The sequence below is a fragment of the Mesorhizobium sp. M0410 genome, from assembly GCF_040321435.1.
GTDB lineage: Bacteria > Pseudomonadota > Alphaproteobacteria > Rhizobiales > Rhizobiaceae > Mesorhizobium.
Genome location: NZ_JAMYRN010000021.1, coordinates 1 through 53329, shown reverse-complemented (window position 1 = coordinate 53329; position 53329 = coordinate 1). Strand labels below are relative to the sequence as shown.

62 protein-coding genes and 3 pseudogenes (1 of these 65 cut by a window edge) are annotated in these 53329 nt (G+C 63.7%); 36 read left to right on the top strand and 29 right to left on the bottom strand.

The genetic code is table 11. The features are described from left to right. From NKI63_RS24700 to NKI63_RS24685, 4 genes are all read left to right on the top strand, one after another. Nucleotides 1-521: the 3' portion of a substrate-binding domain-containing protein gene (locus tag NKI63_RS24700; protein WP_352507835.1), read on the top strand. 430 nt of this gene lie to the left of the window's left edge; the window shows 521 of its 951 coding nt (coding positions 431-951); its start codon lies beyond the left edge, outside the window; it ends in the stop codon at nt 519-521. 238 nt (nt 522-759) lie between these two features. Continuing rightward, nucleotides 760-2325 (top strand): sugar ABC transporter ATP-binding protein, encoded by a 1566-nt coding sequence (locus NKI63_RS24695; protein WP_352507795.1) that lies wholly within the window; start codon nt 760-762, stop codon nt 2323-2325. After that, the gene (locus tag NKI63_RS24690) at nt 2322-3338 is read left to right on the top strand and encodes an ABC transporter permease (RefSeq protein WP_352507796.1); all 1017 of its coding nucleotides are present in this window, start codon (nt 2322-2324) and stop codon (nt 3336-3338) included. Before NKI63_RS24695 ends, NKI63_RS24690 begins: the two co-directional genes overlap by 4 nt. Nucleotides 3339-3402: 64 nt before the next feature. Beyond that, entirely contained in the window at nt 3403-3882 is a 480-nt protein-coding gene (locus tag NKI63_RS24685; protein ID WP_352823705.1) for a GNAT family N-acetyltransferase, read from the top strand. 187 nt (nt 3883-4069) lie between these two features. On the opposite strand, the gene NKI63_RS30775 is transcribed toward NKI63_RS24685, so the two are convergent. From NKI63_RS30775 to NKI63_RS24665, 4 genes are all read right to left on the bottom strand, one after another. Beyond that, nucleotides 4070-4714 (bottom strand): DUF982 domain-containing protein, encoded by a 645-nt coding sequence (locus NKI63_RS30775; RefSeq protein ID WP_502896260.1) that lies wholly within the window; start codon nt 4712-4714, stop codon nt 4070-4072. After that, nucleotides 4711-4926, bottom strand: a complete 216-nt coding sequence (locus tag NKI63_RS24675) for a hypothetical protein (protein WP_254819654.1) — start codon at nt 4924-4926, stop codon at nt 4711-4713. Before NKI63_RS24675 ends, NKI63_RS30775 begins: the two co-directional genes overlap by 4 nt. A 103-nt stretch (nt 4927-5029) precedes the next feature. Further along, complete coding sequence (groL, locus tag NKI63_RS24670) at nt 5030-6661, bottom strand: chaperonin GroEL (RefSeq protein ID WP_352507798.1); 1632 nt, start codon at nt 6659-6661, stop codon at nt 5030-5032. A 55-nt stretch (nt 6662-6716) separates the two neighbouring features. Further along, nucleotides 6717-7031, bottom strand: coding sequence for a co-chaperone GroES (locus tag NKI63_RS24665; RefSeq protein ID WP_254819656.1), 315 nt, complete (start codon nt 7029-7031; stop codon nt 6717-6719). Between the two features lie 364 nt (nt 7032-7395). Between NKI63_RS24665 and NKI63_RS24660 the strand changes: the two genes are divergently transcribed. Continuing rightward, nucleotides 7396-7665: an usg protein gene (locus NKI63_RS24660; protein WP_023718102.1), complete on the top strand. Its 270-nt coding sequence runs from the start codon at nt 7396-7398 to the stop codon at nt 7663-7665. A 109-nt stretch (nt 7666-7774) separates the two neighbouring features. Here NKI63_RS24660 and NKI63_RS24655 read toward each other — a convergent pair whose 3' ends face one another. Further along, a complete protein-coding gene (locus NKI63_RS24655; RefSeq protein ID WP_254819658.1) occupies nt 7775-8038 on the bottom strand; it encodes a DUF982 domain-containing protein in 264 nt (87 codons plus the stop codon). A 136-nt stretch (nt 8039-8174) separates the two neighbouring features. Next, on the bottom strand, nt 8175-8387 hold the full coding sequence (locus NKI63_RS24650; RefSeq protein ID WP_352475551.1) for a hypothetical protein: 213 nt from the start codon (nt 8385-8387) through the stop codon (nt 8175-8177). Between the two features lie 339 nt (nt 8388-8726). Here NKI63_RS24650 and NKI63_RS24645 point away from each other — a divergent pair, with 339 nt between their 5' ends. The 9 genes from NKI63_RS24645 (at nt 8727) to NKI63_RS24605 (ending at nt 16416) form a co-directional block, all read left to right on the top strand. Continuing rightward, nucleotides 8727-9203: an Hsp20 family protein gene (locus tag NKI63_RS24645; RefSeq protein ID WP_352823700.1), complete on the top strand. Its 477-nt coding sequence runs from the start codon at nt 8727-8729 to the stop codon at nt 9201-9203. Between the two features lie 29 nt (nt 9204-9232). Continuing rightward, a complete protein-coding gene (locus tag NKI63_RS24640) occupies nt 9233-9754 on the top strand; it encodes an Hsp20/alpha crystallin family protein (protein WP_352823697.1) in 522 nt (173 codons plus the stop codon). A gap of 67 nt (nt 9755-9821) precedes the next feature. After that, entirely contained in the window at nt 9822-10499 is a 678-nt protein-coding gene (locus NKI63_RS24635) for a hypothetical protein (RefSeq protein ID WP_352507800.1), read from the top strand. A gap of 109 nt (nt 10500-10608) precedes the next feature. Next, the gene (locus NKI63_RS24630) at nt 10609-11211 is read left to right on the top strand and encodes a CDP-alcohol phosphatidyltransferase family protein (RefSeq protein ID WP_254819663.1); all 603 of its coding nucleotides are present in this window, start codon (nt 10609-10611) and stop codon (nt 11209-11211) included. Nucleotides 11212-11237: 26 nt separating this feature from the next. Next, nucleotides 11238-13025 (top strand): bifunctional alpha/beta hydrolase/class I SAM-dependent methyltransferase, encoded by a 1788-nt coding sequence (locus tag NKI63_RS24625; protein WP_352705279.1) that lies wholly within the window; start codon nt 11238-11240, stop codon nt 13023-13025. A gap of 2 nt (nt 13026-13027) precedes the next feature. After that, nucleotides 13028-14365, top strand: a complete 1338-nt coding sequence (locus tag NKI63_RS24620) for a phosphatase PAP2/dual specificity phosphatase family protein (protein ID WP_352823693.1) — start codon at nt 13028-13030, stop codon at nt 14363-14365. Next, nucleotides 14362-14787 carry a hypothetical protein gene (locus NKI63_RS24615; RefSeq protein WP_352691790.1) on the top strand — a complete coding sequence of 142 codons (426 nt, stop codon included), beginning with the start codon at nt 14362-14364 and terminating at the stop codon, nt 14785-14787. The genes NKI63_RS24620 and NKI63_RS24615 overlap by 4 nt, the downstream gene beginning before the upstream one ends. Nucleotides 14788-14795: 8 nt before the next feature. Continuing rightward, nucleotides 14796-15458: a lysophospholipid acyltransferase family protein gene (locus tag NKI63_RS24610; protein WP_254819667.1), complete on the top strand. Its 663-nt coding sequence runs from the start codon at nt 14796-14798 to the stop codon at nt 15456-15458. A gap of 22 nt (nt 15459-15480) precedes the next feature. Next, nucleotides 15481-16416, top strand: coding sequence for a phosphatidate cytidylyltransferase (locus NKI63_RS24605; RefSeq protein WP_254819727.1), 936 nt, complete (start codon nt 15481-15483; stop codon nt 16414-16416). 125 nt (nt 16417-16541) lie between these two features. Here the strand turns inward: NKI63_RS24605 and NKI63_RS24600 are convergent, their stop codons facing one another. Then, nucleotides 16542-18533, bottom strand: coding sequence for an AI-2E family transporter (locus NKI63_RS24600; RefSeq protein WP_352507803.1), 1992 nt, complete (start codon nt 18531-18533; stop codon nt 16542-16544). Nucleotides 18534-18839: 306 nt separating this feature from the next. On the opposite strand from NKI63_RS24600, the gene NKI63_RS24595 reads away from it, so the two are divergent. The 3 genes and pseudogenes from NKI63_RS24595 to NKI63_RS24585 all read left to right on the top strand — a co-directional run bounded on the left by NKI63_RS24595 (nt 18840) and on the right by NKI63_RS24585 (nt 21646). Further along, nucleotides 18840-19130, top strand: a complete 291-nt coding sequence (locus tag NKI63_RS24595) for a hypothetical protein (RefSeq protein ID WP_254819668.1) — start codon at nt 18840-18842, stop codon at nt 19128-19130. Nucleotides 19131-19386: 256 nt separating this feature from the next. Beyond that, nucleotides 19387-19482, top strand: a pseudogene (locus NKI63_RS24590) (alkylphosphonate utilization protein); the annotation flags it as partial. Between the two features lie 193 nt (nt 19483-19675). Further along, nucleotides 19676-21646 carry an acyltransferase family protein gene (locus NKI63_RS24585; protein WP_352691792.1) on the top strand — a complete coding sequence of 657 codons (1971 nt, stop codon included), beginning with the start codon at nt 19676-19678 and terminating at the stop codon, nt 21644-21646. 228 nt (nt 21647-21874) lie between these two features. On the opposite strand, the gene NKI63_RS24580 is transcribed toward NKI63_RS24585, so the two are convergent. After that, nucleotides 21875-22153 (bottom strand): DUF2285 domain-containing protein, encoded by a 279-nt coding sequence (locus NKI63_RS24580; RefSeq protein WP_352475563.1) that lies wholly within the window; start codon nt 22151-22153, stop codon nt 21875-21877. A 227-nt stretch (nt 22154-22380) separates the two neighbouring features. On the opposite strand from NKI63_RS24580, the gene NKI63_RS24575 reads away from it, so the two are divergent. Both NKI63_RS24575 and NKI63_RS24570 read left to right on the top strand, forming a co-directional pair. Next, nucleotides 22381-22698, top strand: a complete 318-nt coding sequence (locus NKI63_RS24575; protein WP_352691793.1) for a hypothetical protein — start codon at nt 22381-22383, stop codon at nt 22696-22698. A gap of 247 nt (nt 22699-22945) precedes the next feature. Then, nucleotides 22946-23254, top strand: a complete 309-nt coding sequence (locus NKI63_RS24570; protein WP_292664589.1) for a hypothetical protein — start codon at nt 22946-22948, stop codon at nt 23252-23254. 44 nt (nt 23255-23298) lie between these two features. On the opposite strand, the gene NKI63_RS24565 is transcribed toward NKI63_RS24570, so the two are convergent. The 3 genes from NKI63_RS24565 to NKI63_RS24555 form a co-directional block, all read right to left on the bottom strand. Further along, on the bottom strand, nt 23299-23904 hold the full coding sequence (locus tag NKI63_RS24565) for a DUF6456 domain-containing protein (protein WP_352475566.1): 606 nt from the start codon (nt 23902-23904) through the stop codon (nt 23299-23301). Between the two features lie 61 nt (nt 23905-23965). Continuing rightward, nucleotides 23966-24550, bottom strand: a complete 585-nt coding sequence (locus NKI63_RS24560; RefSeq protein ID WP_352475567.1) for a GcrA cell cycle regulator — start codon at nt 24548-24550, stop codon at nt 23966-23968. A 121-nt stretch (nt 24551-24671) separates the two neighbouring features. Continuing rightward, complete coding sequence (locus NKI63_RS24555) at nt 24672-25070, bottom strand: hypothetical protein (protein ID WP_352691794.1); 399 nt, start codon at nt 25068-25070, stop codon at nt 24672-24674. A 74-nt stretch (nt 25071-25144) separates the two neighbouring features. Between NKI63_RS24555 and NKI63_RS24550 the strand changes: the two genes are divergently transcribed. Beyond that, nucleotides 25145-25849 carry an XRE family transcriptional regulator gene (locus NKI63_RS24550; RefSeq protein WP_352691796.1) on the top strand — a complete coding sequence of 235 codons (705 nt, stop codon included), beginning with the start codon at nt 25145-25147 and terminating at the stop codon, nt 25847-25849. Between the two features lie 199 nt (nt 25850-26048). On the opposite strand, the gene NKI63_RS24545 is transcribed toward NKI63_RS24550, so the two are convergent. Further along, the gene (locus tag NKI63_RS24545) at nt 26049-26345 is read right to left on the bottom strand and encodes a hypothetical protein (protein ID WP_352507809.1); all 297 of its coding nucleotides are present in this window, start codon (nt 26343-26345) and stop codon (nt 26049-26051) included. Between the two features lie 188 nt (nt 26346-26533). Here NKI63_RS24545 and NKI63_RS24540 point away from each other — a divergent pair, with 188 nt between their 5' ends. The 3 genes from NKI63_RS24540 to dinB all read left to right on the top strand — a co-directional run bounded on the left by NKI63_RS24540 (nt 26534) and on the right by dinB (nt 28779). Beyond that, entirely contained in the window at nt 26534-26896 is a 363-nt protein-coding gene (locus NKI63_RS24540) for a hypothetical protein (RefSeq protein WP_352691743.1), read from the top strand. Between the two features lie 72 nt (nt 26897-26968). Then, nucleotides 26969-27427, top strand: a complete 459-nt coding sequence (locus NKI63_RS24535) for a GNAT family N-acetyltransferase (RefSeq protein ID WP_352691742.1) — start codon at nt 26969-26971, stop codon at nt 27425-27427. A gap of 113 nt (nt 27428-27540) precedes the next feature. Beyond that, nucleotides 27541-28779, top strand: a complete 1239-nt coding sequence (dinB, locus tag NKI63_RS24530; protein ID WP_352691741.1) for a DNA polymerase IV — start codon at nt 27541-27543, stop codon at nt 28777-28779. Nucleotides 28780-28805: 26 nt separating this feature from the next. On the opposite strand, the gene NKI63_RS24525 is transcribed toward dinB, so the two are convergent. Beyond that, complete coding sequence (locus tag NKI63_RS24525; RefSeq protein ID WP_352691740.1) at nt 28806-30326, bottom strand: FAD-dependent oxidoreductase; 1521 nt, start codon at nt 30324-30326, stop codon at nt 28806-28808. A 638-nt stretch (nt 30327-30964) separates the two neighbouring features. Between NKI63_RS24525 and NKI63_RS24520 the strand changes: the two genes are divergently transcribed. Then, complete coding sequence (locus NKI63_RS24520; protein ID WP_352691739.1) at nt 30965-32122, top strand: sulfite oxidase; 1158 nt, start codon at nt 30965-30967, stop codon at nt 32120-32122. A gap of 138 nt (nt 32123-32260) precedes the next feature. Here the strand turns inward: NKI63_RS24520 and NKI63_RS24515 are convergent, their stop codons facing one another. From NKI63_RS24515 to NKI63_RS24505, 3 genes are read right to left on the bottom strand one after another with little or no spacing between them, the layout of a single operon-like run. Continuing rightward, nucleotides 32261-32449 carry a hypothetical protein gene (locus NKI63_RS24515; protein ID WP_352691738.1) on the bottom strand — a complete coding sequence of 63 codons (189 nt, stop codon included), beginning with the start codon at nt 32447-32449 and terminating at the stop codon, nt 32261-32263. A gap of 13 nt (nt 32450-32462) precedes the next feature. Next, a complete protein-coding gene (locus NKI63_RS24510) occupies nt 32463-33338 on the bottom strand; it encodes a sigma-70 family RNA polymerase sigma factor (protein WP_352691736.1) in 876 nt (291 codons plus the stop codon). Nucleotides 33339-33382: 44 nt separating this feature from the next. Then, nucleotides 33383-33694, bottom strand: a complete 312-nt coding sequence (locus NKI63_RS24505; RefSeq protein WP_352691735.1) for a hypothetical protein — start codon at nt 33692-33694, stop codon at nt 33383-33385. 144 nt (nt 33695-33838) lie between these two features. Between NKI63_RS24505 and NKI63_RS24500 the strand changes: the two genes are divergently transcribed. Both NKI63_RS24500 and NKI63_RS24495 read left to right on the top strand, forming a co-directional pair. Continuing rightward, complete coding sequence (locus NKI63_RS24500) at nt 33839-34204, top strand: VOC family protein (protein WP_352823683.1); 366 nt, start codon at nt 33839-33841, stop codon at nt 34202-34204. 231 nt (nt 34205-34435) lie between these two features. Next, a complete protein-coding gene (locus tag NKI63_RS24495; RefSeq protein WP_254819690.1) occupies nt 34436-34660 on the top strand; it encodes a hypothetical protein in 225 nt (74 codons plus the stop codon). A 23-nt stretch (nt 34661-34683) separates the two neighbouring features. Here NKI63_RS24495 and NKI63_RS24490 read toward each other — a convergent pair whose 3' ends face one another. From NKI63_RS24490 to NKI63_RS24460, 7 genes are all read right to left on the bottom strand, one after another. After that, nucleotides 34684-35907: an MFS transporter gene (locus tag NKI63_RS24490; RefSeq protein WP_352691732.1), complete on the bottom strand. Its 1224-nt coding sequence runs from the start codon at nt 35905-35907 to the stop codon at nt 34684-34686. Then, nucleotides 35904-37286, bottom strand: a complete 1383-nt coding sequence (locus NKI63_RS24485; RefSeq protein ID WP_352691731.1) for an NAD(P)/FAD-dependent oxidoreductase — start codon at nt 37284-37286, stop codon at nt 35904-35906. Before NKI63_RS24485 ends, NKI63_RS24490 begins: the two co-directional genes overlap by 4 nt. A gap of 44 nt (nt 37287-37330) precedes the next feature. Next, nucleotides 37331-37663: an ArsR/SmtB family transcription factor gene (locus tag NKI63_RS24480; protein ID WP_254819693.1), complete on the bottom strand. Its 333-nt coding sequence runs from the start codon at nt 37661-37663 to the stop codon at nt 37331-37333. A gap of 69 nt (nt 37664-37732) precedes the next feature. Then, nucleotides 37733-38155: an arsenate reductase (glutaredoxin) gene (gene arsC, locus NKI63_RS24475; RefSeq protein ID WP_254819694.1), complete on the bottom strand. Its 423-nt coding sequence runs from the start codon at nt 38153-38155 to the stop codon at nt 37733-37735. Continuing rightward, nucleotides 38152-38838 carry an aquaporin gene (locus NKI63_RS24470; protein ID WP_352507821.1) on the bottom strand — a complete coding sequence of 229 codons (687 nt, stop codon included), beginning with the start codon at nt 38836-38838 and terminating at the stop codon, nt 38152-38154. The genes arsC and NKI63_RS24470 overlap by 4 nt, the downstream gene beginning before the upstream one ends. Nucleotides 38839-38854: 16 nt before the next feature. After that, complete coding sequence (locus tag NKI63_RS24465; RefSeq protein ID WP_352475581.1) at nt 38855-39187, bottom strand: ArsR/SmtB family transcription factor; 333 nt, start codon at nt 39185-39187, stop codon at nt 38855-38857. Nucleotides 39188-39255: 68 nt separating this feature from the next. Beyond that, nucleotides 39256-39879 carry an NAD(P)H-dependent oxidoreductase gene (locus NKI63_RS24460; RefSeq protein WP_502900506.1) on the bottom strand — a complete coding sequence of 208 codons (624 nt, stop codon included), beginning with the start codon at nt 39877-39879 and terminating at the stop codon, nt 39256-39258. Between the two features lie 320 nt (nt 39880-40199). Here NKI63_RS24460 and NKI63_RS24455 point away from each other — a divergent pair, with 320 nt between their 5' ends. After that, a complete protein-coding gene (locus tag NKI63_RS24455; protein ID WP_352507822.1) occupies nt 40200-40943 on the top strand; it encodes an SDR family oxidoreductase in 744 nt (247 codons plus the stop codon). Between the two features lie 45 nt (nt 40944-40988). On the opposite strand, the gene NKI63_RS24450 is transcribed toward NKI63_RS24455, so the two are convergent. Then, nucleotides 40989-41579: a DUF922 domain-containing Zn-dependent protease gene (locus NKI63_RS24450; protein ID WP_352507823.1), complete on the bottom strand. Its 591-nt coding sequence runs from the start codon at nt 41577-41579 to the stop codon at nt 40989-40991. Nucleotides 41580-41878: 299 nt separating this feature from the next. Continuing rightward, a complete protein-coding gene (locus tag NKI63_RS24445; protein ID WP_352691729.1) occupies nt 41879-42304 on the bottom strand; it encodes a MerR family transcriptional regulator in 426 nt (141 codons plus the stop codon). 63 nt (nt 42305-42367) lie between these two features. Here NKI63_RS24445 and NKI63_RS24440 point away from each other — a divergent pair, with 63 nt between their 5' ends. Then, nucleotides 42368-43114, top strand: coding sequence for a cation efflux transmembrane domain-containing protein (locus tag NKI63_RS24440; protein ID WP_352691728.1), 747 nt, complete (start codon nt 42368-42370; stop codon nt 43112-43114). 99 nt (nt 43115-43213) lie between these two features. On the opposite strand, the pseudogene NKI63_RS24435 reads toward NKI63_RS24440, so the two are convergent. Further along, nucleotides 43214-43369: pseudogene (locus tag NKI63_RS24435) on the bottom strand (tyrosine-type recombinase/integrase); the annotation flags it as partial. Nucleotides 43370-43734: 365 nt separating this feature from the next. Between NKI63_RS24435 and NKI63_RS24430 the strand changes: the two are divergent. Further along, on the top strand, nt 43735-44379 hold the full coding sequence (locus NKI63_RS24430; RefSeq protein ID WP_352803925.1) for a peroxiredoxin-like family protein: 645 nt from the start codon (nt 43735-43737) through the stop codon (nt 44377-44379). Between the two features lie 405 nt (nt 44380-44784). Here NKI63_RS24430 and NKI63_RS24425 read toward each other — a convergent pair whose 3' ends face one another. Beyond that, a complete protein-coding gene (locus NKI63_RS24425) occupies nt 44785-45093 on the bottom strand; it encodes a hypothetical protein (RefSeq protein WP_352691934.1) in 309 nt (102 codons plus the stop codon). Nucleotides 45094-45225: 132 nt separating this feature from the next. Here NKI63_RS24425 and NKI63_RS24420 point away from each other — a divergent pair, with 132 nt between their 5' ends. The 4 genes from NKI63_RS24420 (at nt 45226) to NKI63_RS24405 (ending at nt 48582) form a co-directional block, all read left to right on the top strand. Next, on the top strand, nt 45226-46665 hold the full coding sequence (locus tag NKI63_RS24420; RefSeq protein ID WP_352823672.1) for a LuxR C-terminal-related transcriptional regulator: 1440 nt from the start codon (nt 45226-45228) through the stop codon (nt 46663-46665). Between the two features lie 93 nt (nt 46666-46758). After that, nucleotides 46759-47523 (top strand): pseudouridine synthase, encoded by a 765-nt coding sequence (locus NKI63_RS24415; RefSeq protein WP_352740132.1) that lies wholly within the window; start codon nt 46759-46761, stop codon nt 47521-47523. Between the two features lie 156 nt (nt 47524-47679). Continuing rightward, nucleotides 47680-48027 carry an antitoxin Xre/MbcA/ParS toxin-binding domain-containing protein gene (locus NKI63_RS24410; protein WP_254819704.1) on the top strand — a complete coding sequence of 116 codons (348 nt, stop codon included), beginning with the start codon at nt 47680-47682 and terminating at the stop codon, nt 48025-48027. Further along, nucleotides 48028-48582 (top strand): RES family NAD+ phosphorylase, encoded by a 555-nt coding sequence (locus NKI63_RS24405; RefSeq protein ID WP_352475590.1) that lies wholly within the window; start codon nt 48028-48030, stop codon nt 48580-48582. 17 nt (nt 48583-48599) lie between these two features. On the opposite strand, the pseudogene NKI63_RS24400 reads toward NKI63_RS24405, so the two are convergent. Further along, nucleotides 48600-48724: pseudogene (locus NKI63_RS24400) on the bottom strand (HAD family hydrolase); the annotation flags it as partial. 85 nt (nt 48725-48809) lie between these two features. Here NKI63_RS24400 and NKI63_RS24395 point away from each other — a divergent pair. Then, complete coding sequence (locus NKI63_RS24395) at nt 48810-50204, top strand: NfeD family protein (protein ID WP_352823668.1); 1395 nt, start codon at nt 48810-48812, stop codon at nt 50202-50204. After that, nucleotides 50201-50968 (top strand): slipin family protein, encoded by a 768-nt coding sequence (locus NKI63_RS24390; protein ID WP_352705623.1) that lies wholly within the window; start codon nt 50201-50203, stop codon nt 50966-50968. Before NKI63_RS24395 ends, NKI63_RS24390 begins: the two co-directional genes overlap by 4 nt. A 39-nt stretch (nt 50969-51007) precedes the next feature. Here the strand turns inward: NKI63_RS24390 and NKI63_RS24385 are convergent, their stop codons facing one another. After that, nucleotides 51008-51937: a LysR family transcriptional regulator gene (locus NKI63_RS24385; RefSeq protein ID WP_352740126.1), complete on the bottom strand. Its 930-nt coding sequence runs from the start codon at nt 51935-51937 to the stop codon at nt 51008-51010. A gap of 105 nt (nt 51938-52042) precedes the next feature. Between NKI63_RS24385 and NKI63_RS24380 the strand changes: the two genes are divergently transcribed. After that, the gene (locus NKI63_RS24380; RefSeq protein WP_352753642.1) at nt 52043-53053 is read left to right on the top strand and encodes a zinc-dependent alcohol dehydrogenase family protein; all 1011 of its coding nucleotides are present in this window, start codon (nt 52043-52045) and stop codon (nt 53051-53053) included. Nucleotides 53054-53329: the final 276 nt, after the last annotated feature.

The following is a 53329-nucleotide window of genomic DNA, read 5'->3' as shown; positions in this document are numbered from 1 at the left end:
CCATGGTGGCGGCGTTCCCGAACGGCGCCAAGATCTTCCATCTGCAGGGCCAGCCCGGTGCCGGCCCGGCGATCGACCGCAACAAGGGTGTGCACAATGTCCTCGATCCGATGAAGGACAAGTACCAGATCATCTTCGAGCAGACCGCCAACTTCGCCCGCGCCGAGGCGCTGTCCGTCACCGAGGCCGGCCTTGCGGCCAACGGCAAGCCCGACGCGATCATCTGCGCCAATGACGACATGGCGCTTGGCGCGGTTGAAGCCTGCGCGGCGCGCAACTTCACCGACGTCAAGATCTACGGCTTCGACGCGCTTCCCGAAGCGCTGGTCGCCGTGCGCGACGGCAAGCTGGCCGGAACGGTCGAGCAATTCCCCGGCGAACAATCGCGCACTGCGGTGCAGATCGCGGTCGCCTACGCCAGGGACAAGACCGAGCCGAAGGAAAAGCTGGTGCTTTTGACGCCGATCGTCATCGGCAAGGACAATCTCGACAAGGCGGAGAGGCTGGGCGAGACGAAGTAAGCGCCGAGGGCGCACAGCGCCAAAAGCAGCGTTCTGTCGCGCCCCCTCTGCCCTGCCGGGCATCTCCCGCTCAAGGGGGGAGATTGGCAGTTTCAACGCGTCGCCTTCTCTTCAACGCCGGAGTAGCGAAAGCCTGGGTGACATCCGATCTCCCCCCTGGAGGGGGAGATGTCCGGCACGACAGAGAGGGGCGCTGTCCCGTGGCCTTTCGGGTGGACCACAATTCAAGGAGCATCCTTTGCCAGTCGAAGCCATTGCGCCATCGCCCGCCCTGCTCGCCGTCGAGGGCGTGACCAAGCGCTTTGCCGGCGTCACCGCGCTGAACGACGTTTCGCTTGAAGTCCGCCCCGGCGAGATCCTCGGCCTGCTCGGCGAGAACGGAGCGGGCAAATCGACGCTGCTCAAGATCCTGTCCGGCGTGATGCCGCCGTCCAGCGGCCGCATCGTCTTCGACGGTGTCGAATTCAGCCCGCACAATCCGCAGGATGCCAAGCGCCACGGCATCGTAACAATCTACCAGGAGCTGAGCCTGATCCCGACGCTGACCGTGGCGGAGAATATCTTCATCGGCCGCGCGCCGCTCGGCCGGTTCGGGCTGGTCAGTTGGCGGCGAATGGAGGAAGATTCCCGCACGATCATCGCTCGCGTCGGGCTCAATCTCGACCCGGCGACGCCGGTTTCCGCACTGTCGGTGGCCGAGCAGCAGCTGGTCGAGATCGCCCGCGCGCTATCGCTGAAGAGCCGCTTGATCATCATGGACGAGCCGACCTCGGCGCTGACCGAGACCGAAGTGCACAGGCTGATGTCGATCATGGACCGGCTGCGCAAGGATGGCGTCGCCATCATGTTCGTCACCCACCGGCTGGAGGAGGCATCGGCGATCTGCGACCGTATGACCGTGCTGCGCGACGGCAGGCTGGCCGGCCATCTCGACCGCGAAGGCGGGCCGATCAGGCTGCCGAAGATCATCGAGAAGATGGTCGGCCGTGCCGCTTCCGAGCTCTATGCCAGGCCGACGCAGCGCGATGTCGCCGGCGACGTCCGGCTCTCTGTGCGCGGCCTGCGCACGGTGCGCGATCCGCAGGCGCCGCACGCCATCGTACTCGAAGGCGTCGATCTCGACCTCAAGGCGGGCGAAATCCTCGGCGTCGCCGGGCTCGTCGGTTCCGGCCGCACCGAGCTCGCCCGCGCCATCTTCGGTGCCGACCGCATTGCCGCCGGCACCATCATGCTCGACGGCAAGCCGATCGCGCCGGCATCACCCGCCGACGCCATCGAGCTCGGCATCGGCCTGGTGCCGGAGGACCGCAAGCACCAGGCAATCTTCGCAGCACTCGCCATCCTCACCAATTTCTCGATCGCCGCGCTCGACCGCTACTCCAGTGTCGGTTTCATGGCCGAGCGGCGCGAACGCGAGGCGCTGGCGAACTACAGGAAGATGCTGTCGATCCGCATGGCTTCGCCCGAGCAGGCGATCGAGGGCCTGTCCGGCGGTAACCAGCAGAAGGTGATCCTTGCCCGCTGGCTGGCGCGCGATCCCAAGGTGCTGATCGTCGATGAACCGACGCGCGGCGTCGATGTCGGCGCCAAGGCGGAAGTGCACCAGATCCTGGTGGAACTCGCCGCGCGCGGCATCGCCATCATGATGATCTCTTCGGAGCTGCCCGAGGTGCTTGCAGTGTCGGACAGGATCGTCACCATGCGGCGCGGGCGCATTACCGGCGAGATGCCCGGCGTCGAGGCGACCGAGGAGAAACTGATGGAACTGATGGCGCTCGACCAGAAGCAGGAAGCAACGCAATGACCAGTACGACCGAACGGAGCCAGCGCGGTGGCGTCAATATTGCGCGCCTGCTGATGAGCTTCGGCCCGCTGATGTTCCTGGCGTTGCTGATCGTCGTCTTCACTGTGCTGAAGCCGAGCTTCATCGACCCGATCAACCTGTTCAACATCATGCGCCAGATCTCGATCACCGGCCTGATCGCGCTCGGCATGACCTTCGTCATCCTCACCGCCGGCATCGACCTGTCGGTCGGCTCGCTGCTCGCCTTCTGCGGCATGGTCGCGGCGGTGGTGGCCAAAGGCGGCACCGCCAACACGCTGTCGCTGTCGACAACGGGCACGCAGGGCTATGGCTGGTTCGCCGCCCTTCTCGCCGCCGTCGTCGTCGGCGCCGTGGCCGGCGGCGTCCAGGGCTTTGCCATCACCAGGCTGAAAGTGCCGCCCTTCGTCGTCACGCTCGGCGGCCTAACCGTGTTTCGCGGCCTGACCTTGACCATCTCCAATGGTGGCCCGATCTCCGGCTTCGACGCCTCGATGCGCTGGTTCGGTACCGGCCTGATCGGCCCGGTACCGGTGCCGGCGATCATCTTCGCGATTGCCGCCATCCTTTGCCACATCGTGCTGCGCTACACGCGCTACGGCCGCGCGGTCTACGCAGTCGGCGGCAATGCCGAGGCCGCGCGCCTCTCCGGCCTGCGCGTCGACCGCATCCTGATCTCGGTCTACATCATCGTCGGCTTCTTCGCCGGCCTTGCCGCCTTCGTTTTGTCGGCGCGGCTCAACTCCTCCGAAGCCGTCGCCGGCATCGGCTACGAGCTGACGGTGATCTCGGCGGTCGTTATCGGCGGCACCTCGCTGTTCGGCGGCATCGGCAGCGTCGGCGGCACGGTGGTCGGTGCAGGACTGATCGGCGTCTTGCAGAATGGGCTGCAGTTCAACAACGTCTCGTCCTACACGCAAAGCATCGTCATCGGCCTGATCCTCATCCTCGCCGTGGCCTTCGACCGCTGGCTGAAATCGCGGGTAATGCGGTGATGGCCGAGCGAACGCTGCGGTGCCATAAACTGCACGGCAGGTGGCGATGCCTCAAATAAGAACCATGACCGAACAGGATGTTCCGGCGGTGTCGCGGCTGCTTGGAGGGTCCTGGCGACAGACCTATTCGCCGATCCTGGGTGCCGCGACCACGGCACGGCTGTCGGATGAGAGGCACGCGCCGGAGCGGCTGGCGTCCGAGCTCGGGGACGACAACAAGATGTCCTTCGTCGCCGAGCGGGCTGACAGCTCGCTCGCCGGTTATGCGATGGCAGCGATGGACGACAAGGGCGAGGTCATGCTCGAGCGGCTCCATATAGACAAAAGCGAGTACGGCACCGGCCTTGCCGCCGACCTGCTGCATGCCGTTCTTGCCGCGCATGCGGGTATTCCCAGCATCGCCCTGGAAGTGATCGAGGGCAACGACCGCGCAATCGCCTTCTATCGCAAGCACGGCTTCGAGGTCGTCGAGCGCCGGCCGGCTGCACACGGCGTGGGCGGCCACGCCTCGCTGATCATGCGCCGGCTGCTGCCGATGGCTTAGCAAGCGAAAGCGGCTGAGCGCGTAATCTCCCCCCTTGAGGGGGAGATGTCCGACAGGACAGAGGGGGGCGCCGCGCGTGAGGCGCCAACTTTCTCTTTCGTCCAATATGGCGTCGCGCCAGGACGTACCGACCCCCTCTGTCGCCTTCGGCGACATCTCCCCCTCAAGGAGGGAGATTGGCACTCGCTCAGGCCGGGGCGTTGACGCGCTGTGGGCGCGTTGCCCAGTCGGCAACGGTCGCGCCAGCAACGCTCTCGCCGGCAACCATCCCGTTCGTCTGCGGCGCAAGCAGGTCGTTGCGGCGGGCGAAGGCAACGAAGGTGGCGCGCGCCGTTTCGGCGTCGATCTCTCCTTCCAGTGCTGCACGGCACGCTTTTGCGGCGATGTCATGCGCGGCCGTCCGGCTCGTTGCCGGCCATTCAGCCAAAAGTGCATAGGCCTCAGCCGCGCTTTCTATCTTCGTCGGTGTACCGAGGCCGGTGAGGATATTAACCGGCTTGTCGAACGAAGCACGATCCATGACACTCTCCTTTCCTGGCTCAATCGGCTCCTTTCGGAACTCCACCGCGCGGGCGCTTCGATCCTCGAGGGCCGCCTGCAGAACGATGCCACCGATCTGCGAGTTGGACGCAATCGGGGGCATGCCCGGCCGCGGCAGCAGCCGATGCACCTTGACCAGCGCTTCGAGCCAGGCCGCCACGCCCAGCGGCGGATGTTCGCGCCCGTAGAGCCACGCCTTTGCCTTGGCGAGCGGGTATCCCGCCTCTTCGGCGAAATCGTTTTCCGACCACCGCAGCAGGCGCAGGCATTCGCGCATCCGCGCCGCGATCATTTGCGCTCCTCCGTGCCGGCCCCCACGCGTTGAGCCGATAGAAACATCAGCGTGTAGGCCGCCTTGCGGCGGTCCCAGCCGGCCGACTCGGCCATATCCAGCAAGCCGTCGACCAAAGGCGCCAGCGCCGCCCTGCAGTCGGCTTCATAGTTGAAATCGTTTTTCGGGCGGGTCGGCGCCGCGATCTTTCCAAAACTGTCCATCATATCCATGGCAACACCTGCTCAGCATTAGTCCCGGACCGGCAAGACCGTGCCCGCTTTTGGCGGACACGGTCCATCTGCCGTTTCGAAGTCGCGCTTTGGAAGCCTGGCTTTAGAAGTCCATGCCGCCACCGCCGGGCATTGCCGGCGCGCCAGCTTCCTTCTTCGGCTTCTCGGCCACCATCGCCTCGGTCGTCACCAGCAGGCCGGCGACGGAAGCGGCATCCTGCAGAGCGGTGCGCACCACCTTGGCCGGATCGATGACGCCCTGGCCGAAGAGATCGCCATAGTCGCCGGTCTGCGCGTTCCAGCCGAACGAGAACTCCTGCTTTTCGCGCAGCTTGCCGACGATAATCGAGCCTTCGGCGCCGGCATTTTCGGCAATCTGGCGCACCGGAGCCTCGATCGCGCGCCGCACGATTTCGACACCGGTCTTCTGGTCGGGATTGTCGACCTGAATATTGTCGAGCGCCTTTGCCGCCCGCAGCAGCGCCACGCCACCGCCGGGCAGGATGCCCTCCTCGACCGCGGCACGGGTGGCATGCATGGCGTCGTCGACCCTATCCTTGCGCTCCTTGACCTCTATCTCGGTCGAGCCACCGACGCGGATGACGGCGACGCCACCGGCGAGCTTGGCCAGCCGCTCCTGCAGCTTCTCGCGATCATAGTCGGAGGTGGTCTCCTCGATCTGCGCCTTGATCTGGGAGACCCGGCCCTGGATTTCGCTCTTCGAGCCGGCACCGTCGACGATCGTGGTGTTTTCCTTCTCGACCACCACCTTCTTGGCGCGGCCGAGCATGTTGAGCGTGACGTTCTCGAGCTTGATGCCGAGATCCTCGCTGATTGCCGTGCCGCCGGTCAGGATGGCAATATCCTCCAGCATGGCCTTGCGGCGATCGCCGAAGCCCGGTGCCTTGACGGCCGCGACCTTCAGGCCGCCGCGCAGCTTGTTGACGACCAGCGTCGCCAGCGCCTCGCCCTCGACGTCCTCGGCGATGATCAGCAGCGGCTTGGACGACTGCACCACCGCCTCCAGCACCGGAAGCAGCGCCTGCAGGTTGGACAGCTTCTTCTCGTGGATCAGCACATAGGGCTCGTCGAGCTCGACGCGCATCTTGTCCTGATTGGTGATGAAATAGGGGCTGAGATAGCCGCGGTCGAACTGCATGCCTTCGACGACTTCGAGCTCCGTCTCGGCGGTCTTGGCTTCTTCGACGGTAATGACGCCCTCATTGCCGACCTTTTCCATCGCTTCGGCGAGGAAGCGGCCGATCTCGGCGTCGCCATTGGCCGAGATGGTGCCGACCTGGGCGATTTCGTCGTTCCTGGTCACCTTGCGGGCATTGGCCTTGAGTTCGGCGACGACGGCTTCGACCGCCTTGTCGATACCGCGCTTCAGGTCCATCGGGTTCATGCCGGCGGCAACCGCCTTAGCGCCTTCCTGGACGATCGACTGCGCCAGAACGGTCGCGGTCGTGGTGCCGTCGCCGGCGACGTCACTGGTCTTCGAAGCCACCTCGCGGACCATCTGTGCGCCCATGTTCTCGAACTTGTCCTCGAGCTCGATCTCCTTCGCCACGGTGACGCCGTCCTTGGTGATGCGCGGGGCGCCGAACGACTTGTCGAGGACGACGTTGCGGCCCTTGGGACCGAGCGTCACCCTCACCGCGTCGGCGAGGATGTTGACGCCGCGCAGCATCTTCTCGCGGGCTTCGGTATGAAATTTCACATCTTTGGCAGCCATTGGATCACTCCTTCGATAGGCAGCTTCGTTGACTGGAATGCTTGTTCAGGCCCACTCAGGCAGCCTTCTTCATCTCGCCGGCGCCCTCGATAACGCCCAGCACGTCGCTCTCTTTCATGATGAGCAGATCCTCGCCATTGAGCTTGATCTCGGTGCCGGACCATTTGCCGAACAGGATGCGGTCGCCGACCTTGACGTCGAGCGGCTGCAATTGGCCGCTGTCGTCGCGCGCGCCCGGACCGGCGGCAATGACCTCGCCCTCCTGCGGCTTCTCCTTGGCGGTGTCGGGGATGATGATGCCGCCGGCGGTCTTCTCGTCGACCTCGATACGGCGGACCAGGATACGGTCGTGCAATGGACGGAACGTCATGTCGTTCTCCTCTCGGGACAAACAGATTTTCGAAGATCCTCCTGACCGAACCGGCAATATCGGCCCGGCACGGGGTGCGCGACCCCTTCATCAGGCATCGCGCGCATACGAACTAGTCGCGCTTTTTTCTGCTTTCAAGAGGGTCACGCAAAAATTTTAGCACTCGACGCATGAGAGTGCCAATGCACTGTAATCGTTCGCACATTAGCCGCTCTCAGCTAAAGTGCGGCTCAAATTTTGGCGCGATATTTCAAAATGCCGCCGGTCCGGAGCCGCTCGTGGCGGCGGGAACCTATGTGGAAGGCGAGGCGTTTTGCAGACCGAGATTTCAACGGACCGAGATTTCAACGGAAAGGACGATCGCATGACCAGCAGGGACTTTCAGCTCCAGATGCAAGGGTTTGGTCTTACCACGGCGGAGATCCACTATCGCCTGCCCGATCATCGGAGCCTGCTGCAACTCTATATCTGGCAGGAATACGATATTGCCCCCGATTTCCCGACGCTGAAGCATTTCCTCGATTTCTGGGAGCGCGAAATCGAAGGCCCGCTGCATTCGGTGCGCGTCGCCCATCATCACCTGATCCAGCCCTCCGAATGGCGGGCCGTAAACGGCATTATCACCGTCCACTGAGGAGCAAGCCGATCTGCCGCTAGACAGCGGGCAAAGTCTCTCGCGGTGGGGGAAAGGCAGTTGCCTTTTCCCCAACTTGTTTTGGAGTTCAAATATCGGAGGGTCCGGGCTAGCCGGCGTGGTCGACAGGCTCGCAGGCGAGCAATCCGGCGTTGCGCGCCGCCCTGACGAAGGCCTTGCGCGCATCTCGCGCGGTGCGCCAGCCGTCGAGCGCGTCGCGGCAGGCCCGATAGGCGGCGCGCCAACTCCGGCCGCGGGCACGGTCCGGCCACTGCTGACGCATGCATTCGATGGCTTCCCAACTACTGGCGACCTTGCGCTCGCTGGATTGGAATTTCAACGTGATCGGCTCGGCGAAGCGGACGTCGTCCATCACTTCCTCCTTGTTTTCTGATCGTCTTCTTGTTTGAGCAAGCAACGTCATGCTGGCGGCACCGGCGACCAGCCGGCGCCGCTGAAGGACATGGTTCGTCCCTTTGCGCGGTTCAAGAGCATCGCGGCAACAGCGGTTATTCCTCCTCGTCCGGCCCTTGCAGCAGTTCGATCAGCGTCGCTACTCTTGCCGTCGGCAGCGGTCGGCCTTCGTTCACCAGCGCCTCGTCGGCGGCGATCCAGGCCAGGGCCTCACGCAATTCCTGGACCGTCCCGTCCGTCGCCGCAATGTCGGCGATAACGGCGTCGTCGACCGGGCCCAGCACGGAAATGATCTCGTCGCGTGTCATGGTCAGCTCCATCTGCGAGTGCCGGGAATGGGCCCGGCAACACAAGAATCTGGGTCTTGACCTGCGGCAGACAATAACCGGCCGGGGAACTCGGCGTTGGCGATTGAAGCCAAACAGGCAATCTCCTGCCGGACATCTCTCACAAGTAGATTGGCAGCCTCGCCGAACCGACCAAAAACCGGCCCGAAAACCGGCAACGCGAGAGCCATCGGGGTCTTGACTTGCGGCGGACAATAACCAAATCGATGGCACCGGTCGCCGAAATGGGGCCGGCGAAACCAGGGAGCGCCAGCTCTTTGGCGCTCCTCGTATCTATGTTGCTCGATGGAGGATGTAGCTATGAGAACCGCATTCGACTTTTCCCCGCTCTATCGGTCGAGCATCGGCTTCGACCGCGTCTTCAACCTGCTGGAAAATGCGCCGCAGGCTTTCGACGCCTGGCCGCCCTATGACATCGCGCGCAGCAGCGAGAACAACTACCGCGTCACTATCGCCGTCGCTGGCTTTTCCGAGGACGACCTCGAAATCATTCATGAACCCAACCTCCTGATTGTCTCCGGCCAGCATAAGGAGCCGGACAACGCGGAGTATCTGCATCATGGCCTCGCCACACGGCCCTTTACCCGCCGTTTCGAGCTTGCCGATCACGTCAAGGTCGCAGGCGCCTCGCTCGACAACGGCCTGCTCAGCATCGATCTGGTACGTGAGGTGCCCGAGGAGATGAAGCCTCGGCGCATCGCCATCGCGACCGATGTCTCCTCGCCGAAGACCGGGCCGAAGGCCGCGCAGGTCGAAGCAAACAAGCAGGCTGCCTGAACGAACCAGTCGAGAAAGGAGACTATGCAATGGCTATTCGTGATCTCATTCCCTGGGGCCGGGAGAATAATCAGGCCCCCAGCCTGTTCCGCAGCGGCGATCGCGATCCCTTCCTGACGCTGCATCGCGAAATGAACCGCCTGTTCGACGAGGCGTTCCGCGGCTTCGACACGAGGCTGCCGTCGCTCGGTGGCTTCTCCGCTGCCGGCGCCAGCTGGCCGAGCGTCGAAATCTCCGATAGCGAAAAGGAGATCCGCGTCACCGCCGAGATCCCCGGAATGGACGAGAAAGACGTCGAGCTGCTGCTCGATGACGGTGTGCTGACGCTGCGCGGCGAGAAGCGTGAAGAGATTGAGGACAAGGACAGGCAGTTCTCCGAACGCTTCTATGGCCGTTTCGAGCGGCGTATCCCGCTCGGCTACGAAGTCGACGAAGACAAGATCAACGCCGCGTTCCGGAACGGCGTGCTAAGCGTGACGCTGCTGAAGACGGAGCGCGCTCAGGCCAAGGCCAAGCGTATCGCCATCAACGGCGGCAACGGCAAGTCCTGATGGCTCGCAGCAGGACGACGCCCGCTTCTGCCCTGCCGGTTCCGGCGGGCAGAAGCGGGGAATGTCGATGACCCGTTCTCCCGACGCTCCGGTTCCGCCTGACCAGGCGCAGCAAGTCTTGCAGTGCCTGACGACCGAGCATTTCGTGCTGCAAAACGCTCGCGCCGCGACCATTCAGGAAGCGAACCAGCGAGCCAATCTGTTCCTGACGTCGGTCTCGAGCGCAACGATTGCCTTGTCCTTCGTCGCCCAGGTCACGGAGATGGGCAGGCCGTTCGTGTTGTTCAGCCTTATCTTGCTACCTTGCCTTTTCTTCATCGGCCTGGTCACCTTCGTGCGCGCTGTGCAGGTTGCCATCGAGGACATGGTGCATGCCCGCGGCATGGCCAGGATCCGCCACTATTTCGTCGAGCTGGCGCCGGTCCTGCAAAGATACCTTGTCAACTCCACGCATGACGACCTCTCGGCGGTGCTGGTCGACAAGGGCCTCCGCCCCTCGCCGCTGCAATATTTCATGACCACCGCTGGGATGGTGGGCACGATCAACGGCGCCATCGCCGGCGCCTTCACCGGCATCGTTGTTAAGTCCGCTTTCGGCGGAGGCATGTCGCCCGGCGTGATTTGCGGGCTGGCGGTCTTCGCGACATGCATTCTCGTCCTGCGGCGTTATCATAGTCGCGCCTGGGCCACGGCCGAAGAAAGCTTGCCAGCACGGTTCCCGGTCGACAATGACAGGAAAAGCTAGCGCCGACATATCCGGATGTCGAAAAATGGCAGGGCGCCGCCCTTGCGTCTTGCGCGCCAATTGACCATCCTCGCCAACATCATTTGCACCGCGGCCGGGGGGTTCGCACATGCCGACGCTTTATGCGCTGAAACCGGCCTTCCAGGCCAGGCTGCGGCCGCTTGCCGACGGCCTGGCCAAGGCCGGCGTCACCGCCAACCAGATCACACTGTTGGCCGCTGCCCTCTCGCTCGCTGCCGGCCTTGCGGTGGCAGCCCTTGCAGGCCGCCGCGCGGTCTTTCTGCTGATGCCGCTCGTGCTGTTTACGCGAATGGCGCTAAACGCCATTGACGGCATGCTCGCAAGGGAACATGGCCAGGCCTCGACGCTCGGCATGTATCTCAACGAGCTTTGTGATGTCGTCTCCGATCTCGCTTTGATCCTGGCCTTTACTGTCATTTTTCCTGCCTGGGGCGTCGTTGCATTCGCTATCGCGGCTATGATCGCGGAATTCGCCGGCGTGCTCGGCATCGCGGCCGGAGCTGGGCGCAACTATGCCGGCCCGTTCGGCAAAAGCGACCGGGCGCTGGCGCTTGGCATCCTCGCGGTGCTTATCGCGTCCGGCCTGTGGGTCCCGGCGCTCACGCCGCTCGTGTTTCCGGCCATGGCTACACTCTCGCTGGCGACCGCCATCAACCGGATACGCAGCGGCCTTAACGGGAGCGGTAGCTGAATTCCGGTCTCGCCAGGGAGAACAACATGCTTCACCAACAGACGGTTGCCGCCGTGGCTTCAGTCAATATCGAGCGGGTGGCGCAGGAGCGCAGCTTCAAGAGCCACGATGGCACAGAGATCTTCTATCGCTATTGGCCGGCGCTGTCGGAAAACCCCAAGGGCGCCATCCTGCTGTTCCACCGCGGCCACGAGCATGGCGGCCGTATGGCGCATCTGGTCGACGAGTTCCAGATGCCCGACCACGCCTTCTATGCCTGGGACGCGCGCGGCAATGGCCGCTCCGCCGGCGAACGCGGCTATGCGCCGTCATTTGCCGCGCTGGTGCGCGACATCGATTGTTTTGTGCGCGAGATCGACAGCGACGGCTTTGCCCGGCGCGACATCGCGCTGATCGCGCAATCCTTCGCCGCCGTGCTTGCCGCCGCCTGGGTGCACGATTACGCGCCCGACATTCGCGCCCTGGTGCTGGCCTCGCCAGCCTTCTCGGTCAAGCTCTACGTGCCCCTCGCCAAGCAAGGCATCGCGTTGTGGCAGAAGCTGAAGGGCCGCTTCTTCGTGAATTCCTACGTCAAGGCGAAATTCCTGACGCATGACCCCGAGCGTATCGCCTCCTTCGACGCCGACCCGCTGATCACCCGGCCGATCGCCTCCAACATCCTGGTCGAGCTCTACGACCATGCTGCGCGCATCGTCGCCGACGGACGCGCCATCACGGTGCCGACACAGCTTCTGATCTCCGGCAGTGACTGGGTGGTGCGGCATGAACCGCAGCACGAGTTTTTCGTCAATCTGGCGAGCCCGGCCAAGGAGCGGCATGTTTTGGCCGGCTTCTTCCACGACACGCTGGGCGAGCGCGACCGCCACAAGGCACTCGACCTGATCAGGCCTTTCCTTGAAAAGCAATTCGCGGCGCCGGAAAAGCCGGTCGACCTGACCGAGGCCGACCGCGCCGGCTACACGCGCGACGAGGCCGACCGGCTTGCCTCGCCGCTGCCGCTGCTGTCGCTAAGGGGCCTCTACTGGGCAATGAGCCGCGCTTCGATCCGCATGGGCGCCTGGCTGTCGTCCGGTATGAAGACGGGGATTGCCACCGGCTTCGATTCGGGCTCGACGCTCGACTATGTCTACGAGAACGAGGCGCGGGGCATCAGCCCCATCGGCCGCATGATCGACCGCACCTTTCTCGATGCCATCGGCTGGCGCGGCATCCGCCAGCGCAAGCTGCATCTGGAAGAACTGATCGGCAGCGCCGCCGCCTCGTTCAAGGCCGCCGGCCGGCCGGTCCATATCGTCGATATCGCCGCCGGCCATGGCCGCTACGTGCTCGATGCCGTGCAGAAATGCGCCGAGCCGCCGGCAAGCGTACGGCTGCAGGATTTCTCCGAGCTCAACGTCTCGCTCGGCCGCAAGCTGATCGCCGAGCGCCAGCTGCCGGCGAGCGTCACTTTCCATCAAGGTGACGCCTTCGACGCCACGATGCTGGCCGGGCTCGACCCGGCGCCGGATCTCGCCATCGTCTCGGGGCTCTACGAATTGTTTGCCGACAATGCCGTGATCGCCCGCTCGCTCGGTGGACTGGCCAGCGCCATGCAGCCGGGAAGCCTGCTCGTCTATACCAACCAGCCCTGGCATCCGCAGCTCGAGATGATCGCGCGCAGCCTGACCTCGCATCGCGGCGGCCAGGCCTGGGTGATGCGCCGCCGCACGCAGGCCGAGATGGACCAGCTGGTGGCGGCCGCCGGCTTTGAGAAGCTCGACCAGCGCATCGACCAGTGGGGCATCTTCACCGTTTCGGTCGCGCGGCGCGTCTGAACATGGACTTGCCTGCCTCTGCCTTACCTCGCGATGCCCTTCCGGCCTTGCCGCGCGAGCCGTATCCCGGGATCGTCCTGCGCGCCGCATTGTGGCTGGCATTTCTGGCGCCGTTCTTCTACGCCACCTACGGCTTCGCCAATTGGCTGGCGTCGCGGCGCGACGATGTCGGCAGCATCGTCTACGGCTGGGAGCATGGCATCCCGTTCCTTGCCTGGACGATCGTGCCCTACTGGTCGATCAACCTGTTCTATGGCTTGTCGTTGCTGTTGAACAATTCGAAGAGCGGCGTCGACCGCCTTGCCGGCCGCTATCTGACGGCGCAGCTCGTCGCCGTCGCCTGCTTCATCCTGTTCCCGCTGACTGCGACCTTCGTGCGCCCGCAGACGAGCGGCCTGCCCGGCTTCATGTTCGCCGTGCTCGGCGGCTTCGACAAACCCTTCAACCAGGCGCCGTCGCTGCATATCGCGCTGCTGGTCATCATCTGGGACCATTGGCGTTACAGATTGACCGGCATCGCCGGCTTCGCTTGGCATGTCTGGTGTTTCCTGATCGGCGCCTCGGTGCTGACGACGTGGCAGCACCATTTCATCGACATTCCGACCGGCGCGCTGCTCGGCCTTTTCGCCCTGTGGCTGTTTTCGCGCGACAGCGAGCTGCCGTTCACCGGCTTCCGCCTGAGCGCTGACCCGAAGGCACGGCGGTTGGCGCTGTTCTATGCGCTCGGCGCAAGCCTTGCACTGGCCGGCGCCGCTGCCGGCGCGTTGGTCTCGGCGCTGTGGCTCATCCTGTTGTGGCCGGCACTGGCGCTGGCCATAGTCGCTTTCGCCTATGCCGGCGCCGGCGCCAAAGTGTTCCAGAAAACAGCCGATGGCCGCGTGTCGCTGGCCAGCCGTCTACTGCTTTGGCCCTACCGCCTTGGCGCCAAGGCCAATGTGTGGGCGTGGACGCGAAAGCTTCCGGCGCATATCGTCATTGCCGACGGTGTTTCCCTTGGCCGTTTTCCGACCGCCGCCGAAGCCGACCCTTTCGGCACGGTGATCGACCTTGCCGGCGAACTGGAAAGGCCGCGTGGCGCCTCGATCCGCTGGGTGAGCCTGCCCATGGTCGACCTTTTGCCGCCGTCTCGCGAGGCGCGTGCGCAAGCGGTGGCGGCGATCGAGGCGGCGCAGAAGCAGGGCGCGGTGCTGGTCTGCTGTGCGCTCGGCTTCCAACGCAGCGCCGCCGTGGTCGCCGAATGGCTGGTCGCCAGCGGCCGGGCCGCCACGCCCGATCAGGCGCGAGGCAAGCTCGCCGCCGCGGGCCGGCCGGTGCATCTTTGCACGGACGCACCGGCATGACCGCCTATCGTGACAGGGCCGAAGCGTTCGCTGCCGGGCTGATGGTGCAGGTGGCATGGCCGCTGCTGCTGATTGCTGCTGCCTTCCTGGCGGCGCCGGTCATCGGCCTGGCGGCTGCGCCGCAAACATCGTCGCTGTCCGCGGTAGCCTGGCTGATCGCCGCCGCAAGTGCCATAGCCACAATCATTCTCTCGGCCCTGCTTTTGTTCGACGCGCTGCTGTTTCGGTTGATGGCCAGCCACGCCAGCGAGGCAGGCGGCGGCGCGGCGATCGACGACGTGCTGGCGCGCATGCGGCTGAAGTCCACTGCCGGCGGCCGCTCACTCGAGCAGCGGATGGCCGGCACGCGCCGCCTGCTCGCCAAGCAGCGTATCGCGTTCGGCCTGTTCGCGGCGGCCTCGGTCGTCGCGGCATTCTTTTGAGCCCGTCCATGACAAAGCTTCGCGTCAGCACCTATACCCTGCTGCAGACGGTGACCTCGGTCGGCCTGTCGGCGCTGGCCTGGGCGGTCACCGGCGTGCGGCCGATCTGGAACGGCAGCCAGCCATCGGACCGGCAGCGCATCTACTTCGCCAACCATGCCAGCCACGGCGATTTCATCCTGCTGTCGGCCTGCCTCAGCGAGAAGGAACGCGCCCGTACCCATGCGGTGGCGGCCGCCGATTATTGGGGCAAGACGCGGCTGCGCCGGTTCATCGCCGAGGACATGCTGTCTTCCGTGCTGATCCACCGGCAGTGGACGGATGAAACGCAGCACCCGATCTCGATCATGCTGTCGGTGCTCGACCAGGGCCATTCGCTGATCCTGTTTCCCGAAGGCACGCGCAACATGACCGACGAACCGCTCCTGCCGTTTCGCTCCGGCCTCTACAATCTGTCGATGGCGCGACCCGATGTCGAGCTCATCCCGTGCTGGATCGAGAACATGTCGCGGGTGCTGCCCAAGGGGCAATTCGTGCCGGTGCCGCTGCTCTGCCGCGTCGTCTTCGGCGCGCCGATCGCCATTCAACCTGGTGAGGAACGCCGCGCCTTTCTCGACCGCGCCCGCGAAACGCTGCTGGCGCTGAACCCCCGGCCGGAGCGAGACGATTGAGGATCAAGGCAAAATGCTGCCGATGATGCACGAAACCCTCATTCTGATTGTCGGCCTGCTGGCGGTGCTGATCAGCGCCAGCGTCGTCGCCGGCGTTTTGTCGTGGCGCGCGCCGAAGCCGTTGTCGCCGACGCTGGTCAACCTCACCCAGCGCATCAATGCCTGGTGGGTGATGGTGGTGGCGATCACCGTTGCCTTCTTCTTCGGCCGCCCCGGCATGACCATCCTGTTCGCGCTGATTTCGTTCGCCGCGTTGCGCGAATTCGTGACGCTGACGCACAGCCGCCGCAGCGACCACTGGGTGCTGCTCGGCATGTTCGGCATCGTCATCCCGTTCCAGTACTGGCTGGTGTGGACCGCCTGGTATGGCCTGTTCACCATCTTCATCCCGGTCTACTGCTTCCTGCTGATGCCGGCGATCACCGCGCTGCACGGCGACACCGAGCGCTTTCTCGAGCGCGTCTCGGCGCAGCAATGGGCGGTCATGATTTCGGTCTACTGCGTCAGCCACGTGCCGGCGCTGCTGACGCTCGATGTGCCTGGCTTCGAAGGCCGCAACCTGTTGCTGATCGCTTTCCTGATCATCACCGTGCAAGGCAGCGACGTGCTGCAATATATCTTCGGCAAGCTGTTCGGCCGGCATCTCCTGGCGCCGACGGTCTCGCCGTCGAAGACTTGGGAGGGGCTGGTCGGCGGGCTGGCGGCATCGAGCCTGCTCGGCGTGCTGCTGTCGTTTCTGACGCCGTTTTCGCCGCTGCAGGCAGCCGGCGTCGCCTTCATCGCCTGCCTGATGGGCTTCCTCGGCGGGCTGGTCGCCTCCGCCATCAAGCGCGATCAGGGCGTCAAGGACTGGGGCCATCTGATCGAAGGCCATGGCGGCATGATGGACCGTGCTGACAGCCTGGTCTTCGCCGCCCCGGTCTTCTTCCATACGGTGCGCTATTTCTGGACTGTATGAAGGTTGGCGCCGTTTGCCGGGGCGGACGGTTCAGCGCGACCTTGCGAGGATAACCTGATCCGTTTGGTTATTACCACTTTCGCGAAAGCGGTAATAACCCGACCTGCCGCCGTCGTCGGCCGCGTTCATTTTGCCGCGGCGAGCGGCTCTTTCTTGCGCGCCGGCGTCAAGCGGCGCATGCGGCGTTTGGCGGTAGCCTTCAGCGCCACCGGCGGAGCGCTGGACAACGCGCCGAGCACCGCGCCGACCATGCCGTGTGCGACGAAATCGGCATTGATCTCGTTGGCCAATCTGGCGTCTGCCTCCTGGTTGTCGCTGTCGGGTTCCGACCACAACACGATACCCACCCGCAACCTTGGTTTGGCGCGTTTCAGCCGACGGACCAGGAACCGGCCGTGCTTGACGGAATCGCGGTTCAAAAATCCGACGACGACGGTATCGACGGCGTCGAGTTCAAGGCGGCGAATGCTTCCCGGTTCCAGATCGGCGAAGCTCGCCCTCAACACCGTAGCGCCCTGGACTTCGAGCACCTGCGCCAGCATGGCGGCAGCGGCGTCGTCGAGTTCGCCGCGCCCTCCGGCGCACAGCACCGACATGCCCGTGCCATCCGGCAGTTCGGTGTCGTCCTCGTCCTCCCCCTGAATCTGCTTGTCCTCGCGTACACCATTGTCCTCGGCCGCGGCCGTATCGTCCGCTTCCGCCTCCTCCTGCGCGCTGTCGTCGAGGTTCGCCACCATCGTCAGCGCGCTGCCGGCGACCTGCTGTCTTTGCTCATCGCTCAACACACCACGCACACGGTCCTGCTCGCCGAGCAGAAGTGCGGGAATCGCGACCTTGTCGTAGAACTCGACTAGATAGTTTTCCTCCAGCATCTCCTCGGCATGGTCTGTCGCTTCCTCGGGATCGCCGGCCAGCAGCCGTTGGTAAAGCCGGGCGTGCGGTTCGAGCACGGGTTCGTTGCCGAACAGAACGTCGAGGAATTCGAACTGCGGCACATGGCGGCCGAGCACGACGAGGCAGACCGTGAGCGGCGTCGACAGAACCAGGCCCAATGGCCCCCAGAGCCAGGTCCAGAAGATCGCCGCAACGATGATGGCCAATGGCGACAGCCCGGTGCGCGAGCCGTAGAGCCAGGGTTCGATCACGTTGCCGGTGATCAGTTCCACGACCACGAAAAGCCCGGCGGTCCATAGCACGAGCGACCAGCCGGGCGCCACGGCCAGCGCCAGGAACAGAGGCAGCAGCGTCGCGATGACCGGGCCGATATAGGGAACGAAGCGCAGCGCCAGCGCCAGCAAGCCCCACAGCAATGGATTGGGTATGCCCAGAACCCAAAGCCCGAACGTAATCGGCACGGCATAGACGATGTTCACGACCAATTGCATGAGCAGGTAGCGGCCGACCCGCTTGCCGGCATCCTGCAGCGCCTCGGTGGTTCGATGCAGATCGCCGTAGCCGACGAGACGTATGAAACGATCGCGCAGGTCTTCCCGCTCGAGCAGCATGAATATGACGACCACGACGATCAGCCCGGCCGATCCCAGCGGGCTCAGCAGCGGGCCGATCAGATTCTGGAGAACCTCGAGCGGTCGTTCGCGCGCGACGATTTCGACCGGGATCGGCTCCCGCGGAGGCTGATCGGCGGCGGGTTGCACAGGTCCGGGTCTGTCGAGTTCCTGGCCGACGCGTTCGATCACCCGGCTCAATCTGGAAACGATACCGCCGCCGACGCCGGTGTCCTTGAGGGACCGGACCTTGGTCAGGATATTAGCCTGGTAAAGCGGGATGTTCTGCGCCAGTTCACTGACCTGCGTGGCGACGATGAAGGAGAACAGCGCCAGCACCGTGAATGCGCCGAGCACGCTCGCGATCACGGCAGGAAGACGCGGAATGCCAGCGCGCTTGAGTGCCGACACCATCGGTACAAGCGCAAAGGTAAGCAGCAGGGCGATTGCGATTGGCAGAAAGACCTCGCGCCCGAAATAGAGCGCCGCGACGGCCGTCACGACCGACGCTACGCTGGGCAACGATGTGCGCGGAAGCGCCCTGGCAGCGGCAACAATGCCCGCCCGCCGGGGCTCCGACAGGTGCGCGCCGTTTCGACGATTTGCCGCCACTTGATACCTCCGCCCCGCCGTCGCCATGATCGGGCATATTGAGCCGGCGTGCAACTTCGCAGCGTCTCCCCCAACTGGACACCGATTGCCCTGGACCTTAATTGGCTTTGTCGGGCTTCAGATCGGCAGCGCGGCTATTCAGTCACGGTAGAATTTTTCAGTCACGGTAGAATTTTTTGCATAAATGGCGTCACGGGCAATCCTGTTCCATGTCTGCGCCGGAACGCGGAACTTTTGGGTCAAAACACCGTTCCTTCGTAGATCGCTGATGGACAACCTCAAAGCAGCAGCTCAGGAGGAATGATCATGAACATCAAGATGCTTTGCATGGGCGCGATGGCGCTTTCGATGATGACCGGCGCAGCGCTTGCCGCCGGTGCCACTGGCACTTCGGCGCTCGACGATCCGCAGAAAATGTCACCCTTCTTCACCGACGCCGGCATGAAGAGCATGAAGTCGGAAGCCGAATTCAAGACCGCATGGATGGCCATGTCCACGAGCGACCGGGCCATGGTGTTGAAGGAATGCAGCGACGCCGGCATTGCCAAGACGCATGCCGACTTCTGCAAGATGGCCAACCAGCTCGGTAACAAGTGACCGCCGGCGTCTTGCCGATCGCAATAACGGACCAAGCGAAAGGGCGGGCAGGTCCGTCATTGCGCGACCTTCCAGTCTGCACGGCGGCTTAGCCATTTGACGTCGCTACGCCGGAATATCCGCGCAATGAAGGCCACGGCTTTTGTTCGATTGCCGTGGCGCCATCGGCATGGCCTGGTCGGAACGCATGTCGCGGAGTGGCAATGCCACCCCGAGCGGTCCCGTCTGCTCGCAGCCCGCCGGTTAGCCTCCGCATGGCATTGCCGGCACCGGCGATCCAGGCGAGATCGCATGCAGCACCAGGCAGCTGAAGGGCCTGGTGCTGAAGACCGAGTTTTTGAAAAAGGCCTGATCGCCTCGGCACCCTTCGCTTCCATCTCAATCGCCTCATGACTGAACCGCCAATGTGAGCGAATCGCCCATGCGACGAGTGGGAGGAGCCTGTCCCCTCGCCCTATGTTGCACTGCGTTAGATTTGTTGCATTGCAATATCGGCGCATCGGGTCGAGCCTCTGCGAGGTGGGCATTCCTTGCACGAGGTGATTGTGTCGGCATCATTTCGGCCTGACATCGAAGGGCTGCGCGCACTGGCGGTGGCGGGTGTCATCGCCTTCCATTTTGGTCTCTCCGGCCTGCCCGGCGGCTTTGCTGGCGTCGACATCTTCTTCGTCATCTCCGGCTACCTGATTACAAAACACCTGGTTACGGAAATAACCGAAACCGGGCGGCTGAACCTCTGGCGCTTCTACGCCCGGCGCGCCCGGCGCCTGCTGCCGGCGGCACTGTTCGTCATTCTCGCCACGCTGTTTGCTGGTTACTTCATCCTGTCGCCGGAGGAACAGGCGCTCTATTCGAAAGGCGCTATGTTCGCCTCCGCCTACATGATCAACCTCTGGCTGATCCGCTGGTCGTTCGACTATTTCGCCGCCGACGCCACCAACAACCCCTTCATCCACTTCTGGTCGCTGTCGGTCGAAGAACAATTCTATTTGGCATGGCCGGCGCTGCTTTTGATGGCCGCATGGCTGCGCCCGGGCAAGCGCACCGCTATAATCGTCATTGGCCTCGCCGGCCTAGCCTCCTTCGCCGCCTGCGCCTGGCTGACGGAAGTGTCGCAGCCCTGGGCCTTCTACTTCTCGCCGCTCAGGGCCTGGGAATTCGCCGCCGGCGGGCTCGCGACCATGGCGCCGGCAAAGATCTGGCGCGACCGGCCGCTGCTCGCCACGTTCCAGGCATGCCTCGGTCTGGTGCTGATTGCCTGGGCCTATCTGATGCTGGACGAAGACTCACCGTTTCCCGGGGTGAATGCGCTGGCGCCTGTCGCCGGCACCGTGCTGCTGCTGCTCAGCGGCAGCGGCGGCCGCAATCTGCCGAGCGCAGTGCTGGCGCTGCCGCCCATGCAATGGCTGGGCCGGCTGTCGTATTCGCTCTATCTCTGGCACTGGCCAGTCATCGTCTACGCGGCAATGGTGGTTCCCAACCTGTCCATCCTGGACCGCTTTGCCTGCGCGGCGCTGACGCTGCTTCTGTCGATGTTCACCTATCATTTCGTCGAGAACCCGATCCGCCGCAATGGCTGGCTGATGGCCGGAGCAGCGCGGGCGCTGGTGCCCGCCGTCGCGCTGACCGGCGCCGGCGTGGTGGCGGCCTATGGCAATGCGCGCTTTGCCGAGCACAATCTCAGCCCCGAACAGCACGTCATCGCCGACAGCGCCGCCCAACTCTCCACCGTGCGCGCGACCAATGGCGGCTGCGTGCTCGATTTCGAGACCGTCAAGCCGAAGCCCTGCATGTTCGGCCGCAAGGATGCCCAACGCTCGGTCGTGCTGTTCGGCGACTCGCATGCCGACCATTGGTCGACGCCGCTGATCAAGGCGGCCGAGAAGAACAATTTTCGCGTCGTCACCTTTCTCAAATCCTCCTGCCGGGCTTCGCGGGTGACGACCTGGAACTGGCGGCTGAAGCGCGACTACACCGAATGCGACCAGTGGCGCGAGCAGTCGGTCAAGGACATCATCGCGCTGCACCCGCAACTGGTGGTGATTTCGGAATTCTCGATCGGCAATGTGATGAAGGAATCGCCCGAGGAGTTGAAGCACGCCGATTGGCAAGCGCAGTGGCGGACGGGCCTCACCTGGACGCTTCAGGCCTTCAGCCAGGCCGGCATCAAGGTCGCGGTCATCAGGGACGTTCCCTACAATGCAAGCTACGCCGACAAATGCGTGGCGCGCGCGCTGTGGCGGGGCCAGACGCCCGCGACATGCGACACGCCGAGGATCATGGCGGCAAACGACGACATCGCCACAGTCGAGCGCGACATCGTGCGCTCGACGCCGAACGCCACTTACATCGACATGACCGACCGGTTTTGCGACCAGACCACCTGCCACGTCTTCATCGACGGCAAACTAGCCTTCCGCGACCGCCACCACCTGGCAACGCCCTTCGCCGAAACGCTGGAGCCGGCGGTGGAACGGGCGCTGTTTTCGAATGTGATGGCGGCGGCTGTGAAGTAACAGTGCGGGATCTTGTCGGATCACGACCGACCAGCCCTTGGCGAGCAACCCACGCCAGGTCAGCTAAGGATGAGACCAGCCAGTAAAACGGTAAGGATAAGCGACAGCGGAACTGCAAGAAGGCAGCACAGCTCGAAAGTATTGGCTCGCCAAGAAGTCATTGGTCGCTTTTCCATGTTGGCCTTCTCTCTCAACGGCCAGACCGGGACGGCAGTTCCTAGATGGTGCTCATCCCCACCACTCATCACGCAATTGGCGCAGTTCGTTCCGCTTCCTGGTCATCCATCGTGCACGCGCCAAATGTGTCGCCCACGCCCGGAAAGCCCTCTCCGGCTCCCGCTCCGGATCAATATGCAGAACGATGCGGGCGACCTCACGCCAATCGGTCCCTTCCGCCGAAGCGTCGAGCAGCCGGATATAAGTAAGCATGCGATCTTCGTCATAACCGGTCAGAACCGAAGACGTCGGCGCTGCGTTCGCGATATGAAGGTTTGGCGGCTTTAGCATTGCAACCTACCAGCACTGGCGCACCGTAGCAGCCTATGAAGAAGCCGGCGCCCTTTGATCGGAGGATGCGGATCGAGATTCGCCTCGACGGTCGACAAATGCGGGCCTCAGGCGGGGTTCCGCGCAGTTGGGCTCACGCCTCACCCATCGCGATCGGGTGGGCGCAATCTATGTATTTTACTAGGTATTTCAGTGGAACCTAATTTAGTCGACGCAATTATGCGTGCGTGAGAAAGCGTGAAATCCAGACCGTCACTGAAAGCCGGCTATCGCGGGATCAGTTGGCCGATGATCCAGTGATTGCAGTCGATTTGACCGAACGGATATTGCAGGCGGCCGACAACGACAGGATAGTCTGCCTCGTCGTGGCAACGGAGCAGCTGGAAGCCGACCGCATCGAGAAGGCGGAGCCTAGGGAGACCAGGATTGCCGCTAGTTTCGTCCGGGACTTTGAGGTGATGCTGCTTGTTCTTTATGCGGCCTACGCCCTCGCTGTGCTGGGTGCGACCGCTTTCGTTTTGCTGGAACTGGGGCATGTCCAATAGATCGGCAAGGTGACGGGACTGGCACCGCCCGATTGTCGCTGTTTTGACGGGACACCGGGATACATACGGCGCGGACCACAACCAGCTCGAGGCTTGCGTCGACGGCCACCCTGCCGCACAGCCAGAGGCATTTTCGCCCACGCGGCGCTAATTGGGGCTCTCAGTTGGGGGCATCTTGCTAATTTGTGGAACGAGCCTGCCCCTCGCGGGTTTTTCTATTAGAGGGACGTTAATGAAGGAGGTAGCTATGAAGAAGCTCCTGCTTGCCTCGGTGATCGCCATCGCCTCGGCGGCTTCCGTGATTGGCCCGGCCAATGCCGGCGGCAGCGTCACGATCGGCATCGGCAACGGCTATGACGACGACTATTATTATCGCCACCATCGGTATTCCGATTACGACGATGAGTACGTCCCCCGTTACCGCTATGATGTCTATAACGAGGACTACGCGCCGCGCTACCGGTACCGGTACCACCGGCGCTGCCATACCGAAGTCATCAGGCACTGGCGTCATCACCACCGGATCATCGAAAGAATCCGTGTCTGCCGTCGTTGACGGATCGATCCGGCCGGTAGTGCCGGCCGGATCGGCGGGGCTCCTCATCTCGGCTTGCGCATCAGCATCATGCCGTAATGCACGGCCAATATGTCGAGCCCGATCTTGAGTAGTTTCACCACCACGTCGCGCGGTTCGCCCGCCTGTTCGGCCAGGCTTTTGACCGTTGCGTCGGCACAGCAGACCTTTTGCACGATGCCGGCGATCTCCCAATGGACAAGCGCCCTGGTGGCCTCGGCATGGTCGCGGCCGGCGGACAGGATGTGTTCTGCGACGCCGCTGCCGGTGCGGCCGCCGTCGACACGCTCGGCCCAAGCCATCGGCTTGGCGGTTGCCTCCGACGAACTGCGGAAATCCTGGCGGTAGCGCATCCCCGCCTCGCGCTGCTGGCGCGACAGCGAGGTGAGGCCGCTCAGCGGGTCGACATTGCGCACCCGCACGATGCCGCCGGTCGCAGTGTGGCCGTCATTGGAGACCTCATAGAGGCGCGCCGCCTCCTGTGTTCCTTTGGCCAGCCGCTTGCGGCCGAACCTGTCGTCTTTCAGCGCGAAATCATGGCCGATCTCCTTGCGGATGCGCACCTGCTCGGCCTCGCCCTTCGGCAATCGCGTCGGCCTGGCTTTGGTCTTCTGGGCGATTTTGCTGCTCATCGGCTCGGTCCTCCTGGTTTTTTGTCGTCGGGCTCTGGCGAATTTCCGTCATCCACTGGGCTCAAATCGTTTCGGCCGGCAGCGTGCGCAGGAAGCGCGCCGCGTGATAGGCGCAGTAACTTTTCGAAGGCTTTGTGCGCAGCCCGCAGCACAGCATGTCCAAACCGGGGCGACTGCCGGTGGCATCGTTTTCGGCATCCTCCTGCAGCGTCGTGTCGAGCGGCGCGCGGCAACGGTCGAAAAGGCAATCGATGAAGCGCATGGCGGCGAAATGTGGCTGGCGGCCGCCGGCGGCGATCGGGCGCGGCGCCGGCATTTCGAGCCGCTCGCCATCGGACCCGGTGATCCGAGCCGGACCCGGCTGCCAGGCCGGCGGCGCCAGCCTGGCCGACAGCCTGGCGGGGCGGCAGCGTGGCTCGGCCTTCGGATCGGCCTCCGCTTGGCTTGCGGCATTTGATGGCTCAGGCGCCGAATCTCCGAGCCGGCCGCCCGAGCGTCCGCCACACCGGCCCTTGGATCTGGCAAGGCCGATGGTGCGCAAACGGGCGGTGCGGTGGACGATGCCGATGATGGCCGCGCGCGAGGCCGGGCGGCCGCCCAGCGCGGTCAACCGGGTGGCGATCTTCGCGGCCGACAGCCCGCTCATCAATAAGTTCTCGATTTGTTCCAATTCAGAGGCGGAATAGCGGGCGGCCATGATGTTTTATTCCCTGCAAGGGTGGTTGTGTGTGGCGCCGGCTTCGCCGGCTCTCAGGCTGGAAAGCCGATCAGCCTTCGCGTGGCCTGCTACGATCGAGCTTCATCTCGGCCGCCTGCCTGGTTGCGCCGGAGACTGCCTTGCCCATCCGCTTGTCGAAGGCGATGACCGTGCCGTCTTCGGTACGGATCCAGGAAACCGCGGCACCCGCGTTGCCGGTCGACGGGTAATTCGTGGCCGGAGCCGTGAGGGGAACGGCTCCGGCCGTTCCGGCCGCTTGCGCTGCCGGAACCGAGGCGCGAGCCTCGGGCATCGGCCCGGCCGGGGAGGAGGACAGCCGCGACGAAGGGGAAACGGTTGGCACATGCATGGCCTTGGCGATCGTTTGCGGTACCGCCTCCAGGCCAGCGCCGCCGGCGCGCTGAACGGCGGATTTAAGGACCGAAAGCTGGTGAAGCGACTTGTGCATGCCCGCATAAGAGCATAACTCAAATCATAATGCAAGCGATTCTTGCATAGACGAAACCGAATCTTATGTCTCAGATGGGAGCCATGGCGAAAACTGCACTGTCGATCAAGGTCGGAGCGGCGATCCGCCGGGCGCGCAAGCAGCGCGGCCTGGTGATGCGTCACATTGCCGAGCACAACGACACCGACGTCGCTGCCGTCGGCAATTGGGAGACCGGGCGCAACCTGCCCAAGACCGAGAACCTTTTGAAGACCGCCGCTTTCCTGCGCGTCGATCCGGTGGCGCTCGGCAAGGGCGAGGTCGTCTTCCTCGAAGATGCTGGACCGGTCGCCGATGCCGAGATCGTCACCGATCCCGGCCCCCTGCCCGCCGGACCGATGGACATCCAGCTTCTCGGCACCGCCGTCGGCGGCGACGATGGCGACTTCACCTTCAACGGCCAACCGGCCGGCTATGTCCAGCGGCCGCCGGGGATCCGGCATCTGCGCAATGTGTTTGCGCTGCACGTGCTGAGCGATTCGATGGTGCCGCGCTACGAGCCCGGCGAGATGATCTATTGCGGCGGCCGCGACGCCGTGCCCGGCGACCATGTGGTGATCGAGACGCTGCCCGAAGAGAACGAGCAAAACGGCAAGGCCTTCATCAAGAAGCTGGTCAAGCGCACCGCCGCCGAGTTGATCGTCGAGCAGTACAATCCGCCCAAGACGCTGACCTTCAACCGCTACGCCATCAAAAACGTCTTCCGCGTCATCCCGCTCAAGGAACTGCTGGGGTATTGAGGAGGGTTTTCCCTTCTCCCCTTGTGGGAGAAGGTGGCCGAGCGAAGCTCGGTCGGATGAGGGGTGCCGGACGGATCGCTACGTAAGGCTTTAAAATCGTTCCATATTTTAACGCCGAGTTTCTTCCAGCACCCCTCATCCGGCTCGGCGCTACGCGCCGATCCACCTTCTCCCACAAGGGGAGAAGGAAGTTCCCCCCTCAAGCCCGCCTCGACTGCTCCGGCTCTCGACCGTTGAGCAGGCGCGCCTCGGCGCGCACCCGTTGCCGGTCGTCGATGAAGGCGGCCTGGATCGAAACGGCGGCGCCCGGCAGGCCATCGGCACGGCAGGCCTTGCAGATGAGGCGCCCCGAAAGCGCTGATAGCGGCGTCTCCGGCCTCACCCCATGCCGCTTGAGCTCGGCCGGCTTCCACCACCTGTTGCGGCCGCAATCGATGCACTCGACGGCAATCGAGACGACATCGGCGATCGTCGCTTCCTTGCCCGCCAATGCCATGGCCACCCCATCGTTGTTCCTGCTTTGTTCACATCATTATCGGTTTTTGGAGCGGAGTCGAGTCGGTTCCGCTTACATCAACGTGAAAGTTTCACTTGTTCAATTATTTGAGTTATGCTTATATCTCATGCGGGCTGGAATCGGCGCGAGCCACGGAACCGCGGCCGGCCGGCAGCAAGGGAGCGACGATGAACCCAGCCCAGTTCGCCCATGCCTGCGGCTATAGCGGCGACAGCCCGGCCATGCTTGCCGCTTTCGCGGCCATCCGCCAGGACGGCATCCGCAAGGCACGCCAGGGCCATCGCCAGCGCAAGGTGGCGATTGACCAGATGAAGCCGAGCCGCGTTCTGTTCCTGGCGGCGATCCGCCCGGCGCAGACAGCCGAGGAGGCACTCGAGGACGCCGCCCGCTTCCTGGCGATGTTCCGCAACATGCCGCGCTGGCGGCAGGAAAGGCGCGCCGCCGACCTCGCCCGTGCCAGACAGCAGCGCCTCTTCGCCCGCTTCTTCCGCCGCTACGGCCACCGCCTCTGGGCGTTCGAGATCACCTGAAGGCGCGGGCCTTCCCTTGCAAGTCAAAACGGATATTGCGATCGCCGACGTCGCACCGTATGTCTTCGCGCGATGAGCGAGATCGAATTCCGTCGCGCGCAGGCGCCCGACCTGCCGGCGATCGTTGCAATGCTTGCCGACGATGTGCTCGGCGCAGACCGGGAAGACCTATCCACGCCGCTTGCGCCATCCTATCTCGATGCCTTCAGCGCAATCGATGCCGATCCCAACCAGTTGCTGGCCGTGGCTGTCGAGGCCGGGCAAGTGGTCGGGACCCTGCAACTCACCTTCCTTCCGGGTATCTCCAGGAAGGGTGCCTGGCGCGGCCAGATCGAAGGCGTTCGCGTCGCCCGGCAATGGCGCTCGCGCGGCGTCGGCAAACTGATGGTCGAATGGGCGATTGAAACGTGCCGTTCGCGCAATTGCAACTTCGTCCAACTCACCACGGACAAAGGTCGACGGGAGGCGCACGATTTTTACGAGCGCCTCGGTTTCACCGCCAGTCATCTCGGCTACAAGATGGCGCTGTAGGTTGCGGCGGCGGCCTCCGCGCTGCTTGACAATTCACCCGCAATGTTCTCTTTATGTTCCTATCATAACGCGAGACAATGCGGCGTTCGAGCCGCCGCGAGCGAACGGGCCGGATGGAAGCCAACATCCTCCACGCGGATCTGGATGCCTTCTATGCCTCGGTCGAACAATTGCTCGACCCGGCCTTGCGCGGCAAGCCGATTGCCGTCGGCGGCGGGGTAGTGCTTGCCGCATCCTATGAGGCCAAGGCGTTCGGCGTGCGCGGCGGCATGCCGGGACGGCGGGCGCGGGAACTCTGCCCGCAACTCATTTTCGTCGGCGGCCATTTCAAGGACTATCAGCGGCTGGGCGATGCGGCAATCAAGGTGCTCGGCGATTTCACGCCGGTGGTCGAGCGGATTTCGATCGACGAGGCCTTTGCCGACGTCGCCGGCTGCACCCATTTGTTCGGCTCGCCGGCCGAGATCGCCGGCAAGATACGCCGCCGCGTGCGGGCCGAGCTCGGCCTGCCGATCTCGGTCGGAGTGGCCCGCACCAAGCATCTGGCCAAGATCGCCTCACAAGTGGCCAAGCCCGACGGGCTCGTGGTGGTCGATCCGCGCCACGAGCTGGAATTCCTCCATGAGCTGCCGGTCGAGCTGATGTGGGGCGTCGGCCCCGTCACCAGGGAGCGGCTGGCCGGTATCGGCGTCAACACCATCGGCGAGTTGGCGAAGACCAACAGTGGCGCGCTGGAGCGCCTGCTCGGGCCGGCGGCGGGAGAGAAACTGAATGCGCTGGCGTGGAACCGCGATCCGCGCAAGCTTGAGACGCAGCGCCGGGCGCGCTCGGCCGGCGCGCAATCGGCGCTCGGCCGAAAACCGGCCGACGAGCAGGTCTTCGTCCCCGCTTTGCTGCATCTGGCCGACAGGGTCGCCACCAGGTTGCGTGCGAAATCCCGGCCCGGCCGCACGGTGACGGTTCGTGTCCGCTTTGCCGATTTGCGCTCGGTGACGCGCTCGGTCACGCTCGACCAGCCGATTTCGGCAACCGCCATGCTGGCCGAAATCGCCGAGGCGCTGGTGCGCAAGGTGCTCATCGACCATCCGCACGAAAAGACCATCTCGCTGCTGGCGATCGCCGTATCGCATCTGGAGCAGCATGCCGGGCTGCAACTGGAGCTGCCGCTCGGGCTCGACGACCGCCGCCGCCCCGGCACCCGGAAGGACGCGGCGCGCTGGATCGCGGATCGCGCCATCGACAAGATCCGCGACCGCTTCGGCTGGGAGGCGGTCGGCTACGCCTCGGTCGCGCTCGGACTACAGCGGTCGGTTCCCGACGCATTTCGGGAGCTGGCCGAGAAGGAATTGTGAGTTGCGCGGCGGGGGCGAAAAAAAAATTATCCGACAGGAGCCAGGGGCGATACGGCCGGCCCGTTCAAAGCCGTGCCGTCGACGGCAAAATGCGAGCCGTGGCAGGGGCAGTCCCAGCAGCGTTCCAATGAGTTCCAATGGACGTGGCAGCCGACATGGGTGCATGCGGCCGAGCGCTTGTGGAGCGTGCCGTCCTCATCGCGAAAAGCCGCGACTTTGGTAAGCCCTTCGCGCACGATGGCGCCCTCTCCCGGCCGCAGCTTATCGGCGGAATCGATTTCGCCAGGCGCGACATACTCGGCAAAACTCCTGATCGCTGTCGCATTCTCCGCCAAATAGTCGCCGATCGCCCGTACCGTCTTGCGGGAGGGTTCGTAAAGTTCCCGCCAAGGGCTTTCCCCCTTCAGGATCAGGTCGGAAACCAATTGGCCGGCAACAACCCCATGGGTGATGCCCTGACCGGAATCGCCGGTGACCACGAAGACATGCCGGTTGCCGGGATTGCGGCCGATGAACCCGGCATAGTCGACGGTCTCCATCACCTGCCCGGACCATCGATTGGTTTCCGCGCCGATATCGGGCACCAATTTTTTGATCCAGTCCGCCAGGGCCGCGAAGCGGTTGTCGGCATCGTCGGCCTGCCCTGTCTTGTGGTCCTCACCACCGACGATCAGAAAGTCGGTTTTGCCTTCACCAGGCTGCAGGCGAACGTAGTGATAGGGATCCAGCGTGTCCCAATAGAGTGCATCCGGCAAAACGTCGCGCGCGATCTCGAACGACATCGCGTAGGTCCGATACGGCGCTTGCTTGGTGTGGAGCGCGACCCGATCGTTGATCGGCGAATTAGTGGCGACAACGGCCGATCTGGCAGACACGGTAAAGCCCGAGACCGTGCTTACGCGGACGCCGCCGTCGGTCTCCGCGACCTTGTCGACGATGGTCTGCGCATAAAGCATGCCGCCGCGCGCGCGAATGCCCGCAGCCAGCCCGCGGAGATATTCGAGGGGGTGAAATGTCGCCTGATTGGCGTAGCGAAGGACGGGCGTATCCGAAAAGCCTGCAAACGACACGCCTGCGGTTTTCTCGACGTCGACACCAATCTTCAGAGCGGCGCCCAGTTCGCGCTCGATGACGGATTCCCTTCTGCCTGACGCCGGAAACAGAAAGCCGTCGAGGCGGCGGAAATCACACGCGATACCCTCTGCTTCCTGGATCGATTGGACACGGTCGATAGCCGCCGACTGGCTTTGGTAGTAAATCCGCGCCAGTTCCTCGCCGCGCAATTTGATCAGTTCCGAAAAATAGTCGTCGCAGATCGACGACAGATGCGCGGTGGTGCGTGCCGTCATGCCGCTTCCGATCCGGCCGCGATCGAGCACCGCCACCTTTTGCCCGGCGACGGCCAGTTGGTAGGCGACCGACAGTCCGGCAATGCCAGATCCGACGACCACGACATCGACCTGTTCACTCCGCTCGAGCGGAACCGCCTCAGGCGCGACTTCGGTTGCCGCCCAAAGCGATACAGTCCTTTCATCGCTGACATTCATTGGCGGAGCCCTTCATACCCGACATTCGGATAAACGGACGCCAAGATTCAAAGTTCCTCGACGCCTGAATGCCTGCGTAAGCTTGACGTCACCGCCGGTCCGCCCCGACGCGTTGTGAGCCGGCCTGGCTGGGCGGTGCGATGCACTTTGCGTCAGGAGGGATCGTTTCCTGCAAATGCGACATTCGAGGCAGCCCTGGTCGTCAGACCAAAGCGTTGCGCCGCCCCAGGCGACCAGGGCGATGCCGGCCGCCCGACCAACCCACTGGCCGGCAGGAAACACCGGTTCGACGAGAACCCACGAAGGTCCCGAAATGACCCAGAAGCGGGCGTTCGGCAGCGATCCGAGCAGCAACGATTTGGCAGGACCGAAAATCGGCATGGAATGTCGCAATCATCATCATGTCCCGTCCAAGTTGTGGACACGTCCTTCTCAAAGGCGCACTCTTGGCATGCGAAACGCGAGCCAGAGTTTCGTCCAACGCTTCACATGCCTGACTTGCGTCGGTGATTGTCTGAGCCATCCGGATACTTCCGAATGGGCAGACTTCACATTCTGTCGCCTATCCGTGATCAGGCTACGGCCGAAGGCACGTTGCAGCCCGTTCCGGATCAACGATCAACTGGGAGGTAAACAACATGCCTGATTTTCAGCGCAGAGAACTTCTTGTTCAAGGAAGCGCGGCTCTTGCCGCAATTGCTGCTCTCTATACCTCGCGTCGGGCTTACGCTTTTCCAACACGGCCGAGCGAGGAAGTTATTCCATGGCTGGATCAGCCGACCGAAAATCCCGATCCGGTAGGTATCCAGAAACAGCTTGTCTGGGAAGATTTGGATAGCTGGATAACGCCAAACGACAAGTTCTTCAGCATCTCGCATTTCAACCGACCAACGATCGACGAGAAGACATGGTCGATGGAGATCGGAGGCCTGGTCAACAAGCCCTTAAAATTGACGCTCGCCGACATCAGGGCACGACCGCGGCAGGAGGTCGTTTTCACAGTGGAATGCTCGGGCAACCACGGGTTTCCCTTCTTCACCGGCGGCATCGGCAATGCCCGCTGGGCTGGGACGCCGCTCGCCCCGATCCTCGAGGAAGCCGGCGTTCTGGAGAAGGGCATCGAGGTCGTCTTTTTCGGTACTGACAAAGGCGAGGTCGCAATACGCGACGTCAAGATGCAGCAGAACTTCGCTCGCAGCATGTCGCTCGCCCACGCGATGAACCCCGATAATCTCCTCTGCTATGAAATGAATGGAGCCGTCTTGCCGGCGCCCAATGGCTTCCCGGTACGGCTCATTGCGCCAGGCTGGTACGGGATCGCCAACGTCAAGTGGCTAAAGCGCATCGAGGTTCGCGATACGCGGTTCATGAGCCTTCTGATGGCCCGTGACTATGTCACCATCCGGGAGGAGGACCACAACGGCGAGACCGTATGGGCCGAGACGTCAGTCGGGCGAGCGCTGATAAAGTCCGCGCCTGCGAAGGTTACCCGGAAAGACTCGGATTACCGCATCGTTGGCGCAGCCTGGGGGGCGCCGATCGACCGGGTCGAAGTTCAAATCGACCAGGGGCCTTGGGCACCAGCGACCATTGACCACAGTGAGGAGGCAGAGCACGCCTGGAAAATTTGGTCCCTGGCTTGGGCAAATCCCTCTCCTGGAGAACACACGGTGACCTCGCGCGCGGTCAGCACCACGGGACAAATTCAACCGGCGATGGACGATCCCTTGATTGCCAAGAAACACACATACTGGGAGAGCAATGGCCAGGTGACGCGCCGCGTGCGTGTCGGCTAGAGCATTTTGCAGCCAAATGGAATCATTTTGCGTCCGCATAAATGCGGCAAAACAAATAGTTAGAGTGGGTTACCGGTTCCAGGAGAGCCGGAACCGCTCTAAGAACTTGCGGCCATCTGGCAATTGCGTTTGGGTCAACTAGGAAGAGGCTGCCTGATCCGAAAGCTGGCGCCGCTCTATATCGAGCATGACGGCTGTGGGCCGTAGATCCTCTTCGCGACGATACCGCTCCCCGAAATCGGAAGCGGAACCCTTCAGCTTGGTGACCGAGGCGATGGCAGACTTGTCCGGTGGCGCAACCTTGGCCCCGTCGCCTCCGCGCGCCATCGCGGCAAGCCCCTCACCGCTCTATCGTACTGATCTCCGCATCGGGCAAGCACCAGGGTGCGTAGCGGAAATCCCGGATCTGGATGACCTCCTCGCCCGCCCATTCGACCAGCATGAAGCCGCGCACGGCGCCGTCCGGGTCCCCAGGGTTGCGGATGAGGATCGCCGGCCGGCCGTCGACAAAGCCCAGCGACAGCGCCCAATCGGTCGCGCGGTCGTAATTGCCGAAATAGGTCGACACTTCGGCCTTGCCGCGCAGGCGGACGCGGTTGACGACATCGAGCCGGACGTCCTCGGCGATCAGAGCCCTGACCGCGTCGAAGTCGCGCGCGTTGAACAGGTCGACATAGCGCCGCAGCCGGCGCTCGTCATCGGCGTCGAGCCTCGGCGCGAGCGCCTGCTCGGGCTGCAGCGCCAGCAGCTTGAGCTGCGCCCGCCCGCGATGCAGCGCGGCCTTGGTGGCGGCGAGCGTCGCGCCGGTGACTTCGCAGGTCTCGTGCAGGCTGAGGCCGAGCACGTCGACCAGGATCACGGCGCTGCGCTGCGGCACCGAAAGCTGCATGAAGGAGCGCAGGCCGGTCTGGGCGGCGAGCCGGCTGTCGGCGCTGCCGGAGGGATCCTCGATGACGCTCATGTCGGCCTCGGTCATGCGCGACCTTTCCCGATTGCGCCGCCGCAGATGATCCTGCGCGGCATTGTGGGCGATGCGAAACAGCCATTGCTCCGGCCGTTCGACCATCGCGCCGCCGTCGATCGCCTGCAGCGCCTTGATCAGCACCTCCTGGACGATATCCTCGCCGTCGATCACCGAGCCGGCCATGCGCGCGCAGTAACGATGCAGCCTTGGCCGCAACCCGACGAGCATCGCCTCCAAAGTCGCCCTGTTCATTTTCGGCGTAGCTTCCCATTTCTGCGCGAGCGGCATGGCAGGCGCTACCCGGCGTTTTGATCCGCCAGCATACGGTAGTTGCCGATGACTTTGACAGGCGATCGCATTGCCGGGGTCGAGCGGCGCTGGGCGTGGTTTTCCGTAAACGCCTTGAAGGCCGCAAGCCCGGTCAGCGTCGACGAATCGCCGTCCTGACCGACGATGTGGACGAACGAACCATCGTCCAGCTCGAGCACGAGATAGCGCACCGTCGGCGGTGCCGCCTCGCCCAGCGCTTCGAACACTTTTTCGACCAGCGCGCGGTTATTGTCCAGGTCGGCTTGGTTCACACCATATCGAATAAGCGCATAGTTCATCGTCGTCTCCTGACTGGTTGGTATGAACGAAGGACGACCGGCCGCGCCGAAAAGATTCTCACTACCGAAGAATCTTTTCGGTTGCCCGCATCGTCTTTTCCGCGTGGGCGGCTGCGCGGCAGCCATCAAGCAGGAGAGACGATCATGCATATCCAGTTTGCCGAGCTTCCAGTGTTCGACCAGCACCGTGCCAAGGCGTTCTACACCAGGCATCTCGCCTGTCAGGTGCTGGCCGACCAGAAGATGGGCGATGGCGGCTGGCGCTGGATCGAGCTGGCGTTTCCGCATGCCGTGACGAACCTGCATTTCATCAGGCGCGCCGACGACACCCCCGCCGCGGAGCCGGTATTGGTGCTGGTCGACGAAAATGTCGGAGCAATGACCGCGGCGTTGAAAGCGGGCGGCGTCGAGACCGTCACCGAACCTCATGAGGCGCCGTGGCAGCCGGGCCGCACGGTGGCGGAGTTTCGCGACAGCGAAGGCAACCGCATGGTCCTCGCCAGCCGATAAGCCTCCGGAACCCTCTGTCTGGCGGGGCGTCGTACCTAAGTCCTACCTCCGGCCGGACCATCGGCCGTGCTTCCTTCGCATTATTATTTCGTGACCTCTGCGCGCCGGAACCTTCCCTTGCATCGGGCGTTCGGGCGCTGTATTCGCGATGCCTCATATTTAGGCAGGCGGAGGAAATGCGAATAAGGGCGGGTGGCAAAACAAACATGGGCCGGGGAGGAGCATCTTACCATGTCGAACCGTAAAATCGGAATGTCCCACAGTTTGGGGCTGCGCGTTGCTGACCTCAAAGCCAGAATGCGAAGCGCCCAGATCACCGAGCACGAGATGAAGACGTTTCAGAAAGTTGCCGCCATCATGGGAGGCGCCGAAGGCTCCCTGCGGCTGGATGCCGACGATCTGATCGCCGCATCCTTCCTTGCCGACCCCTTAGAAGATCTCCCGCTACCCAGGTGAAGGGGGTGAACGCTGGTCAAATCCTATCGGGATTGAACCTGCGATTCCCGCCGGCGGAGCATCCGCCAGCCCAAGCCGCATGCCAAGAGGACGTTGGCCAGCGCCAGACCGGAAAGCGCGGCCAACGTCCCATGCGGGCCGAAGCGCTCCAGCAGCAATGCGCCGGCCGAGGGTGCCGCCGCCTGGGCGATCAGGCTCGGCATGGCGAGGCGACCCATTAGTCTCGCATAGCCGTTCGAGCCGAACAGCGCGAGCGGCAGCGTTCCCCGTGCGATGGATTCGAGGCCGATGCCCGCGCCATAGAAACCGAGCGCCACCGGGATGATTGGCATGCCGGCCCAGAGCGCCGAAACGCCGATCGCCACAAAGGCAACTGAGGCGAACTTGGTCAGGATCGGATGGTGGTAGCGCGCAATCATCATCTCGATCGCGCGCGCCGCCACCTGGGACGGGCCGACCAGAGCGCCGAGCCCGACGGCTGCGGCCAGCGCCATGCCGCTGCCCTGCAGGATGGTGAGCAGATGCACCGACAGCGTCGAGGAGATTACCGCCGCAAGCGTGAGGGTCGCGGCCAGAACGATCATGATCGACGGATCCATATTGTTTTCCAGGACCGGTGCCGCCTCCTTCAATTCTGGTTTGACTGCCGGTTGCGGCGCCGCGCGGGGCAGGATCACCAGATAGAGCGGAAGCGCAATTGCCAGCTGAAAGGCGGCGTAAACCAGGCAGGTGCCGCGCCAGCCGACCTCCCCCAGCAGCAAGGCTGAGATCGGCCAGCAGATCGTGCTCGCAAGACCGCCGAACAGCGTCAGCGCGGTAATTGCGGAGCGCGCGCCGTGGCCGTAGTGGCGGCCAAGCGTGGCGAAAGCGGCATCGTAGAGCCCCGCACCCATGCCCAGTCCGATGATCAGCCAGGCAGCGATATAGGCCGCAAGGTTGGGAGCAAGGGCTAGCCCGATCTGGCCGACCCCGATGCATCCGGCGCTGAATGCCAGGACGTTGCGGCCGCCATCCCGCTCGATCGATGAACCGACGCGCGGAGAAATCAATCCCGCCATGAGCAAGCCGAGAGACAGCCCGCCGACAACCCATGCCAGCGGCCAGCCGGTATCGGAGGAGACCGCCGGTGCAATGACCGCGGGAAGATAGTAGGACGATCCCCACGCCATGATCTGCGTCAGGCCAAGCGTGGTTATGATCACGCCGCGGCTGCGCAGGATGGCCGTCGAAGGCGGCGAAAGGCTCATGCCGCGACGCTGCAGCCGCAACCGCTTTTGCCGATCGTCTTCGCCTCGACATCGGCGACACAGCAGGCATCCGAAGCGGCGGGCGCCGGACCGCCGCAGCACCCCTTGTCGGCAGTACCGATGGTCGGCACGGTGCAGACGCCGGTCTCCGGCAGCACGAGCTGTACATTGTCGGCCGCCACCATGTCGCCGGCGATCGCTGCGGCGACGGAGCGGACCTGCTCATAGCCGGTCAGCAGCAGGAAGGTCGGCGCGCGGCCATAGCTCTTGATGCCGACCGTATAGAACCGTTGCTCTGGATGGCTGAGCTCGCGGTGGCCGTGCGGCGGCACGTCGCCGCAGGAGTGCTCGTTGGGATCGATCAGCGGCCCCAGTGCCTTGACGCTTTCCAGCCACGGATCGAGCTCGAGCCGAAGCTCGCGCGTCAGCGACAGATCCGGGCGTTGTCCGGTCGCGGCGATGATGCGGTCGACCGGGCCAAGCGCCTGCAAGCCGTCCCTGGTCTGGCCTTCGACGACCAGCCGTCCGTCGGCATCGCGGATCGAAACAGCCGCAAAGCCCGTCACCAGCCTGACGCCGCCGCTCTCGGCGAGTTCGCGCACTTCGGCGCCGAGTTCGCCCCGTGCCGGCAATTGGTCGGCATCGCCGCCGCCATAGATGCGCACCAGATCGGTGCCGCGCGTTGTCCAGATGAAAGCCGTGCCGGCCTCCACATTTGCCAGGCTGGCGAGATCCAGCACCGCATTGGCGGCCGAATGGCCGGAGCCGGCGACCAGCGTCGTCTTCCCCGCATAAAGGCTGCGGTCGCGGCCGAGAATATCGGGTATGCCGTAGGCGATGCGGTCGGCAAATTCGGCTTCGCCTTCTGCAGGAATTCCGCCGGCGCCGAGCGGGTTCGGCATCTGCCAGGTTCCCGACGCATCGATGACGGCGCGGGCGCTGTCGCGCCTGGTGCCGGTGGCGGTTTCGACCACCAGCATGAATGGCCGGTTCCCGCGTCCCTTGCTCAGCACCTTGTCGGCGCCCCAGCGCGAAATGCCGAAGACGCGGACGCCGGTTTCGATCGACGGCGACAATTGCGGAAGCTTTGCAAGCGGCTCGAGATAGTCCGCGACGAGGTCGTCCGCGGTCGGGAATGCCTCGGGCTCGGGCATCCGCCAGCCATGCGCCTCGAGCAGGTCTCTGGCCGCCTGATCGACGCAATAGCGCCAAGGCGTGAACACCCGGACATGGCCCCAATCCCTGAGATTGGATGCAACCGCATTGCCGGCTTCATAGACTTTGACAGGAACGCCCTGCGCGATGAGGTGGACCGCTGCCGCCAGACCGACCGGCCCGGCGCCGATCACCGCCACAGGGAGTTTTTCGATCGTATCCATATCTTCCATCCTTCCGGTAATTTCGAATTATAATGCCAAAAAAATCACGCCGCCGTTTTGGCGACCGCTTCCGCCGATGCCGGCGCACAGGTGCCGTCGGCGCAGCATTCGTCCGCGAGGTATCCGATGAGCCCGTTCATGGCGGGATAGTTGGCCCGGCAGATCAGCGTGGTCGCCTGGCGCTCCTGCGTTACCAGGCCGGTGTCGACCAGCCGCTTGAGGTGATGCGACAGCGTCGAGGCGGCGATGCCGAGCCTGTCCTGGATGCGCCCGACCGGCAGCCCCTCATCGCCGGCTCGCACCAGCGTCCGATAGAGCTGCAACCGCGTCGGGTTGCCGAGGGCTTCAAGTTGCGCGGCTGCTTTTTCGAGTTTCATGGAAATAAGCTATTTCCAGAATCGCTGCACGTCAAGAGAATTTCGACAAAGATCGAAATAAGACGATATCTAGCCGACGCGCTTACCGCTGGCGTCGATGACGACCTCGCCGTCCTCCTTGGTGAACGGGCCGATATCCGGATTGGGCAGGATATCGAGCACCGCTTCGGAGGGTCGGGCGAGCATGGTGCCGAGCGGCGTCACCACGATAGGCCGGTTGATCAGGATCGGATGCGCCAGCATGAAATCGAGGATCTCGTCGTCGCTCCACTTGGGGTCGCCCAGGCCGAGTTCGCCATAGGGCGTGCCCTTCTCTCGTAGCAATTGGCGCGGCGTCATGCCCATCGCCGCGATCAGCTCGACGAGTTTTTGCCGCGATGGCGGGTTCTTCAGATATTCGATCACCTCCGGCTCCTCGCCGGACTGCCTGATCATGGCCAGCGTGTTGCGCGAGGTGCCGCAATCGGGGTTGTGGTAGATGGTGATGGTCATTGCGCAGCTTTCATCTGTCGGACTGGTTTCGGTTGGACGAGCAGCCACCCTGCCAATGCCATGGCCAGCAACGCGCCCAAAAGCTCGGCGGCGATGAACCCCGCCAGATCGGCGGGGCGGATCCCGGCAAACGTGTTGGAGAACGCACGGGCGATGGCGACGGCCGGATTGGCGAAGGATGTCGACGCGGTGAACCAATAGGCGGCGGTGATATAGAGCCCGACCAGCCAGGGGATCGAATCCGGACGTGAGCGCAGGCCGGCGAGGATGGTGAAGACCAGCCCGAAGGCGGCAACCAGCTCCGCAATCCATTGCCCGCTTCCGGTTCGCACCGTCGCCGACACTTGCAGGATCGGCAGTTCGAACATCGCATGCGCGAGCAACGTTCCGGCGATGCCGCCGGCAATCTGGGCGGCGACGTAAGCAAGCGCCGCGTTCGTTTCGATCTCGCGTCGAAGCGCAAATACCAGCGTCACCGCCGGGTTGAAGTGCGCTCCGGATATCGGCCCGAATATGGTGATGAGCACGACCAGGATCGCCCCGGTCGGCAAGGTGTTGCCGAGCAGGGAGACGGCGACATCATTGCTCAGCCTGTCAGCCATGATGCCGGAACCGACCACGGTGGCGACCAGCAGAGCTGTGCCGAGGGCTTCGGCGGCAAGGCGGCGGGAAAGATTGACCAAGACGAACCTCCTCCCCCTAGCAGTTGCAGGTCACAGCCTGGATGACAGGTTGGCAAAGTTCCGGCGCGCCATTGCAGCAATCCTCCATGAGGTAGGCCAGCAGATCGCGAAAGCCGGTCATATCGGCGAAGTAGCGCACGCTGCGGCCCTCTCGTTCGGTCCGCACCAGGCCGGCATGGGACAGTATCTTGAGATGGGCCGACATCGTATTCGGCAACGCGGCGAGCCGTGAGGCGATCTCGCCCGCAGCTACGCCCTCGGCGCCGGCCCGCACCAAAAGGCGAAAAACGTCCAGCCGGGTCTCCTGGCCGAGCGCGGCAAGTGCGGAAAGGGCGAGCGTCTTGTCCATATTTCCAGATTTCCAGAAATGGGGAATAGAGTCAACGCGCCTGTTCCGGTGGCGGCTCGCCTAGCTTATCAGCCAGGCACTGTGGCGGCGACCGCATCAGCGCGACCAAGGCTTGCAACCGCTTTCCTGACCCGCTGCAGATGCGCCTGGCGACCGGCGGCCGAGACGCTGTCCATCCGGTAGAGCGCCAGGAATTTGGTCCGGCACAGCGGATGGCAGACGGAGCGGAAGCCGCGCAGCAGGGTTCGCCGGCCGGGCTGCCCCATGATCCACGACATCAGCGGCGTGGCACCGCATGTGGTCATCGCCATCACCCGGCGTATGTGCCGCAATTTGGGCCGCGGACCGCGTCGTGCGGTCGGCATCTCGAAAGCGAAGCCCGGCACCAGCACGCGCTCCAGCCAGCCTTTCAGCATCGCCGGCACGCCATACCACCAGGTCGGGTAAATGAAGACGACCGCCTCCGCCCAGAGCAGCTCCTGCGCATGTTCGTGCACGGGTTGCAGGTTCGCCGCCTTGTCGTGGTAGCCGCGCCACTCCTGCGTGCGCATGACTGGATCGAAGCCGGTCGCATAGAGGTCGAGCAGGTGGACCTGATGGCCGCGATCGGCAAGCGTCTCCAGCACCATATCGCGGACGGCGCCATTGAAGCTGTCCGTGCAGGGATGGCAATAGACGGCGAGGACCTTCATCTTGCGCTCAGCCCGGTCGGTCACGAGAGGATCGCGGTGGTGCCTGCAGGCGCGTCGCATGCAAACAAGCCACCCGCAGACATAGTCGATCAGCTGTTTTCATGCGAAGCCCCGCAGCCCGTATCAAGACGCAACAGCTCCAGTCACGTCAAGGCCCGCTTGTTCGCCCAAAGAAAATTGCGCAGACATGGGCTTGCCGGAGGGCGCTGTCCCGGCCCTTCTGTCCCGCAAGCCGTCCGGTCCTTCAGTCGCCCATAAGCATTGCTTTCAGAGCATCCGCACCTAGCTTCAGGGCGTATCCAAAACCTCGGGAGAAAAAGATGCAGACAGGAAAACTGAGCGGCAAGATCGCCTTGGTGACTGGTGCCTCCTCAGGCATTGGCGAGGCCACCGCCTTGGCGCTGGCGGCCGAGGGCGCCACGCTGGTGATTGCTGCGCGGCGCGCCGAGCGCCTGGACAATCTGGCGAGGCGGATCCGTGAGACCGGCAGTGCGGCGCTGCCGATTGTCGTCGACGTCACCGACGAAACGCAAGCCACGGCGATGGTCGAACGGGTCCAGCAGGAGTACGGCCGGCTCGACATTCTGCTTGCGGTTGCAGGCGTCGGCGTCGCCGCGCCGTTCCGCAACACGACGCCGGAAGAGTACCGCCGGATGGTCGACGTCAACATTCTCGGGCTGCTTTATCCGATCCATGCGGCACTGCCCTCGATGCAGCGGCAAGGCGCCGGCCACATCGTCGTCGTCTCATCCGGCACCGGCCGTTATATCCACCCTTCGGTGGTCTATTCCGGCACCAAGCACGCGGTGAGCGCGATGGCGGAATCGCTGCGCCGCGAGATCGGCAAGGACGGTATCCGCGTCACCTGCATCGAGCCCGGCGCCGTCAAGACCGAGTTCACCCAGAATATGCGCGCGGATGTGCGCCAGGCGGTCGAGCAAAGGCTGGGCGACATGCAGCAACTAGAAAGCGAGGACATCGCCGCCGCCATCTTATACGCGGTGACCCAGCCGCCACGGGTCAACGTCAACATCCTGACCCTCTATCCGACCGAGCAGGCGTGAGGGCCGCAAAGGTGGTACCCTGCCGCCCCCCGCAGCCCTGCAGTATCATCCGCCGGTCATCAGCGTGAACACAAGCTGCCGCAGCTTGCCGCCCGGGCCGAATTCGACCCGGTCGAAATCGCGGCTCGCCTGCCGCTGTGCCTGCGAAATTCCGGCGAGACGTCTCGTAACTTCGGTCCTGATCTTGCTGCAGCCACGGTCATCGGCGACGGTCAGGCCGATGGTGGCCGCCTCGATCTTATGCACCATGTCGATGATGCTGGCGCCATGCACCTTCTCGTGGGCGGCAAGGCCGGCTGAGAAGATCTCCCAGTTCTTCTGGATTGCGCCCGGCAGCCGCGCGGCCGGTTTCGGCAAGGTGTAGGTGATGATCAGCTTCGGCCGCGCCGACACCAGTACGCAGGCGTCGCCTTGCGGCTGGTAGTCCCTCACCCAGGTCAACTTGAAATTGGTATGCGCGATGACGCGGCGCTCGCCGAGCAGCGGCCCGCGCCCGCCGATCGAGGCATAGAGCTCCGGGCCGGACTGCCCCGAGATGGCGTAGGTCTCGACCTTCTCGACCGCCTGCCAGCCGGCATGCGCCAGCGACGTCGGCAGAAAGGCGAGCAGCAGGCAAAGGCGAACGGCTGTTTTCATGCAAGTCCTCGCAGCCGCCGTGATCGATGCAAGTGGCGAGCAGTTCCCTTCCGCGGACAGCCGGCAGCCGGCTATACTGGGATGCTCGTATACAAGAATCCACAGGCAACGCCATGTCGCCGCGATCGAACATTGCCCGGCAACGCCCTGCCCCCCGGACCCAGCTTCCCGGTGAGCCTGCCGCGCGCTGTCTAAATTGGCCTGTGCTCGCGCAAGTCGGAGTGCGTTATCGCTTCTAGCTGACGCCTGAATGCTTCGAGTCGGGGTTGACATTCTGTGAAGGTGCGCCGGTTCTCCGATCAACTTGCCGCCAACTTCCCATGCGCATGCGTTCGGTCGGCGAGCGTTTCGATCACGCGACACTCGCCGACCCGCCCGCAGGCGCATTCCTCGACCATCTTCCGCAATTCCCTGCGCGGAGCCTTAAGACCGGCGATGCGCTTCTCCACCTCGACCAGCCGCGCCTTCGCGATCTCGTCGGCGCGGGCGCATGATTGATCCGGATCATCCTGCAGCGAAAGCAGCGTACGGATCGCATCAACCTCGAAGCCGAGTTCTCGCGCGTGCCGGATGAAGGCAAGCCGCGCTACTGCCCTCCTTCCATAGCGTCGCTGCTTTCCTTCGGTTCGACCCGTTTCGGGCAACAGCCCAATTTGCTCGTAGTAGCGGATCGTCGGTATTTTCACCTCCGCGCGACGAGACAATTCACCGATCGACAAATCCATAAAAAGCCTCTTGAACCTCTAGCCACTAGAGATCCTACAGTGTCTTCACTGAGGAGTCGCCCCATGTCTGAAGCTTGCTGCGATCATAAAACCAAAAGCTGTGCGGGACCGCCGCCGCTGGTTCTGCCGGCGAAGCTGCACGGTCATTCGCATGATCGTGCAGCGGAAGCCTCATGCTGTTCGGGCGGCGTGCCGGTCTTTGACGGCATGAACCCGCGCTACAGGCGTGTGCTGTGGACGGTCATCGCTATTAATGCGGCCATGTTCCTGACCGAAATGACTGCCGGCTCACTTGCCGGTTCTCAGGCGCTGAAGGCCGACGCGCTGGATTTCCTCGCCGACACCCTCACCTATGGGCTGAGCCTTGCGGTCATCGGCGCGAGCTTGAGGACGCGCGCAACGGCTGCGCTGCTCAAGGGTCTGTCGCTCAGCCTGATGGCGCTTTGGGTTTCCGGCTCGACCGTCTATCAGACGCTGATCCTCGGCGTACCCAGCGCGGAAGTCATGGGCATCATCGGCTTTCTGGCCCTTGCCGCCAATCTTGCTTCCGTTGGTTTTCTGATGCCCTACAAGGATGGTGACGCGAATGTCCGCTCGGTTTGGCTGTGCTCGCGCAACGACGCGATCGGCAACATGGTGGTGATGGCCGCAGCTCTCGGCGTCTGGAGTACGTCAAGCGCATGGCCGGATCTGGCCGTCGCCGCACTTATGGCCGGTATCTTTCTAACCTCATCGGTGCAAATCCTGCGGCAGGCCTGGAGCGAATACCGCGAAGCCGCACCAGACCGAACGACTGTGCCTGCCGAATGATCTGTTGGTTATGTGGGCAAGAGCGGATGTCCAGGATACCCGTCTGGTTGTCTGTAATCGGGTCACGGAGCGACGCCTTGTGAAAGCGCCGCTCCCTGTCTTCTGCGCGATCATCGCCTGATCACGCACGCTGCCGGAAAGGGCGACGTCTCCGACGGTGATCGTGACCAGGTCGCAACCCCGCAGCTTGCTGTCGATGGCAAGATTGAACAGCGCAAGATCGCGTTCCGCACCTGATACTGACTTGCGCCGCATCTGATGAAGTGGACCACGCAATGCGCGCAGTCGCGCCATTCGCTGCGCCTCTAAAAAGCGCAAGGGCCCAAGTCGACCAAGGACGCCCGTCTGGAGGAAAAATCGGTTTCGCCGCTGCGTCGCCCCACGGATGAGGCGACCCACTGTTCCGCGGCGCTCGAGACGGCTCGCGAAACGGGCGACCCGCAGATGAATTTTTCGTGTTATGATGCGCTTGCAACACGCGTAATCTCGACCTCGGCAATATGGCAGAGGTCGAAAGCTATTGCCTTGGCACAGGAAGCTTTCGCCCCCGGCAACTTGATCGCCTCCGAAACGCTGGGTGTGCTGCTTTCCCTGACTGACCCAGGGCGAGGAGGTTGTCCATGTCCACGAGTAGTGTTGACCGCCCGCTGCAGCCAGGCGACCGGGCACCGAATGTTGTGCTCAATGCGATCTCACGCGAAGGCAAGATCGCGCTCGATGATTTTCGAGGCCGTAGCCCGTTGTTGATCGGTTTGTTCCGAGGCCTGCACTGTCCGTTCTGCCGGCGCCATGTCGCGGCGATGGCGCAACTTAAGCCGGCCCTGCGTGAGCAAGGCGTCGAATGCCTGGCGGTGGTCAATACGCCAGTCGAGCGGGCGCGGCTCTATTTCCGTTACCACCCGGCACCCGATCTTCTCGCTGCATCCGACCCGGAGCGGGCCTCGCACCGTGCCTTCGGCTTGCGCGAGGTCGGGATGGAAACGGTCATGGCGATACCGTTCCATCTCCCGGGCGAGTTGCCCGAGCCTATGGACGTCATGGCAATGAATGAATTTCTTAACAAGAAGGAAGGTTATGAGATTACGGAAGTCGATCAGCAGGCGATGGCTTCCAGCCAGGCGCAGCTTGTCGGTCAATTCCTAATCGACCGGGCGGGCATCGTACGCTGGAACTTCACTGAAGTTCTGGAGGATGGCCTCAACACCTTCAGAGCGCCGAATCCCGAGGAATTGATGTCGGCAGCTTCCGAAGTTGCACATACTTAGGCTGCGGAACCAGGCTGCTGAAAGCTCGCTCGACGAGCACCGAACTGTGGTGATTTTGGATTCAACCATCATCGAGATGCTCAGGCGTGGAGAGCTAACGGCCGGCTGGCGTGCCGTCCAAGTGGTACAGCGCGTGGTCCAGGCGGAGTGGCGCGTGGTCGTCTTCGATCCCCATCAAATCCCCCGCATGAGTTAGGACGTCCCGTGGGCACTGGGATGGTTTGCTGCCCGGGTGTGTACCCGGCGCGTTTACCTGAGGTGTCGCCCGGTGTCGGGCGGCAGCATCGGGAAGGTTCCTGGGCGCGTTGAAAGCGCACGGCGCTGAGCGGATCAAGATGGATCCGGCGCGGTCTTCTGCTCAACATTGCCGAAAGCTTGCGCCGCAAAGGGGCGGATCGCTGGTTGCTAGCGGGCGGCGAGCTTGTCGGACCGTTTGCAATACAGGCGGACGCCGACAGGCACGATCTCATAGCCGGCGTCGTTCAACTGGAGTTTCATCTCCTCGAAATGCCGCTTTGAGCCGCTGACGATCGATTCAGGCGTGTAGTCCCAGCCGTTGCGGGCGGCATTGGCCAGGATGTCGGCGTAGAGTCGCATGCTCGTGATTTTCACATCCGATTCCAGCACCTGCCTGCATCCTCTTGCGAACGACGGCGACAGACCCGCCGAAGAACTCAAAATCGCGCATGCAATAACGACCGAAACGGTACGCATGGAAGCCCTCCCCTGACCACAGCTGTTGCTGCGGGCGACCTTGCAGTTTGTGCGTCAGCGGCGGCATCGGGCAGATGCAGTATTCGACCTCCTGCATTTGTAGTATTCTTCCGCTGGGGACGGGGTTCCAGCATGATGCTCAACGACGCTTCGAAAGCCCAGGCGCTCGACGCCTTGTCGGGTCGCGAGCGCGCGGTTGCGGAAAAATTCGCGTCCGGTATGACTTACCGTGAAATCGGCAAGGCGCTTTTCATTGCCCCGACCACAGTTCGCACTCACCTTGCGAGCATCTACGAAAAGCTCGGCGTACGGACGAAGATCGGGCTTGCGACCTACTTTAGCGGTGTCCCGCGCGCGTCGCAGGAAGCGCTTTTGCCTTTGTCCGAAGCCCCGCCAACGCTTGCCATATTCCCGATTGAATGCCTCAATTCCGAAGAGCGATGGCGTCGCTTTGCCGATGGCCTGTCGTCGGACATCACCATCGACCTGGCGCGCTACGCAGGCTTGCCTGTCATAGCCTTTCACACGATGAAATCACTGGGCAGCAAGCCGGCCGATTTTGCCGCGGACGGTAAGACGCTCGGCGTCACCTATATAGTTTCGGGCCGGTTGCGCGCCGACGACCAGAGGGTTCGCTTGACGATAGAGCTTGCCGATGCTCGTAACGGCGTCAGCCTGTGGAGGGAGCGCTACGACCGGCCTGTCGAGGACATTTTCGAGCTGCAGGACAGCCTGACCGAAAGCATCATCAATGTGTTTGCCGGCAGTTACGGAACCCTCGCCACCGTCGGCCGCAACGCGGTTCGCCGCAAGCCGCCGGCCAGCCTGCGCGCCTATGATTGCTATCTGCTCGGTGTAGAACAGCACACGACGTTCAGCCGCGCCGGCAATGCGGCGGCGATCCGTCTGTTTTTACGAGCGCTGGAGCTTGACCCCACTTTCGCCAACTGCTGGGCCGAACTCGCCTATGCCTATTCGATCGAGGCCTGCAACGGCTTTGGCGACGACGTGCTGACCTCGATCGAGAACTGGCGGACGGCGGCTGAAAACGCACTGCGCCTCGACCCGACGGACAGCTGCGCCCACGCGTGCCTTGGCAACCTCAGAGCATGCCTTGGCGATCTCGAAGGAGCGGAGCGCGCCCACCGGCGCGCTCTCGAGTACGGCTTCAATCATGCCGGCATATTGCCGCTACTTGCCGGCAGCAAGGCGCTTGTCGTTGGCGATCCGGCCGAGGCAATTCCGCTCATCGAGCGTGCCATGCGGCTTAACCCACTGGCCCCGCCCTGGTATTTCGGCATGCAGGGCCGCATTCTGTTCGCCGCCGGCAGACACCGGCAAGCCATTGCAGCGCTCCGCCGGAGTTCGCCGGAGTCGCCGGACGTGCTGATGTTTCTGGCGCTCGCGCATGCGGCCACGGGTGAGGCCGGCGAAGCGGCCAGGTTTGCCGCCCGTTTGAAAGCCGAATTCCCCGAATTTTCGGTCGAACGCTTCATCACTGCCTATCCCGTGATCAATCCGGATGCCGTGCTGGCCATACGCGACGCCGCAAGGCTGGCAAGGCTCATCTAACAGGGCCGCATGCATCCGAGGCGACATTCCAGTCCTTGCATGGACACACCCGGCAGCCGGTTATACTGGAAACGCGTAACGAGAACCAACGCCATGTCACCGCGACCGAACATTGCCCGGCAACGCCCTGCCCCCGGGACCCAGCCTCCCGGCGTCAGCCTCTGTCGCGCGCTGTCGAAGCTTGGCCTTTGCTCGCGCAAGCAGGCCGAGCTTCTGGTTGCAGAAGGCCGCGTGCGGGTCGCCGGCAAGATCGTGCGCAACGGCTCGATGCGCGTCGATCCAGGCCGCGACCGCATCGAGGTCGACGGCCGCCGCGTCGCCGCCGAGCGCAAGGTCTATCTGATGCTCAACAAGCCGCGCGGGCTGGTCACCACCCGTGACGACCCGCAGGATCGCGGCACCGTCTATGATTGCCTGGCCGGGCTCGACCTGCCTTTCGTCTCGCCGGTCGGCCGCCTCGACAAGGCCAGCGAAGGCCTGCTGTTGATGACCAACGACACGCGCCTCGCGCAGCGCCTGCTCGACCCCGCCTCACATGTCGCCAAGACCTATCACGTGCAGATCGGCGCCCTGCCCGACGAGGCCATGCTGACGCGGTTGCGCGCCGGCGCGACAGTCGACGGCGAATTGCTGACGGCCCGCTCGATCGAGCTGCTGCGCGGCGGCACCAGCACCGCCTGGCTGGAAATCGTGCTCGACGAGGGCCGCAACCGCCATATCCGCCGGCTGCTCGCCGCCCACGACGTCGAGGTGCTGCGCCTGGTACGGATCGCGATCGGATATCTGCAACTCGGCGACCTCGCCAAGGGCAAGGCACGCCAACTGACCGCCGAAGAGCTGGCGCTGCTTCGGGCCTAAGCGACCAGGCACTGGACGCCCGTCGAACCGAAGCGGCAATTGACATTTGCATCTCTGTTTCATATTTTCCATTTGTGAAACCGAAATGCGCCGATGCAGTCAAAGTGTCAGGCTGACACGCATGGGCGAAGCTGGCTTGGAAGCCGGAGAGAAAATATGGCTACGGCGTTGCGGGCGGTTCCCAGATTCCTGGACGAATTGGGCACGTTTGGCGGTCTCAAGGGAACCGATATTGCAAACATCACCGACGTGTCCAAGGCCACGGTTTCGAGGTGGAAGGCCGGCGACATCAAGCCCCAGCCACGCAGCGAGCTCATTCTATCGGATCTGCACTATATCGTCGGCCGACTGCAGGAATTCTACGAGCCAAGCGATATCCGCACCTGGCTTTACGCTCGCCACCCGCAATTGAACGGTGAAAGGGCGATAGATCTCATTCACGACGACCGTGCTCTCGACGTGCTCAAAGTCATCGATCGGCTTGAGAACGAGGTCTTTCTCTAGTTGGCGATCGCCGGGCGGAAACGACGCGATAGCCGGCTCATCGACGCTATCGAGGCAATAGTTCCGGTCGAATACTCCGGAACGGTTTGGCGTGTCGTGCGCCAGGGCCGCAGCCCGATCCAATGCTCGAGCTCCGGTGGCCGTTGGGACGATGGAACATTCGACGTGCTCTACACCTCGCAAGAGCGCGAAGGTGCCTTGAGCGAGATGAGATTCCACCTGACGCGGGGGCAGCCAGTGGTCCCTTCACGTGTCAGATACAATCTCTTCGAGATCGATCTTTCTTTGGACCGGACGCTCAGATTGCTCGACCTGGCCGCCTTGCAGACCCTTGGCCTCGACACCTCGCGCTACGGCCAGCTTTCGTATCAGGAAAAGCACGCCGAATATCCGAGGTCGCAAGACATCGGCGAGGCCGCATATTTCCTCGATTATGACGGTCTGATCGTGCCCAGCGCGCGATATGACTGCCTGAACGTCGTCGCGTTTTGTGATCGGCTGCCGGCCGGAGCGATAACGACAAGGACCGATCACGGGGAAATCGACTGGACTTAGCGGCGGCCCCGCCACCGTCAGGTGCGGCCGCCGACCTCGTCTATATGGCGCAACATGCCGTTGGGTCTGCACAGCCGCGGAACGTGCCCGATTGGCGGAGCTTCTCGGTGCCGTAGCCGCCGCTGAGCAGGCCGACGCCCAGCCGGACCGTGCGATGCGTCACCCGCCGCGAAGCGTCATGGATTTCGGCAAAATCCAGCCCATATCCTAGGTGTGGAGCTTTGAGCGTGAAACTCGCGCGTGCGGTCTTGCTTGCCGCGGCTTTCGTGGCTGTTGCGGCCGTTTGTCCCTCTTCCGCAACCGGAGAGGCGAATGGCCGGGAGAAAATTGCGTTGCGCGTCGAGATCGACGGCGCCATCGGTCCGGCGAGTGCCAGGCAGCTCGAGGAAGCGCTGGTGGTGGCCGCGGACCGAAACGTCGAGGCTCTCATCCTGCAGATGGACACGCCCGGCGGGCTGGTCACCAGCATGCGCGAGATGATCGCCGGCATTCTCGCCTCGCCGGTTCCAGTCATTGGCTATGTCGCGCCCGCCGGCGGGCATGCGGCGAGCGCCGGAACCTATATCCTCTACGCCACCCATGTAGCGGCGATGGCGCCCGGCACCAATCTGGGCGCGGCAACGCCGATCGAGATGGGCGGGCCGCTGCCATCGTTCCCGGACGGCGGCAAGAACGATGGCCCCGAGGGGGACAAGGACAAGAAGAACGCACCCGCGGGCGATGCGATGATCGCCAAGGCGACGAACGATGCCGTTGCCCTGATCCGCAGCCTGGCTGAATTGCGCGGGCGCAATGCCGAATGGGGAGAAAAGGCCGTGCGCGAGGCGGCCAGCCTGTCGGCCGGCGCGGCGCTGCAGCAGCATGTCATCGACTTCCTCGCCCGCGACACCACCGAACTGCTTCAACTGGCCGACGGCCGGACCGTCGAGGTCGCCGGCAAAAAAGAGGCATTGGCGACCAAAGGGCTGCCGGTCGAAACGCTCGAGCCAGGCTGGCTTATCAGGCTTCTCGCCGTCATCACGGACCCGAACATCGCCGTCATCCTGATGCTGGTCGGCGTCTATGGCCTCGTCTTCGAGTTCACGAGCCCGGGCGCGGTCGCACCCGGCGTGATCGGCACGATTTGCCTGCTGCTCGGGCTCTATGCGCTCAATCTCCTGCCGATCAGTTATGCCGGCCTGGCTTTGATGCTGCTTGGCATCATCTTCCTGGTCGTCGAAGCCTTGAACCCGACTGTGGTCCTTGGGCTGGGAGGCGTGGCTGCGTTTCTGCTGGGCGCAGCCATGCTGCTCAGGATCGAGGGGCCCGGCTTCGAGATGTCGTGGGCCGTTATCGGCACCGCCGCCGTCCTGACGCTCGGCCTGGCACTGTTGACCGGCAGCTATCTGTGGGCGGTCCGCAAGAACGTTCCGCGTGTTGGGGCACAGGCCATGCAGGGTCTGCCGGCGGAGGTCCTCGACTGGCAGGGCTGCGAGGGCCACGTGCTCGCCCGGGGCGAGCGCTGGCGGGCAAAAGCCGACGAACCGCTTGCAGTGGGCGACAGCGTCGAGGTGGCCGATGTCAGAGATCTTGTGCTGACGATACGGCGCCGCAATGTGAGAAGCGATGGAGCAAGGCAATGATCATCGGTTATGTGGCCTATCTGGCAGCAGCGCTCGTCGTGGTCATGTTCCTATCCGCGGCCATTCGCATCCTGCGGGAATATGAGCGCGGCGTGGTCTTCACGCTCGGCCGCTTCACCGGGGTCAAGGGCCCCGGCCTTATCATCCTCATCCCCTTCGTGCAGCAGATGGTGAAGGTCGACCTGCGAGTGGTGGTCCAGGACGTGCCGCCGCAGGACGTGATCTCGCGCGACAACGTCTCGGTGAAGGTGAACGCGGTGCTGTATTTTCGTATCGTCGACGCTGAGCGGGCGGTGATCCAGGTCGAAGACTTCATGACCGCCACCAACCAGCTGGCACAGACCACGTTGCGCTCGGTGCTCGGCAAGCATGAGCTCGATGAAATGCTGGCCGAACGTGACAAGCTTAACAGCGACATCCAGGAGATCCTCGATCAGCGAACCGATGCCTGGGGCATCAAGGTCTCCGATGTCGAGATCAAGCATGTCGACCTCAACGAGAATATGGTCCGCGCCATCGCCAAGCAGGCCGAGGCCGAACGGCTGCGGCGTGCCAAAGTGATCAATGCCGACGGCGAACAGCAGGCGGCGGCAAAACTCGTCGAGGCCGGCAAGATGCTGGCCGAGACACCGCAGGCCATGCAGCTGCGCTATTTCGAGGCTCTCCATGACATCGCCGGTGAGCGCTCGTCGACGGTCGTGTTTCCGGTGCCGATGGATCTGCTCGGTCATTTCATCAAGCAGGGTGGAGGCGGAGGCGGCTGAGCGCGTAATCTCCCGCCTCGAGGAGGGAGATCAGCACCCTCACCTCCGCCACGGCGGGACCGGCGCAAAGCGTTTGCCGATCCAGTCGGCGAAGGCACGTGTCTTGGCGGCTTGCCCCTTGGCCGAAGGCATGACGACATAGACGGCGCCCTCATCGGCAAGCGTCCAGTCCTCCAGCACTGGCACCAGCCGGCCGTCGGCGAGCTCGCGTCCGACCAGCCAATCCGTGCTCATCATCAGCCCGACGCCTTGCACGGCGGCTTCGACCAGCACCTCGGCATCATCGGTGACCAGGGGGCCGGAGACCTCGATACTGACGCGCCGGCCCGAACTGTCGGTCATCTCCCAGGCCGGAAAAGTCTGGAAGCCTGAGAAACCGAGACAGCTGTGTTCCAGCAGCGCTTCAGGTTCGGTCGGCGTGCCCCGGCGGGCGAGGTAGGACGGCGCCGCGCACAGCAGCCGCCGCCGTGTCGCGACCTTGCGCGCCACCAGCCGCGAATCCTCCAGTGCGCCGAGACGCACGGCGACATCGAAATTCTCGGCGACGAGATCGACGAAACGGTTGGAGAACTCGGCCTCGATACGAACGTCGGGAAATTCGGCGAGAAACTGCGGCAGCAGCGGGGCGATCCACATGCGCCCGAACGAGCCGGGCAGCGCCAGCCGCAGCACGCCGCGCGGCCCGCCGCCGGCATGCGCCGACGCGGCAGCCTCGGCTTCGTCGACCGCGGCCAGGATGGCGCGGACGCGGACGAGAAATTCCGAACCCGCCTCGGTCAGCGACACGCTTCGCGTCGTCCGGTGCAGCAGGCGCACGCCCAACCGCTCTTCCAGCGAGGCAAGGCGCCGCGACAGGATCGTCGCGTCGCGGCCGATGCGAGCCGCCGCCTTGGTGAAGGAGCGTGCTTCGGCGATTGCCGCGAAGGCGGCCATTTCGGCCAATGCTGCCGGTTCGTACGATTGCTGCATCAGACGCAGAGCTCAAATGTAAAAGCCAAGGATTATATACCAATAGCGCAGCAGCTAGTTTCACTCAATCCCGGCCCGTCAATCGGCCATTAACCGGAGTGAGACATGAAAGCGATCGAACTGACTGCCCCGAAACTGGACGCGTTTCGCGCGGCCACCGTTCCCACGCCTGAACCGCAGCGTGGCGAAGTGCTGATCCGCCTGCGCGCCGCAAGCCTCAATTTTGTCGATGTCGCGGTAGCGAGCGGCAACTATCCAGGTCCGAGCTTTCCGCTCATTCCCGTCGTCGACGGCGCCGGCGAGATCGTCGGCATCGGCGAGGGCGTGTCGAGGGTCGCCATCAACGACCGCGTCATCGCCCACGCAAAACCGCGCTGGATCGGCGGCCGTCCTCGGCCTTACGAGACAAGAGAGATGCGCGGCCTGACGCTGCCCGGCTCGCTCGCCGAGTATGTCGCGCTGCCGGCCAATGCCGTCGTGCCGATGCCGGCGCATCTTTCCTTCGAAGCGGCAGCGACGCTGCCGATCGCCGGCACCACCGCATGGAATGCGATCCGCGCCGCCGATGCCGGGCCGGGATCGGTCGTCGTCCTGCTCGGCACCGGCGGTGTCTCGATCTTGACCCTGCAGCTGGCCAAGGCAGCCGGCGCCACGGTCATCATCACCTCGTCGTCTGACGAAAAGCTGGCCCGCGCCAAGGCTTTGGGTGCTGATCACCTCATCAATTATCGTGAGACGCCGGACTGGGACGCCAAGGTGCTCGAGTTGACCGATGGCCTCGGCGCCGATCTGATCGTCGAAACCGGCGGCTCGGCCACCTTCGCCCGCTCCATCAATGCCGCGGCGCCTGGCGGCACGGTGTTCGCCATCGGCTTCGTCACCGGCGCCGAGGCCACCACGAACCTGCTGCCTATCATCATCAAGGCACTCAAGGTGGTGGGCAACAACACCGGTTCGGTATCCGACCTGCGCGACGCGGCGCGCGCCATCGGCGCCGCCCATATCGATCCGGTCATCGACACGGTCTACAGCCAGCACCAGGCGACCGAGGCCTACGCCCATATGGCAGCTGGCGGCCGGCATTTCGGCAAGCTTGCGTTTACGCTTTCGTGGTGAGCCTGGAGAAGGCGCCGTCGCTGAAGCTGCCGATCTCCCCCCTCGTGGGGGAGATGTCCGGCAGGACAGAGGGGGGCGCGAAGGATCGCCGGCATTCCGGTCGACCTATGATGAGCTGAGAAATTTGGGCAGTTATGTGAACTGCGATGGAAGAGGTCGGCGGGACAGCGCCCCTCTCTGGCCTGCCGGACATCTCCCCCACAAGGGGGGAGATTGGCAGCTTCGCTGTCTGCTCTTAAATCAGCTTCTCCAGCGTGATCGGCAGGTCCCGCACCC

Excerpts from the sequence above, each read along its gene's own strand:
- NKI63_RS24690 (WP_352507796.1), top strand. The coding sequence starts at position 2,322 with ATGACCAGTACGACCGAACGGAGCCAGCGCGGTGGCGTCAATATTGCG.
- NKI63_RS24685 (WP_352823705.1), top strand. The coding sequence starts at position 3,403 with ATGACCGAACAGGATGTTCCGGCGGTGTCGCGGCTGCTTGGAGGGTCC.
- NKI63_RS30775 (WP_502896260.1), bottom strand. The coding sequence starts at position 4,714 with ATGATCGCGGCGCGGATGCGCGAATGCCTGCGCCTGCTGCGGTGGTCG.
- NKI63_RS24675 (WP_254819654.1), bottom strand. The coding sequence starts at position 4,926 with ATGGATATGATGGACAGTTTTGGAAAGATCGCGGCGCCGACCCGCCCG.
- groL (WP_352507798.1), bottom strand. The coding sequence starts at position 6,661 with ATGGCTGCCAAAGATGTGAAATTTCATACCGAAGCCCGCGAGAAGATG.
- NKI63_RS24665 (WP_254819656.1), bottom strand. The coding sequence starts at position 7,031 with ATGACGTTCCGTCCATTGCACGACCGTATCCTGGTCCGCCGTATCGAG.
- NKI63_RS24660 (WP_023718102.1), top strand. The coding sequence starts at position 7,396 with ATGACCAGCAGGGACTTTCAGCTCCAGATGCAAGGGTTTGGTCTTACC.
- NKI63_RS24655 (WP_254819658.1), bottom strand. The coding sequence starts at position 8,038 with ATGGACGACGTCCGCTTCGCCGAGCCGATCACGTTGAAATTCCAATCC.
- NKI63_RS24650 (WP_352475551.1), bottom strand. The coding sequence starts at position 8,387 with ATGACACGCGACGAGATCATTTCCGTGCTGGGCCCGGTCGACGACGCC.
- NKI63_RS24645 (WP_352823700.1), top strand. The coding sequence starts at position 8,727 with ATGAGAACCGCATTCGACTTTTCCCCGCTCTATCGGTCGAGCATCGGC.
- NKI63_RS24640 (WP_352823697.1), top strand. The coding sequence starts at position 9,233 with ATGGCTATTCGTGATCTCATTCCCTGGGGCCGGGAGAATAATCAGGCC.
- NKI63_RS24635 (WP_352507800.1), top strand. The coding sequence starts at position 9,822 with ATGACCCGTTCTCCCGACGCTCCGGTTCCGCCTGACCAGGCGCAGCAA.
- NKI63_RS24630 (WP_254819663.1), top strand. The coding sequence starts at position 10,609 with ATGCCGACGCTTTATGCGCTGAAACCGGCCTTCCAGGCCAGGCTGCGG.
- NKI63_RS24625 (WP_352705279.1), top strand. The coding sequence starts at position 11,238 with ATGCTTCACCAACAGACGGTTGCCGCCGTGGCTTCAGTCAATATCGAG.
- NKI63_RS24620 (WP_352823693.1), top strand. The coding sequence starts at position 13,028 with ATGGACTTGCCTGCCTCTGCCTTACCTCGCGATGCCCTTCCGGCCTTG.
- NKI63_RS24615 (WP_352691790.1), top strand. The coding sequence starts at position 14,362 with ATGACCGCCTATCGTGACAGGGCCGAAGCGTTCGCTGCCGGGCTGATG.
- NKI63_RS24610 (WP_254819667.1), top strand. The coding sequence starts at position 14,796 with ATGACAAAGCTTCGCGTCAGCACCTATACCCTGCTGCAGACGGTGACC.
- NKI63_RS24605 (WP_254819727.1), top strand. The coding sequence starts at position 15,481 with ATGATGCACGAAACCCTCATTCTGATTGTCGGCCTGCTGGCGGTGCTG.
- NKI63_RS24595 (WP_254819668.1), top strand. The coding sequence starts at position 18,840 with ATGAACATCAAGATGCTTTGCATGGGCGCGATGGCGCTTTCGATGATG.
- NKI63_RS24580 (WP_352475563.1), bottom strand. The coding sequence starts at position 22,153 with ATGCTAAAGCCGCCAAACCTTCATATCGCGAACGCAGCGCCGACGTCT.
- NKI63_RS24570 (WP_292664589.1), top strand. The coding sequence starts at position 22,946 with ATGAAGAAGCTCCTGCTTGCCTCGGTGATCGCCATCGCCTCGGCGGCT.
- NKI63_RS24565 (WP_352475566.1), bottom strand. The coding sequence starts at position 23,904 with ATGAGCAGCAAAATCGCCCAGAAGACCAAAGCCAGGCCGACGCGATTG.
- NKI63_RS24560 (WP_352475567.1), bottom strand. The coding sequence starts at position 24,550 with ATGAGCGGGCTGTCGGCCGCGAAGATCGCCACCCGGTTGACCGCGCTG.
- NKI63_RS24555 (WP_352691794.1), bottom strand. The coding sequence starts at position 25,070 with ATGCACAAGTCGCTTCACCAGCTTTCGGTCCTTAAATCCGCCGTTCAG.
- NKI63_RS24550 (WP_352691796.1), top strand. The coding sequence starts at position 25,145 with ATGGGAGCCATGGCGAAAACTGCACTGTCGATCAAGGTCGGAGCGGCG.
- NKI63_RS24545 (WP_352507809.1), bottom strand. The coding sequence starts at position 26,345 with ATGGCATTGGCGGGCAAGGAAGCGACGATCGCCGATGTCGTCTCGATT.
- NKI63_RS24540 (WP_352691743.1), top strand. The coding sequence starts at position 26,534 with ATGAACCCAGCCCAGTTCGCCCATGCCTGCGGCTATAGCGGCGACAGC.
- NKI63_RS24535 (WP_352691742.1), top strand. The coding sequence starts at position 26,969 with ATGAGCGAGATCGAATTCCGTCGCGCGCAGGCGCCCGACCTGCCGGCG.
- dinB (WP_352691741.1), top strand. The coding sequence starts at position 27,541 with ATGGAAGCCAACATCCTCCACGCGGATCTGGATGCCTTCTATGCCTCG.
- NKI63_RS24525 (WP_352691740.1), bottom strand. The coding sequence starts at position 30,326 with ATGAATGTCAGCGATGAAAGGACTGTATCGCTTTGGGCGGCAACCGAA.
- NKI63_RS24520 (WP_352691739.1), top strand. The coding sequence starts at position 30,965 with ATGCCTGATTTTCAGCGCAGAGAACTTCTTGTTCAAGGAAGCGCGGCT.
- NKI63_RS24515 (WP_352691738.1), bottom strand. The coding sequence starts at position 32,449 with ATGGCGCGCGGAGGCGACGGGGCCAAGGTTGCGCCACCGGACAAGTCT.
- NKI63_RS24510 (WP_352691736.1), bottom strand. The coding sequence starts at position 33,338 with ATGAACAGGGCGACTTTGGAGGCGATGCTCGTCGGGTTGCGGCCAAGG.
- NKI63_RS24505 (WP_352691735.1), bottom strand. The coding sequence starts at position 33,694 with ATGAACTATGCGCTTATTCGATATGGTGTGAACCAAGCCGACCTGGAC.
- NKI63_RS24500 (WP_352823683.1), top strand. The coding sequence starts at position 33,839 with ATGCATATCCAGTTTGCCGAGCTTCCAGTGTTCGACCAGCACCGTGCC.
- NKI63_RS24495 (WP_254819690.1), top strand. The coding sequence starts at position 34,436 with ATGTCGAACCGTAAAATCGGAATGTCCCACAGTTTGGGGCTGCGCGTT.
- NKI63_RS24490 (WP_352691732.1), bottom strand. The coding sequence starts at position 35,907 with ATGAGCCTTTCGCCGCCTTCGACGGCCATCCTGCGCAGCCGCGGCGTG.
- NKI63_RS24485 (WP_352691731.1), bottom strand. The coding sequence starts at position 37,286 with ATGGATACGATCGAAAAACTCCCTGTGGCGGTGATCGGCGCCGGGCCG.
- NKI63_RS24480 (WP_254819693.1), bottom strand. The coding sequence starts at position 37,663 with ATGAAACTCGAAAAAGCAGCCGCGCAACTTGAAGCCCTCGGCAACCCG.
- arsC (WP_254819694.1), bottom strand. The coding sequence starts at position 38,155 with ATGACCATCACCATCTACCACAACCCCGATTGCGGCACCTCGCGCAAC.
- NKI63_RS24465 (WP_352475581.1), bottom strand. The coding sequence starts at position 39,187 with ATGGACAAGACGCTCGCCCTTTCCGCACTTGCCGCGCTCGGCCAGGAG.
- NKI63_RS24460 (WP_502900506.1), bottom strand. The coding sequence starts at position 39,879 with ATGAAGGTCCTCGCCGTCTATTGCCATCCCTGCACGGACAGCTTCAAT.
- NKI63_RS24455 (WP_352507822.1), top strand. The coding sequence starts at position 40,200 with ATGCAGACAGGAAAACTGAGCGGCAAGATCGCCTTGGTGACTGGTGCC.
- NKI63_RS24450 (WP_352507823.1), bottom strand. The coding sequence starts at position 41,579 with ATGAAAACAGCCGTTCGCCTTTGCCTGCTGCTCGCCTTTCTGCCGACG.
- NKI63_RS24445 (WP_352691729.1), bottom strand. The coding sequence starts at position 42,304 with ATGGATTTGTCGATCGGTGAATTGTCTCGTCGCGCGGAGGTGAAAATA.
- NKI63_RS24440 (WP_352691728.1), top strand. The coding sequence starts at position 42,368 with ATGTCTGAAGCTTGCTGCGATCATAAAACCAAAAGCTGTGCGGGACCG.
- NKI63_RS24430 (WP_352803925.1), top strand. The coding sequence starts at position 43,735 with ATGTCCACGAGTAGTGTTGACCGCCCGCTGCAGCCAGGCGACCGGGCA.
- NKI63_RS24425 (WP_352691934.1), bottom strand. The coding sequence starts at position 45,093 with ATGCGTACCGTTTCGGTCGTTATTGCATGCGCGATTTTGAGTTCTTCG.
- NKI63_RS24420 (WP_352823672.1), top strand. The coding sequence starts at position 45,226 with ATGATGCTCAACGACGCTTCGAAAGCCCAGGCGCTCGACGCCTTGTCG.
- NKI63_RS24415 (WP_352740132.1), top strand. The coding sequence starts at position 46,759 with ATGTCACCGCGACCGAACATTGCCCGGCAACGCCCTGCCCCCGGGACC.
- NKI63_RS24410 (WP_254819704.1), top strand. The coding sequence starts at position 47,680 with ATGGCTACGGCGTTGCGGGCGGTTCCCAGATTCCTGGACGAATTGGGC.
- NKI63_RS24390 (WP_352705623.1), top strand. The coding sequence starts at position 50,201 with ATGATCATCGGTTATGTGGCCTATCTGGCAGCAGCGCTCGTCGTGGTC.
- NKI63_RS24385 (WP_352740126.1), bottom strand. The coding sequence starts at position 51,937 with ATGCAGCAATCGTACGAACCGGCAGCATTGGCCGAAATGGCCGCCTTC.
- NKI63_RS24380 (WP_352753642.1), top strand. The coding sequence starts at position 52,043 with ATGAAAGCGATCGAACTGACTGCCCCGAAACTGGACGCGTTTCGCGCG.